The organism is Brevundimonas sp., assembly GCF_024711105.1.
In the GTDB taxonomy this organism is placed as follows: domain Bacteria; phylum Pseudomonadota; class Alphaproteobacteria; order Caulobacterales; family Caulobacteraceae; genus Brevundimonas.
This window is the reverse complement of record NZ_JANJTL010000044.1, coordinates 1-40,973: the sequence shown is the minus strand read 5'-3', so window position 1 is coordinate 40,973 and position 40,973 is coordinate 1. Positions and strand designations below refer to the sequence as shown.

Annotated in this window: 45 protein-coding genes, 3 tRNA genes and 1 pseudogene; 20 read left to right on the top strand and 29 right to left on the bottom strand. The window is 69.6% G+C overall.

Annotated elements, in window-relative coordinates; translation table 11 throughout:
• The 7 genes and pseudogenes from Q0M60_RS03375 to Q0M60_RS03345 all read right to left on the bottom strand — a co-directional run.
• A pseudogene (locus Q0M60_RS03375) lies at window positions 1-263 on the bottom strand (acyltransferase); the annotation flags it as partial.
• A 386-nt stretch (window positions 264-649) separates the two neighbouring features.
• The gene (locus Q0M60_RS03370; RefSeq protein WP_296815905.1) at window positions 650-2,065 is read right to left on the bottom strand and encodes an NAD(P)(+) transhydrogenase (Re/Si-specific) subunit beta; all 1,416 of its coding nucleotides are present in this window, start codon (window positions 2,063-2,065) and stop codon (window positions 650-652) included.
• Window positions 2,062-2,346 (bottom strand): hypothetical protein, encoded by a 285-nt coding sequence (locus tag Q0M60_RS03365; RefSeq protein ID WP_296815904.1) that lies wholly within the window; start codon window positions 2,344-2,346, stop codon window positions 2,062-2,064. Before Q0M60_RS03365 ends, Q0M60_RS03370 begins: the two co-directional genes overlap by 4 nt.
• Window positions 2,343-2,663, bottom strand: a complete 321-nt coding sequence (locus Q0M60_RS03360; protein WP_296815906.1) for a proton-translocating transhydrogenase family protein — start codon at window positions 2,661-2,663, stop codon at window positions 2,343-2,345. Before Q0M60_RS03360 ends, Q0M60_RS03365 begins: the two co-directional genes overlap by 4 nt.
• On the bottom strand, window positions 2,660-2,857 hold the full coding sequence (locus Q0M60_RS03355) for a hypothetical protein (protein WP_296815903.1): 198 nt from the start codon (window positions 2,855-2,857) through the stop codon (window positions 2,660-2,662). The genes Q0M60_RS03360 and Q0M60_RS03355 overlap by 4 nt, the downstream gene beginning before the upstream one ends.
• An 8-nt stretch (window positions 2,858-2,865) precedes the next feature.
• Window positions 2,866-3,033 carry a hypothetical protein gene (locus tag Q0M60_RS03350; RefSeq protein ID WP_296815902.1) on the bottom strand — a complete coding sequence of 56 codons (168 nt, stop codon included), beginning with the start codon at window positions 3,031-3,033 and terminating at the stop codon, window positions 2,866-2,868.
• Window positions 3,034-3,116: 83 nt separating this feature from the next.
• Window positions 3,117-4,250, bottom strand: a complete 1,134-nt coding sequence (locus Q0M60_RS03345; RefSeq protein WP_296815901.1) for a Re/Si-specific NAD(P)(+) transhydrogenase subunit alpha — start codon at window positions 4,248-4,250, stop codon at window positions 3,117-3,119.
• 189 nt (window positions 4,251-4,439) lie between these two features.
• On the opposite strand from Q0M60_RS03345, the gene Q0M60_RS03340 reads away from it, so the two are divergent.
• Both Q0M60_RS03340 and Q0M60_RS03335 read left to right on the top strand, forming a co-directional pair.
• The gene (locus Q0M60_RS03340; RefSeq protein WP_296815899.1) at window positions 4,440-5,042 is read left to right on the top strand and encodes a DUF4360 domain-containing protein; all 603 of its coding nucleotides are present in this window, start codon (window positions 4,440-4,442) and stop codon (window positions 5,040-5,042) included.
• A 52-nt stretch (window positions 5,043-5,094) separates the two neighbouring features.
• On the top strand, window positions 5,095-5,757 hold the full coding sequence (locus Q0M60_RS03335) for a DUF4360 domain-containing protein (protein ID WP_296815897.1): 663 nt from the start codon (window positions 5,095-5,097) through the stop codon (window positions 5,755-5,757).
• Window positions 5,758-5,760: 3 nt separating this feature from the next.
• On the opposite strand, the gene Q0M60_RS03330 is transcribed toward Q0M60_RS03335, so the two are convergent.
• Complete coding sequence (locus Q0M60_RS03330; protein WP_296815895.1) at window positions 5,761-6,006, bottom strand: aa3-type cytochrome c oxidase subunit IV; 246 nt, start codon at window positions 6,004-6,006, stop codon at window positions 5,761-5,763.
• 103 nt (window positions 6,007-6,109) lie between these two features.
• Complete coding sequence (locus Q0M60_RS03325) at window positions 6,110-7,075, bottom strand: SDR family NAD(P)-dependent oxidoreductase (protein ID WP_296815893.1); 966 nt, start codon at window positions 7,073-7,075, stop codon at window positions 6,110-6,112.
• Between the two features lie 78 nt (window positions 7,076-7,153).
• On the opposite strand from Q0M60_RS03325, the gene Q0M60_RS03320 reads away from it, so the two are divergent.
• Window positions 7,154-8,005, top strand: a complete 852-nt coding sequence (locus Q0M60_RS03320; RefSeq protein WP_296815891.1) for an SDR family oxidoreductase — start codon at window positions 7,154-7,156, stop codon at window positions 8,003-8,005.
• Here the strand turns inward: Q0M60_RS03320 and Q0M60_RS03315 are convergent.
• Both Q0M60_RS03315 and Q0M60_RS03310 read right to left on the bottom strand, forming a co-directional pair.
• Entirely contained in the window at window positions 8,002-8,355 is a 354-nt protein-coding gene (locus Q0M60_RS03315; RefSeq protein WP_296815889.1) for an Hpt domain-containing protein, read from the bottom strand. The two genes, Q0M60_RS03320 and Q0M60_RS03315, sit on opposite strands and share 4 nt — an antisense overlap.
• Window positions 8,356-8,359: 4 nt before the next feature.
• On the bottom strand, window positions 8,360-9,784 hold the full coding sequence (locus Q0M60_RS03310; RefSeq protein WP_296815887.1) for an amino acid permease: 1,425 nt from the start codon (window positions 9,782-9,784) through the stop codon (window positions 8,360-8,362).
• 134 nt (window positions 9,785-9,918) lie between these two features.
• Here Q0M60_RS03310 and Q0M60_RS03305 point away from each other — a divergent pair.
• The 3 genes from Q0M60_RS03305 to Q0M60_RS03295 all read left to right on the top strand — a co-directional run bounded on the left by Q0M60_RS03305 (window position 9,919) and on the right by Q0M60_RS03295 (window position 11,880).
• A tRNA-Lys gene (locus tag Q0M60_RS03305) sits at window positions 9,919-9,994 on the top strand.
• A gap of 67 nt (window positions 9,995-10,061) precedes the next feature.
• On the top strand, window positions 10,062-11,429 hold the full coding sequence (locus Q0M60_RS03300) for a DUF6880 family protein (RefSeq protein WP_296815885.1): 1,368 nt from the start codon (window positions 10,062-10,064) through the stop codon (window positions 11,427-11,429).
• 374 nt (window positions 11,430-11,803) lie between these two features.
• Window positions 11,804-11,880, top strand: a tRNA-Arg gene (locus tag Q0M60_RS03295).
• Between the two features lie 6 nt (window positions 11,881-11,886).
• On the opposite strand, the gene Q0M60_RS03290 is transcribed toward Q0M60_RS03295, so the two are convergent.
• From Q0M60_RS03290 to Q0M60_RS03250, 9 genes are all read right to left on the bottom strand, one after another.
• The gene (locus tag Q0M60_RS03290; RefSeq protein ID WP_296815883.1) at window positions 11,887-12,216 is read right to left on the bottom strand and encodes a hypothetical protein; all 330 of its coding nucleotides are present in this window, start codon (window positions 12,214-12,216) and stop codon (window positions 11,887-11,889) included.
• A 60-nt stretch (window positions 12,217-12,276) separates the two neighbouring features.
• The gene (locus Q0M60_RS03285; RefSeq protein WP_296815881.1) at window positions 12,277-12,447 is read right to left on the bottom strand and encodes a hypothetical protein; all 171 of its coding nucleotides are present in this window, start codon (window positions 12,445-12,447) and stop codon (window positions 12,277-12,279) included.
• A gap of 47 nt (window positions 12,448-12,494) precedes the next feature.
• On the bottom strand, window positions 12,495-14,351 hold the full coding sequence (gene recQ, locus Q0M60_RS03280) for a DNA helicase RecQ (protein WP_296815879.1): 1,857 nt from the start codon (window positions 14,349-14,351) through the stop codon (window positions 12,495-12,497).
• Window positions 14,352-14,427: 76 nt separating this feature from the next.
• Window positions 14,428-14,697, bottom strand: coding sequence for an ATP synthase F1 subunit epsilon (locus tag Q0M60_RS03275; protein WP_296815877.1), 270 nt, complete (start codon window positions 14,695-14,697; stop codon window positions 14,428-14,430).
• Between the two features lie 10 nt (window positions 14,698-14,707).
• The gene (locus Q0M60_RS03270; protein WP_296815875.1) at window positions 14,708-15,499 is read right to left on the bottom strand and encodes a metallophosphoesterase; all 792 of its coding nucleotides are present in this window, start codon (window positions 15,497-15,499) and stop codon (window positions 14,708-14,710) included.
• A gap of 196 nt (window positions 15,500-15,695) precedes the next feature.
• Window positions 15,696-17,222 (bottom strand): F0F1 ATP synthase subunit beta, encoded by a 1,527-nt coding sequence (atpD, locus tag Q0M60_RS03265; RefSeq protein WP_296815873.1) that lies wholly within the window; start codon window positions 17,220-17,222, stop codon window positions 15,696-15,698.
• Between the two features lie 34 nt (window positions 17,223-17,256).
• Window positions 17,257-18,135: a F0F1 ATP synthase subunit gamma gene (locus Q0M60_RS03260; RefSeq protein ID WP_296815870.1), complete on the bottom strand. Its 879-nt coding sequence runs from the start codon at window positions 18,133-18,135 to the stop codon at window positions 17,257-17,259.
• A 21-nt stretch (window positions 18,136-18,156) separates the two neighbouring features.
• Entirely contained in the window at window positions 18,157-19,692 is a 1,536-nt protein-coding gene (atpA, locus tag Q0M60_RS03255; RefSeq protein ID WP_296815868.1) for a F0F1 ATP synthase subunit alpha, read from the bottom strand.
• 4 nt (window positions 19,693-19,696) lie between these two features.
• Complete coding sequence (locus Q0M60_RS03250; protein WP_296815866.1) at window positions 19,697-20,251, bottom strand: F0F1 ATP synthase subunit delta; 555 nt, start codon at window positions 20,249-20,251, stop codon at window positions 19,697-19,699.
• A 267-nt stretch (window positions 20,252-20,518) separates the two neighbouring features.
• Between Q0M60_RS03250 and Q0M60_RS03245 the strand changes: the two genes are divergently transcribed.
• The 3 genes from Q0M60_RS03245 to Q0M60_RS03235 are packed head-to-tail and all read left to right on the top strand — an operon-like array spanning window position 20,519 to window position 22,754.
• Window positions 20,519-21,316 (top strand): TerC family protein, encoded by a 798-nt coding sequence (locus Q0M60_RS03245; protein ID WP_296815864.1) that lies wholly within the window; start codon window positions 20,519-20,521, stop codon window positions 21,314-21,316.
• Window positions 21,316-22,320: a biotin synthase BioB gene (bioB, locus tag Q0M60_RS03240; RefSeq protein ID WP_296815862.1), complete on the top strand. Its 1,005-nt coding sequence runs from the start codon at window positions 21,316-21,318 to the stop codon at window positions 22,318-22,320. Before Q0M60_RS03245 ends, bioB begins: the two co-directional genes overlap by 1 nt.
• Before the next feature lie 35 nt (window positions 22,321-22,355).
• Window positions 22,356-22,754: a Tat pathway signal protein gene (locus tag Q0M60_RS03235; protein WP_296815859.1), complete on the top strand. Its 399-nt coding sequence runs from the start codon at window positions 22,356-22,358 to the stop codon at window positions 22,752-22,754.
• 4 nt (window positions 22,755-22,758) lie between these two features.
• Here the strand turns inward: Q0M60_RS03235 and Q0M60_RS03230 are convergent, their stop codons facing one another.
• Both Q0M60_RS03230 and Q0M60_RS03225 read right to left on the bottom strand, forming a co-directional pair.
• Window positions 22,759-23,541: an SDR family oxidoreductase gene (locus Q0M60_RS03230; RefSeq protein WP_296815858.1), complete on the bottom strand. Its 783-nt coding sequence runs from the start codon at window positions 23,539-23,541 to the stop codon at window positions 22,759-22,761.
• Window positions 23,541-23,843 carry a 4a-hydroxytetrahydrobiopterin dehydratase gene (locus Q0M60_RS03225; protein ID WP_296815855.1) on the bottom strand — a complete coding sequence of 101 codons (303 nt, stop codon included), beginning with the start codon at window positions 23,841-23,843 and terminating at the stop codon, window positions 23,541-23,543. The genes Q0M60_RS03230 and Q0M60_RS03225 overlap by 1 nt, the downstream gene beginning before the upstream one ends.
• Window positions 23,844-23,983: 140 nt before the next feature.
• Between Q0M60_RS03225 and Q0M60_RS03220 the strand changes: the two genes are divergently transcribed.
• On the top strand, window positions 23,984-24,676 hold the full coding sequence (locus Q0M60_RS03220) for a Crp/Fnr family transcriptional regulator (protein WP_296815853.1): 693 nt from the start codon (window positions 23,984-23,986) through the stop codon (window positions 24,674-24,676).
• Here Q0M60_RS03220 and Q0M60_RS03215 read toward each other — a convergent pair.
• Window positions 24,673-26,391 (bottom strand): RyR domain-containing protein, encoded by a 1,719-nt coding sequence (locus tag Q0M60_RS03215; RefSeq protein ID WP_296815850.1) that lies wholly within the window; start codon window positions 26,389-26,391, stop codon window positions 24,673-24,675. The genes Q0M60_RS03220 and Q0M60_RS03215 overlap by 4 nt on opposite strands.
• A 111-nt stretch (window positions 26,392-26,502) precedes the next feature.
• Between Q0M60_RS03215 and Q0M60_RS03210 the strand changes: the two genes are divergently transcribed.
• The 3 genes from Q0M60_RS03210 to Q0M60_RS03200 are packed head-to-tail and all read left to right on the top strand — an operon-like array spanning window position 26,503 to window position 27,602.
• Window positions 26,503-26,748: a hypothetical protein gene (locus Q0M60_RS03210; protein ID WP_296815847.1), complete on the top strand. Its 246-nt coding sequence runs from the start codon at window positions 26,503-26,505 to the stop codon at window positions 26,746-26,748.
• 1 nt (window position 26,749) lies between these two features.
• Window positions 26,750-27,112: a hypothetical protein gene (locus tag Q0M60_RS03205; protein WP_296815844.1), complete on the top strand. Its 363-nt coding sequence runs from the start codon at window positions 26,750-26,752 to the stop codon at window positions 27,110-27,112.
• Window position 27,113: 1 nt separating this feature from the next.
• A complete protein-coding gene (locus Q0M60_RS03200; RefSeq protein ID WP_296815841.1) occupies window positions 27,114-27,602 on the top strand; it encodes a hypothetical protein in 489 nt (162 codons plus the stop codon).
• Here the strand turns inward: Q0M60_RS03200 and Q0M60_RS03195 are convergent.
• Window positions 27,580-28,542: an iron-containing redox enzyme family protein gene (locus Q0M60_RS03195; RefSeq protein WP_296815838.1), complete on the bottom strand. Its 963-nt coding sequence runs from the start codon at window positions 28,540-28,542 to the stop codon at window positions 27,580-27,582. The genes Q0M60_RS03200 and Q0M60_RS03195 overlap by 23 nt on opposite strands.
• A gap of 152 nt (window positions 28,543-28,694) precedes the next feature.
• Here Q0M60_RS03195 and Q0M60_RS03190 point away from each other — a divergent pair, with 152 nt between their 5' ends.
• A complete protein-coding gene (locus Q0M60_RS03190) occupies window positions 28,695-28,871 on the top strand; it encodes a hypothetical protein (RefSeq protein ID WP_296815836.1) in 177 nt (58 codons plus the stop codon).
• 17 nt (window positions 28,872-28,888) lie between these two features.
• Here the strand turns inward: Q0M60_RS03190 and Q0M60_RS03185 are convergent, their stop codons facing one another.
• From Q0M60_RS03185 to Q0M60_RS03175, 3 genes are all read right to left on the bottom strand, one after another.
• Window positions 28,889-29,083 (bottom strand): hypothetical protein, encoded by a 195-nt coding sequence (locus Q0M60_RS03185; RefSeq protein ID WP_296815834.1) that lies wholly within the window; start codon window positions 29,081-29,083, stop codon window positions 28,889-28,891.
• A 110-nt stretch (window positions 29,084-29,193) separates the two neighbouring features.
• Window positions 29,194-29,400, bottom strand: coding sequence for a DUF2892 domain-containing protein (locus Q0M60_RS03180; RefSeq protein WP_296815831.1), 207 nt, complete (start codon window positions 29,398-29,400; stop codon window positions 29,194-29,196).
• Window positions 29,401-29,417: 17 nt separating this feature from the next.
• Window positions 29,418-30,704, bottom strand: coding sequence for an FAD/NAD(P)-binding oxidoreductase (locus tag Q0M60_RS03175; protein WP_296815829.1), 1,287 nt, complete (start codon window positions 30,702-30,704; stop codon window positions 29,418-29,420).
• A 164-nt stretch (window positions 30,705-30,868) separates the two neighbouring features.
• Here Q0M60_RS03175 and Q0M60_RS03170 point away from each other — a divergent pair, with 164 nt between their 5' ends.
• Genes Q0M60_RS03170 through Q0M60_RS03155 form a run of 4 tightly spaced genes read left to right on the top strand, consistent with a single transcriptional unit; the run spans window position 30,869 to window position 35,827 of the window.
• Complete coding sequence (locus Q0M60_RS03170; protein ID WP_296815826.1) at window positions 30,869-31,888, top strand: efflux RND transporter periplasmic adaptor subunit; 1,020 nt, start codon at window positions 30,869-30,871, stop codon at window positions 31,886-31,888.
• A complete protein-coding gene (locus Q0M60_RS03165) occupies window positions 31,888-35,103 on the top strand; it encodes an efflux RND transporter permease subunit (protein ID WP_296815824.1) in 3,216 nt (1,071 codons plus the stop codon). The genes Q0M60_RS03170 and Q0M60_RS03165 overlap by 1 nt, the downstream gene beginning before the upstream one ends.
• Window positions 35,100-35,447 (top strand): metalloregulator ArsR/SmtB family transcription factor, encoded by a 348-nt coding sequence (locus Q0M60_RS03160; protein ID WP_296815821.1) that lies wholly within the window; start codon window positions 35,100-35,102, stop codon window positions 35,445-35,447. Before Q0M60_RS03165 ends, Q0M60_RS03160 begins: the two co-directional genes overlap by 4 nt.
• Entirely contained in the window at window positions 35,444-35,827 is a 384-nt protein-coding gene (locus Q0M60_RS03155; RefSeq protein ID WP_296815819.1) for a DUF302 domain-containing protein, read from the top strand. The genes Q0M60_RS03160 and Q0M60_RS03155 overlap by 4 nt, the downstream gene beginning before the upstream one ends.
• A gap of 93 nt (window positions 35,828-35,920) precedes the next feature.
• Here Q0M60_RS03155 and Q0M60_RS03150 read toward each other — a convergent pair.
• Window positions 35,921-36,010 (bottom strand) — tRNA-Ser (locus tag Q0M60_RS03150).
• 134 nt (window positions 36,011-36,144) lie between these two features.
• On the opposite strand from Q0M60_RS03150, the gene msrA reads away from it, so the two are divergent.
• Complete coding sequence (gene msrA / locus Q0M60_RS03145) at window positions 36,145-36,762, top strand: peptide-methionine (S)-S-oxide reductase MsrA (protein WP_296815816.1); 618 nt, start codon at window positions 36,145-36,147, stop codon at window positions 36,760-36,762.
• Here msrA and Q0M60_RS03140 read toward each other — a convergent pair.
• Window positions 36,737-38,281, bottom strand: a complete 1,545-nt coding sequence (locus Q0M60_RS03140) for a glycosyltransferase family 39 protein (protein ID WP_296815814.1) — start codon at window positions 38,279-38,281, stop codon at window positions 36,737-36,739. The two genes, msrA and Q0M60_RS03140, sit on opposite strands and share 26 nt — an antisense overlap.
• A gap of 225 nt (window positions 38,282-38,506) precedes the next feature.
• On the opposite strand from Q0M60_RS03140, the gene Q0M60_RS03135 reads away from it, so the two are divergent.
• A complete protein-coding gene (locus tag Q0M60_RS03135; RefSeq protein ID WP_296815811.1) occupies window positions 38,507-40,957 on the top strand; it encodes a TonB-dependent receptor in 2,451 nt (816 codons plus the stop codon).
• Window positions 40,958-40,973 lie beyond the last annotated feature (16 nt).

The window sequence follows — 40,973 nt, the reverse complement described above, 5'->3', positions numbered from 1 at the left end:
CAGACCCGCGCCACGCGCTTGATCAGGAAGTCGCGGCCCTGCCGCCCGTCTCCGATCCGCGTTCCATAGGAATGGGCGATCACGAAGCCGGACAGGACGAAGAAATAGTCCACGAACAGATAGCCGTGCATGACTAGCGGCAGGTCCCGCACATGGCTGTCCACCGGCAGGTGAAACAGCACCACGAACAGCGCCAATATGCCCCGCAGGCTGTCGAGCGCGAGGAAGCGGGGCTGGGCGGGAGAGGCTGCAGTAGCGGTCACCGCAGCGCTTTAGCGTTGAGGGTCGCCTTGCGATAGACAGACGGCAGAGCGGACTCCCGAGGAGGAACGTGGTTGCTGGCCCTGAGACCTATTGCCATCGCTACGCTGAGCTTGGTGTCTGCCGGATGCGATAAGCCGGGCGACTGGACACTTTTCGTCTATCCAAGCGGGCAAAGCGGGTTCGCCGTCATCACGCCCGGCTTTGATCGAGATATGTGTCTGCTCGCGGGACGAGAGGCCGTTCAATCCCACTTGTATGTGCCTGGAAGACGCGAAGCGATCGCCGGGGGCGACAGCGGCAATCCGACATTCGAATGCGGCCGCGACTGCCAGATCAGAGGCTCCTCGGGCGTGGCGACTTGCGACGAGACGATCGACGCAGACGACTAAAGCCCCTTCACGATCCCCTCGACCATCTTCTTGGCGTCGGCGAAGAGCATCATGGTGTTGTCGCGGAAGAAGAGCTCGTTCTCGACGCCGGCATAGCCACTGCCCATGCCGCGCTTGATGAAGAGCACCGTGCCGGCCTTCTCCACGTCGAGGATGGGCATGCCGTAGATGGGGCTCTGCGGGTCGGTCTTGGCCGCGGGGTTGGTGACGTCGTTGGCGCCGATGACGAAGGCCACGTCGCAGGAGCTGAACTCGGAGTTGATGTCCTCCAGCTCGAAGACCTCGTCATAGGGGACGTTGGCCTCGGCCAGCAGCACGTTCATGTGCCCGGGCATGCGGCCGGCGACGGGGTGAATGGCGTATTTCACCTCGACGCCTTCCTCCTTCAGCTTGTCGGCCATCTCCCTGAGCGCATGCTGGGCCTGGGCCACCGCCATGCCGTAGCCGGGGACGATGATGACCTTGGAGGCGTTTTTCATGATGAAGGCGGCGTCGTCGGCCGAGCCCTGCTTGACCGGACGCGTCTCGACCGCCCCGCCGGCCGCGCCGGACGTCTCGCCGCCGAAGCCGCCGAGGATCACCGAGATGAAGCTGCGGTTCATCCCCTTGCACATGATGTAGCTGAGGATGGCGCCCGAGCTGCCGACCAGGGCGCCGGTGATGATCAGGGCGATGTTCTCGAGCGTGAAGCCCAGCGCCGCCGCCGCCCAGCCCGAATAGCTGTTCAGCATCGACACCACGACCGGCATGTCGGCCCCGCCGATCGGGATGATCAGGGTCACGCCCAGCACCAGCGCCAGGATGAATACGCCCCAGAAGGCCCAGGTCGCCGTCCCGCCCGAGCCGATCATCACCCCGATCAGCAGCACCAGACCCAGCGCCAGGCCGATGTTGATCAGGTGCCGCATGGGCAGCAGGATCGGCGCGCCGCTCATATTGCCGTTCAGCTTGGCGAAGGCGATCACCGAGCCGGTGAAGGTGATGGCCCCGATGGCGACGCCTAGGCTCAGCTCGATGATAGACAGGGTCTTGATGCCGCCGTCCGGCGTGCCGATGCCGAAGGCGGCCGGCGCATAGACCGCGCCCACCGCCACCAGGCAGGCGGCCAGGCCGACCAGCGAGTGGAAGGCCGCGACCAGCTGCGGCATCTGGGTCATGGCCACCTTGCGCGCGATGACCCCGCCGACCAGGCCGCCGACCAGGATCCCCCCGCCGATCAGGCCCAGCGTCGTCAGGTCCAGAAGGCCCTCGCCCCACAGGACCAGCAGCGTCGTGCCGACCGCCAGGGCCATGCCGATCATGCCGTAGAGGTTGCCCTTTCGGCTCGTCTCCGGGCTCGACAGGCCGCGCAGGCTAAGGATGAACAGGACGCCTGCGACCAGATAGGCGAGGGCGGCGATCGAGGCGGTCATTCAACGTCCCCCGAGGGTTGCGTCCGGCTCAGCCGCCAGATGGCGGCCAGGATGAAGATCGGCGACACGGCGCCCAGCACCCAGTCGAGCGGGCCGCGGTCCGGATTGATGATCACGCGCGTCAGCACCGCCGCGAAGATCAGGGCCATGCCGCAGTCCGACAGCCGCTGCTTGCGGATCGGGTCGCCCTTGCCGAACCAGCTCATCAGGAACAGCGCCAGGCCCACGCCCGTCACGCACCAGGAAACCAGCCCGACCCATGGAAGGACGTCGCCGGTCAACCGGGCTTCGCCTTCTTCTTGTACATGGCCAGCATCCGCTGGGTGACCAGGAAGCCCCCGAAGATGTTCACCCCGGCCAGCGCCGCCGCCACCGCGCCCGCGCCCTTTGAGATCCAGGCGTTCTGGCCTTCGGCTGCGCTCAAGGACGCCGCCGCCGCGATCAGGGCGCCGACGATGATCACCGAGGAGATGGCGTTGGTCACCGCCATCAGCGGCGTGTGCAGGGCGGGCGTAACCGACCAGACCACGTAGTAGCCGACGAAGATCGCCAGCACGAAGATCGCCAGGCGGAAGATGGTGGGATCGACGTCCATCAGAGGCCCTTTCGGTTATGCGACGCGGCGGGGTCGTTCGGCGGCTCGAGGCCCAGGCGGCGGGCGAGGTCCACCGCCGACATGAAGGCGAGGCCGAGCGGGAAGATCAGGAGGTTGTCCGAGTAGCCAGTCCAGAAGCCGACCGCGAAGGCGGCAAGGCCGCCGACGATGGCTAGGAGATGCAGGGGATGGCGCAACGGTTGTTTCACCCACGCCGCTCCAGCCGCTCATGGATGTCCGCGATCAGCAGGCAGATGCCGCCGCCACCCATTCCAACCAGCGCAGGAATCAGGAGTTGCGGCCACCGAACGATGATCTCCCGCGCGACTTCCCATGCCGAGTAGCGCGGCCCAAACCTCAGCTCGTACGCCATGTCCTTCCCGACATCCCATACGCCCATAAGCGGCAGGCCAAGAAGGAGACCCCACCCCGCTATTTGGACAAGTCGCCGAAGGATCACCCCTTCACCCCCTCATGCACCACGGCCCCACCGTGGGTGACCAGGGCCGCCTTGAGGATCTCGTCCTCCAGGTCCGGCGCGACCGCGCCGTCCTTCAGCAGCAGGCCGGCAAAGGCGAACAGGTTGCGGGCGTAGAGCGCGGACGCATCCGCCGCGATCCGGCCCGGCAGGTTGGCCCAGCCGACGATCTGCACGCCGTTCTGGGTGGTCACCACCTCGCCCAGCTTGGCGCCCTCGACGTTGCCGCCGTTCTCGATGGCCAGGTCGACGATGACCGAGCCGGGCTTCATCGAGGCGATGTGGGCGGCGGTGACCAGGCGCGGCGCGGGCCTGCCGGGGATCAGGGCGGTGGTGATGACCACGTCCTGCTTCACGATGTGGCCGGCAGTCAGTTCGGCCTGCTTGGCCTGGTACTCGGCCGACATCGGCTTGGCGTAGCCGGCGGCGGTCTCGGCGGCCTTGAACTCGTCGTCCTCGACGGCGACGAACTTGGCCCCCAGGCTCTCGACCTGCTCCTTGGACGCCGGCCGCACGTCGGTGGCGGTGACGACCGCGCCCAGCCTGCGAGCCGTAGCGATGGCCTGCAGCCCCGCGACGCCCGCGCCCATGACGAAGACCTTGGCGGCGGCGACCGTGCCCGCCGCCGTCATCATCATCGGGAAGCCCTTGGAATAGGCGTAGGCCGCCTCGATCACGGCGCGATAGCCGGCCAGGTTCGCCTGGGACGACAGGGCGTCCATGACCTGGGCGCGGGTGATGCGCGGCACGAACTCCATGGCGAAGGCCGACAGGTTCGCCTTGGCCAGCGCCTGGACCGTGTCCGTCTCGCGATAGGCGTCCAGCAGGGCGACGACCGTCGCGCCGGGCTTCAGCGCGCTGATCTCCTGGGCCGTCGGTCCGCGCACCTTGAACAGGATATCGGCCCCATCCAGCGCGCGACGCAGGTCCGGCGCGATCTCCGCGCCCGCGGCCTGGTACTCGCTGTCGGGATAGGAGGAGCCTGAGCCCGCGCCCGCCTCGACGCGCACCGTGGCCCCCAGGCCGATCAGCTTCCTGGCCGTCTCGGGCGTGATCGCCACGCGCGGATCGTCCGCGCGCCGTTCTCGGGTGGTGGCGATCACGACGGCCAAGGGCGCCTCCGTCCGTTCAGACCAGAGGCGACGTTAGGCGCGTTCGGCAAGGGCCGTAAAGGTCCGCCTTGCGTACGGTTCAGCTTGGTGAACGGCGGCTGACCGACCCCCTCAAAACGCGTTCAGGGCGAAACGGCGAGGCTCCGATCGTCGCCGTCGGGGCGATGCTCGATCAACGGATCACCAACGATGAAAGCCCTCGTTCTCTCCACCGCCGCCGCCGCGATGGCGCTCGCCGCCGGCGCCGCCCACGCCCAGTCCGGCGTCAGCCTCGGCCAGCCCGCCTATGGCGGAACCGGCTGTCCCGCCGGATCGGTCTCGGCCGCCCTCAGCCCGGACAACACCTCGCTCAGCCTGCTGTTCGACCAGTACGTCGTCGAGGCCGGCCAGTCGGTCGGTCGCAGCTTCGACCGCAAGAGCTGCAACATCGCCATCCCCGTGCATGTGCCCCAGGGCTACAGCGTCTCGGTCCTGGAGATCGACTACCGCGGCTACAACATGCTTCCGCGCGGGGCCTCGTCCCAGTTCAACGTCGAATACTTCTTCGCCGGCCGGCGCGGTCCGATGTTCACCCGCACCTTCAACGGGTCGCTGGATTCGGACTTCCTGCTGAACAACACGCTCGTCGCCTCGGCCGTCACCTGGTCGGCCTGTGGTGAAGACGTGATCCTGCGCACCAACTCCTCGATGCGCGTCCAGACCCGCGGCGGCGCGGACGCCATCGCCACCGTCGACTCCCAGGACGTCAACGCGGCGCTCGTCTACCACCTGCAATGGCGCCGGTGCCGCTAGGCCAATGACCAAGGCGGCCGCGCGGCCGATCTCTCAAGAAGGAAACTCCACCATGATCAGATCGGCCGCGCTCGTCGCGCTCATGGCCTCCACCGCGCTCCCCGCCGGAGAGGTCCAGGCCCAGGCCCGGGGTCGCCCGACCCCGCCCGCCGTCGTCCAGAACGCCTGTCCGGAAGGGGCCTATACGGTGGTCCGTTCGCCGGACGGGACCAGCATCAGTGTCCTGTTCCACGACTTCTCCGCCGAGGCCGCGCAAGGCGGCCGGGCCCAGACCGTCCGCACCACCTGCCGGATCGCCATCCCGCTGGCGGCGCCGGAGGGCTATTCGCTGGGCCTGACCACGGTGGATTATCGAGGCTTCGCCAGCCTGGCCCAGCGCCAGTCGGCGGAACTCTCGGTCGACTATGAGGTGGGGCGCGGCAATCGCGCGCCGCGCTTCAACCGCCGGCTCCAGGGCCGCTACAACAGCGACTTCGCCTTCACCGACCGCCTGCCTCCGGGACAGCTGCGCCGGGCAGGCTGCGACAGCGGGGTTCCCCTGCTGGCCATCGACGCGAGCCTGACGCTTCAGACCGGCGGTTCACAGGCGCAGGCCATGGTGGCCCTGGACACGCTGGATCAGGGCGCGGCCGGCGCGCTTCGCTATCGGTTCGATCTGAGGCCGTGCACCCGCCCGGAGCGCCTGAGCCCGGTTGACGAGCTCACCTCGGAATGAGGCTCAGTGGGTCTTCTTGCTACGCAGCAGGAAGATGCCCGCGACCAGCAGGACGAAGGCCACGAAGGCCGCCCCGAAGAAGTCGCCGCGCGGATAGAGCCAGATGGTGAAAAAGGCGATGATCACCGCCGTGGCCAGCGCGCCCCACTTGGTCAGGCCCATGACGAAGGCATAGGTCGAGGTCTGCTCGGAGATGTCCATCTCGCCGCGATGGTAGTCCTGGTCGTTGTGCGAGGCGGGCCCGGCCATGCGGGAGTCTCCTGATAGGGGCGTCGAAAGCGCGCGGACTATAGCGGCGGATCAGCGGGGCTCAAGGGCCGCGTCTCCTCCCCACCGCGTGGGGAGGAGAAGGTCAGCCGTAGAAGCCGCGGTACCATTCGACAAAGCGGGGGATGCCGTCTTCCAGCTTCACCTTCGGATCATAGCCGGTCAGCGCGTTCAGTTTCGCCACGTCCGCATAGGTGGCCGTCACGTCGCCGGGCTGCATGGGGCGGAAGACCTTGATCGCCTCGCGGCCGAGCGCGGCCTCCAGCGTCGAGATCATGTCCATCAGCCCGACGGGCCGGCTGTCGCCGATGTTCAGCACCCGCGGCGCCTGCGGCTCGGCCGGGCAGTCCAGCACGCCGATAATGCCGTCCACGATGTCGTCGACATAGGTGAAGTCGCGCGCCATCCGGCCCTCGCCGAAGACCTCGATCGGCTCTCCGGCGAGGATCTTCTGGGTGAAGCTGAAATAAGCCATGTCCGGCCGGCCCCACGGCCCATAGACGGTGAAGAAGCGCAGGCCCGACTGCGGAATGCCGTAGAGGTTGGCGTAGCTGGCGCTCATCAGCTCGTTGGCCTTCTTTGTCGCGGCGTAGAGCGACACCGGGCTGTCGGTCGGGTCGTCCTCCGAGAAGCCTTGGCCCGCCAACGGGCGGTCACCGTAGACCGAGCTGGACGAGGCGTAGACGAGGTGCTCGGCTTCGGTGCGCCGGGCGGCCTCCAGCACGCTCAAGTGCCCAGCCAGGTTGGCCCGCTCATAGGCGAAGGGGTTCTCGATCGAGTAGCGGACCCCCGCCTGGGCGGCGAGGTGGACGATCCGCTTCGCGCCCGTCTCGCGCACCAGCGCCTCGAAGGCCTCGGCCTCGGCGATATCCATCCGGACCATGCGGAACGCCGGATGACGCTCCAGCCGCTCCGCCCGCGCCGGCTTCAGGGCCGGGTCGTAGTAGGTGTTGAAATTGTCCACGCCGACGACCGTCTCGCCCCGCTCCAGCAGGCGTTCGGCCACGTGCATCCCGATGAAGCCGGCCGCGCCGGTGACGATGACGGTCATGTCGGCTTCCTAGGCCCAGGCCGCGCGGCTGTCGACGCCCGGCTTGCCCGGTTGGGCGACGCTCGCTAGGCCAGGGTCATGCCGACGATGCTGGTGTTTGGGCTGGGGTATCTGGGCGAGGCCGTGGCGCGTCGCCTGCGGGCCGACGGCTGGTCCATCCGCGTCACCGCGCGTGATCCGGAGCGCCGGCAGATGCTCGCCAGCGAAGGCGCGCCGGCCATTGATCCCAACGACGGCGCGGCCATGGCCGCGGCGGTCGCGGAGAGCGACGCCATCCTGGTCACCGCCCCTCCGGGCGCCGAGGGCTGCCCGGGCTTGATCGCGCTCGCGCCGCACCTGAAGGGCTGGCGTGGCCGGTGGATCGGCTATGTCTCCTCCACGGCCGTCTACGGCGACCGGGGCGGAAGCTGGGTCGACGAGGGATCGGCCCTGAACGCCGCCACCATCCCCGGCGCCCGGCGCGTGGCCGCCGAGCGCGGCTGGCTCGACCTCGGTGCGCAGGAAGGTCTGGCTATCCACGTGTTCCGCCTGCCGGCCATCTATGGCCCGGGGCGCTCGGCGGTCGACCGGCTCAGGGAAGGCACGGCGCGACCGGTGCGCAAGCCCGGCCAGGTCTTCAACCGCATCCATGTCGAGGACGCGGCGTCGGGCATCCTCGCGTCGCTCGCCCGGCCGCGGGCCGGCGCGATCTACAACCTGACCGACGACGATCCGGCTTCGGCCGAGTCCGTGCTCGAGGCCGCCGCCGCCCGCATGGGCCTGCCCCTGCCGCCCGAGACGGACCTGTCCGACCCCTCCGTCAGCGAGGCCATGCGCGGCTTCTACCTCGACTCCAAGCGCGTCTCGAACGCCCGCGCCAAGGCCGAACTCGGCTGGCGTCCCGCCTTTCCGACCTGGCGCGAGGGCCTGGAGAGCCTGCTGGCGGACTAGCCCCTGAGGCTTCGCAGCGCCAGCTCGTGACGGAAGGCGGCGACATCAGCCAGCGTGCGGTCAAGCGCGTCGTGGACGGCGCCCAGGCGGGCGGGCAGCAGCTCCTTCTCCGCCGTCTCGGCCGACGCGCAGGCCTGAGCCAGGTCGTGGGCGCCGACGCCGGCGGCCGAACCCTTCAGGGAGTGAACGGCGTCCCGCCAGCCGGCCTCTCGGGCGTCCAGCATGGCCGACCACATCCCCGCCTGCTCCTGGAACAGGCCCAGCACTTCGTCCATCACTCCCACGTCGCCCTGGGTGAAGCGCTCCAGCACCTCGACGTCGAGCGCGCCGGACAGGTCGCGCCGGGCCATGGCTCTACGCCCGTCCTTCCCGGGCCAGCCGCGAGTTCCACGCCGCCCAGGCGAAGTAGATGAGCAGGCCCGCCGCATTCCAGACCAGGAACCACAGCTGGGTCGAGGTCCTGAGACTGAAGAAGAAGATCACGCAGCCGACCACGCAAATCAGGGCCACCAGCGGGGCGAGCGGCGCGCGGAACAGGCGAGCCCGGTTCGGCTCGGTGCGGCGCAGCACCATCAGGCAGACGCCCACCGCCGCGAAGGCCGCCAGCGTCCCGGCGTTGGCCAGCGACGCCAGTTCGTCCAGCCGCATGACGCCTGCCAGGATGCTGACCACGATGGCGGTGAAGACCGTCACCACCACCGGCACGCCGCGGTTGGAGATGCGCGCCAGGCCGGTGGGCAGCAGGCCGTCACGCGCCATGCCCAGGAAGATCCGGCTCTGGCCGAACAGGAAGGCGAGCAGCACCGTCGGAAGCGCGATCACCGCCGAGGCGCCCAGCCACTTGGCCGCCGTGTCCTGGCCGAGGTCGCGCAGGATTAACGCGAGCGGTTCGGTGCTCTCGGCGAAGCTGGCCACCGGCCGCGCTCCGATCGCGACGGCCGCCACCACCATGTAGAGCGCCGTGCAGACCAGCATGGCCCCCACGATGCCGATCGGCAGGTCCCGCTCCGGCCGCTTGGTCTCCTCCGCCGCCGTCGAGATGGCGTCGAAGCCGTAGAAGGCGAAGAAGATGATGGCGGCGGCGGCCATCACCCCCGTCTGCACGAAGGGCGCGCCGAAGCCGTTGGGCATGAAGGGCGTGAAGTTCGCCGCATCGAAGCTGGGCAGGGCCAGCGCGATGAAGCCGACCAGGGCCGCGACCTTGATGACCACCAGGATGGCGTTGATGGTGGCGCTCTCGCGCGTGCCCAGCAGCAGCAGGCCCGTGACCACCGCGATGATCAAGATGGCCGGCAGGTTGACCAGCCCGCCCTCGACGTGCGGCCCGGCCGCAAGCGCCGCGGGAATGCGAAGGGCCTCGAAGGCCGCGCCGTCCAGGCCGTTCCAGAAGCCGACGAAATAGCCGGACCAGCCGACCGCGACCGCCGAGACGACCAGCGAATATTCCAGGATCAGGCTCCAGCCGACGATCCAGGCGATCAGCTCGCCGAGCGCCGCATAGGAATAGGCGTAGGCGCTGCCTGCCGCCGGCATCATGGTCGCCAGTTCGGCATAGGCCAGGGCCGCGCAGGCGCAGACCAGGCCGGCCAGGCCGAAGCTGATCAGCACCGCCGGACCCGCCAGCCCCGCGCCGACCCCGATCAGGGTCAGGATGCCGGTGCCGACGATCGCGCCCACGCCGAGTGCGATGAGGTGCGGCCAGCTCAGCGTGGGCTTGAGCGCCGGGCCTTCCCGATGCGCAATCGTGTCGATCGGTCTGCGCCGGTTCCAGAACGCCATGAAACTCCCCCGTCCCCGGCGAGTCGCCGGCTTTCCTGACCGGCCACTATTGCGCGTCGCGCGCCCTTGCGGAAGCGTGCCTTCATCTGTATGTGGAGCGCCCCCGCCGGACGCCTCTCCGTCCGAAGGGCCGTGGGTGATTAGCTCAGTTGGTAGAGCAGCTGACTCTTAATCAGCGGGTCGTAGGTTCGAGCCCTACATCACCCACCATTTTCTCCTTCCATCGGTGTGCGTCTTCGGCCGGGCCGGCGCCTTCGCGCGCGCTGGGCGCGACCTGATGGCCAAGCGTCCCGCCGCCCCCAAGAAGTCCGTCTCCGCCGCCAACCTGGCCGCGCTCGGCGCCGAGCGCCTGGCCGAGCTGCTGATGGAGGCGGGCGCGGAGTCTCCCGCGTTCAAGCGCCGCCTGCGCATGGAGCTCGCCGCCGAGGTCGGGCCGGGCGACCTGGCGCTCGAGATCGACAAGCGCCTGACCACCATCGCCGCCAGCCGCGCGCGGGTGTCCTGGCGCAAGCGGCCCGCCCTGCTCAGCGAGCTTCAGGCGCTCAGGCGTGTCATCGCGGAGCGTCTGGCCGGGCTCGACGTCCGCCTGGCCTTCGACCGGATCGTCGCTTGGTTCGACCTTTATCCTTCGCTTAGCGTGCGTGTCAGCGACGCCAAGGGCGAGTTGCCGGTCCTGTTCGACGCGGCGACGGCGGACCTCGCTTCGCTCGCTTCGCGCGCCGGGCCGGACATCGCCGCGCCGGTGCTGGTCGAGGCTCTGTCGACGCGGCTGAACCAGTGGGCCTCCTGGGTCGGGCGCGGCGCGGGCGATCTCAGCCCCGAACTGGCCGCGCGGCTGCTCGCCGACCTCACCCGGGGCCGTCCCCGCCCGACCGGCAAGCTCGCCCTGGTCGTCCGCAAGCTCGCGGACCGCAGCGGCGACCTCGACGCCTGGATGCTGTCCATCCCCGACGAGGACCAGCGAAAGCCCGACACGGGCGCCGAGATGGCCCGCCGCCTCGCCGCCGCCGGCCGCGCGGCCGAAGCCCGGATCGCGCTGGAAGCCTCGCGCCCGGTCGCCCCGCCGCCGTCACGCTGGAACCGCCGGGAGCCCGATCCGGAACGGCCGCCCGACGCCTGGCTGGAGGCGGAGGTCGCCGTGCTCGAGGCCGAGGGCCGCGCCGAGGAGGCCGAGGCCGCGCGCTGGGCCATGTTCGAACGCACCCTGTCGGCCGAGGACCTGCGGGTCCTTCTGGCGCGGCTGCCCGACTTCGAGGACGTGGTGGCGCTCGACCGCGCCTTCGACCTGGCGGCGGCGCACCCCGACGCCATGAAGGGGCTCGCCTTCCTGATGGCCTGGCCGGCGCTGCTGCAGGCCGCGGAACTTGTCCAGGCTCGTACCGGAGAGATCCGCGGCGCCCACGACGACGTGCCGCTCTGGGCCTCACGTCTCGCCGGCCGCTATCCGGCCGCGGCCCTGATCCTCCTGCGCCGCCGGGCCCTGGCGCTCGCGGCCCTGGGTTCGGGGGTCACCGACGAGATCCAGGGCCTGATCGCCGAAGCCGAGACCCTCGCGGCCGCCGTGGAGGACCCGGCGCTGGCCGACCACGAAGCCTTCGTCGCGGAGCTGCAGGGGGTCCTGGCGGCCCGTCGCCGGCGCTGGTGAGACGGATTAACGGCGTCCGCCGACCCTGCGGAACGGCGCGGGAACAGAGCATGACCGAATCACTGACTCGCCGATCTTCCGGCTTTGTTCGCCGCAAGATGTTGTATCTGCGTGCCGATTAACCACAATTGCGTCCGCGAGGGATTGGCCTGACACTTCCCGAGAAACGCTGGTTTTCGTGGGCTTCGGGAGGAGCGCCATGGGTCAGGCAACACCGCCGGACGAGCAGGAGCGGTTCCGCGAGGAGCTCCGCCGTTCGCATGCGCTACGCGACGGCATGCTGGTCGGGGCCGCCACCCAGGGCGTCGGCAGCATCCTCAGCGGGATCGCCGCTTGGCTCGGCCGCGCGGGAGGGGCTAAACACCCGCCTTCGCGGCCCCGTAGCTCAGCAGGATAGAGCAGCGGTTTCCTAAACCGGAGGTCGGGTGTTCGAGTCACCCCGGGGTCGCCACTCGCCTCAGGCCTGGCCCTTGACGATCCGCTTGTTGGCGGCGCGCGTCTTGGAGCCCTGCTGCTGCAGCTTCTCGGTCCGATACGGGCGCATGGTGTGGTTGCCGCCCTGCTGGACGTCGGGTTCGCCGAGCGCGTCGCCCTCGTCCATGTAGTCCGGCATCTCGCCGGCGGCCGGCGCCGCGAGGGAGGCATCGCGATGGTCTTCGGCGACATAGCTCGAGGGCTCGGGGCGGACGGCTTCGTTCTGCTCGCGCCCCTTGTCGTTGGGCTGGCCCGAGGAAACGGCGCTGTTCTGGGCGGTCGCCTTTCCGGCGTGGACGTTCTGGTGCGGCATGGGCCTCTCCTTTCGGTCGGTCACAAGGGCAACCGGCTGAACGCGGGTCGGTTCCGGGCGCTAGCGGACGACGTCGGAGGCCTCGGTCGGATCGGGCCCATCGGGGCCGGCGTTGCGTGGTCCCTTGTCACCGGTCTTCTCGACCTCGGAGTTCGACGACACGCCCTTCTTCTCGCCCAGCGGCTCGGCGGCGTTTTCCTTGCGGCCTTCGGTCTGCAGCTTGTCGGTCATGGCGGCCTCCTGTCCGGAGACAACCGCCCCGCGGCGCGGCCGTTCCGTCAGTCTCCCGACAGCGCTTCCAGCACGCCCGGGCCGTAGCGTTGCAGCTTGGCCTGGCCGACGCCGGGAATGCGCGCCAGTTGGTCGAGCGTCGTGGGCCGCCGGCTCGCGATCTCCAGCAGGGTCCGGTCCTGGAAGATGACATAGGGCGGCGCCTTCTGCTCGGCGGCGCGGTCCCGGCGCCAGGCGCGCAGCCGCTCGAACCGTTCGCGCAGCTCGGGCGACAGGGCTTCGGCCGGCGCCGACCGGCCCCGCCGGCGCGGATTGCCTGAGCGGGTCGACGGATCGAGGCCCTCCGGCGCCCGCCGGGTGCGGACGGCCTGTTCGCCGCGATAGACGGCGCGAACCCCATCGGGGTCGCCGAGCTGCAGGATCGGCTTGCCGTCGTTCGGCGCCTCGACCAGCAGGCCCTGAAACAGCAGTTGGTCGATCACGTCGCGCCAGCCGCGCGGCGAGGTGTCAGAACCCACGCCCCAGGTCGACAGCGCCGTCTCCCAGGCCTGCGGCTCCTTGGTGCGGCCGGTCAGGTGGTCGATCACCCGTCCGCGTCCGAAGCGGCCGCCCAGGCGCTGCACGGCCGCGAGCGCCTTCTGGGCCTGGACACTGGCGTCCACGAGTTCCGGCGGATCGCCGCAGATGTCGCAGACACCGCAAGGGTCCGCGTCCGTCTCGCCGAAATAGCGCCGCACGGCCTGGGCCCGGCAGGTGACCCCGTCCAGCATGGCGTAGAGTTGGCGGGCCTTTCGGACCTGCACCGCCTTGACCTCGTCGGGCATGGGCCGGCCGTCGAGCCTCCGCAGCGTCCAGGCGATGTCCGAGGCGCCATACAGGGTGATCCCCTCGGCCGGGTCGCCGTCGCGGCCTGCGCGGCCGACCTCCTGCCAGTAGGCCTCGATCGAGCCCGGCGGATCGGCGTGGATGACGAAGCGGACGTCCGCCTTGTCGACGCCCATGCCGAACGCGATGGTCGCCACCATCACCGCCCCGTCCTCGGCCAGGAAGCTGCTGAGCCGCCGGTCGCGGTCCTCGGCGCCCATGCCGGCGTGATAGGCGATGGCGTTGACGCCGGCGGCCGTCAGCGCCTCGGTCAGCCGGTCGCAGGTCTCGCGCGCCCCGCAATAGACGACGCCGGACAGGCCCCGCCTGCGCGCCACCAGCTCCAGCACCTGCGCCTCGGTGCGGGCGCGGGTCGAGGCCTCCTTGCGCACCGCCGACAGCTGCAGGTTCGGCCGCGCGAAGGTGTCGACGAAGACCTGGGCGTGCTCGAGCCTGAGCGAGCGGGCGATGTCCTCGCGCGTCCGGGCGTCGGCGGTGGCGGTCACGGCGATCCGCGGCACGCCGGGGAACAGCTCGGCCAGCCGTCCGAGCGAGCGATAGTCCGGCCGGAAGTCGTGGCCCCACTGTGAGACGCAGTGCGCCTCGTCGATGGCGATCAGGCTGAGGCTCAGCCCCGCCAGCCGCTCGATCATGTGCGGCTGAGCCAGGCCTTCCGGCGAGACATAGAGCAGGTCCAGGTCTCCCGCTTTGGCCGCCCGCCAGATCTCGGCCCGGGCCTCGGGCGCCACGCCGGAATCCAGCCGGGCCGCGGCCACGCCCTGCTGGCGCAGCGCCTCTACCTGGTCGGCCATGAGCGCGATCAGCGGCGACACCACCAGTCCCAGCCCGGGCCGCAGGATCGCCGGGACCTGGTAGCAGACGCTCTTGCCCCCGCCTGTCGGCAGCACTGCCAGCACGTCCCGCCCGGCCAGCACCGCCTCCACGATCGGCGCCTGCAGCCCCCGGAAATCTTCATGCCCCCACACCTCGCGCAGCAGGGCGCGCGCGTCGGAGAGGGCTGAAGCTGTTCGGAGAGCCACGGCGGTCACCGCCGCCTTGTGCCTGATTTGTTCTCAGGAGTCAGCAGGCTTCCCGAGGTAGCCGGCCGGGAGCGGCTCAGGCCGCGCCGGCTTCCGAGGCTTCTTCGGCGAGGATGGTCAGGCCTTGCGGAGTCACGTCGGCGAAGCCGCCCTTGACCGAGAAGACGCGGCGGTTCGCGCCGATGTGGACGGTGATCGCGCCTTCGCGCAGCGCCGTCATGAAGGGCGCGTGGTTCGGCAGGACGCCGAAGTCGCCCTCGACGCCGGGGGCGTCGACCTGATCGACCTGGCCGGAGAAGACCTCGCGCTCGGGCGCGACCAGAGAGAAGTTGAGTTTGTCAGCCATGGCGCGCTTCCTAGTGGGGGGCGACGCCTGAGGCAAGCGTCGGGGATCGCAGGGTCAGGATGACGATCTCCGGCGGCGCCCTGAAGCGCACAGGGAGGATCGAGACGCCGACGCCGCCCGTGACGAATATCTGCCGCCCACCCTCCTGATACAGGCCGCACTGCCATCTCGCCGATCCCGCAGATGCATGGATCAGGCGGCCGAGGACCGGTAGATTCACCTGGCCGCAGTGGGTGTGTCCGGCCAGGGTGAGCGCGACGCGGGACGGAACCTCGTCGAAGGGGTCTGGCCAGTGGGTCAGCAGTAGCGCCGGGGCGTCTTGGGGAACGTCGGCGAGGGCGGCGTCGACCGAGGCAGTGTGCCGTCGGGAGTAGAGATCGGCCAGGCCGGCGATCCAAAAGGACCCGTCAGCACGCTCGATCACGGTCGCCCGGTTCTCCAGGACCACCACGTTTGCGCGCTCTAGGGCGTCGGCCGTCGAGAGTTCGTCAAACCAGGAATCGTGGTTGCCCTGCACGCCGAAGACACCGTACCGCGCGGACAGCTGACCGAAGGCTGTGAGGCCCGCGAGAATTTGATCGCGTTCCGCGGCCGAGCGGACGTGCGACGGCAAATGGCCGCCCACATAGTCGCCGAGCAGCACGACGACGTCGGGGCGTTCGGCGTTCATCTGTTCGACCACGCGCCGAACGCGGCGGGCGTCGACATGGGGCGACGTGACGTGGGTGTCCGAGATGAGGCCGATCCGCAGTGGCGGACCGCGCCACCGATCACTTTCGACGACGACATGGCGAACCGTCAAGGTGGCTGGTTCCGCCAGAAAGGCCCAAACCCCGAGGACCCACGCCGCGGCCGACAGGCCGACCAGCGTCCAGGCAAGGAAACGGCGCCTTCCGCGAAGAAGGCGCCGCACCAGAACCGTTGCGATCAGTGGGCCGGCTACGGCGCCGACCCAGGCAAGGCCGATGATGACATCTGGCCCGCTCATGTCTCCGAGATCAGGCCTCGGCCGCCATCTTCTCGGCCTTGGCCACAACTTCGTCGAAGCCGCCGACCATGTAGAAGGCCGCTTCCGGATACTGGTCGCCCTCGCCGTCGCAGATGCGGCGGAAGGAGGCGATGGTCTCTTCCAGCGAGACGAACTTGCCCGGCGAGTTGGTGAACTGCTCGGCCACGAAGAACGGCTGCGACAGGAAGCGCTGGATCTTGCGGGCACGGGCGACGACCAGCTTGTCGTCTTCCGACAGCTCGTCCATGCCCAGGATGGCGATGATGTCCTTGAGCGCGCGGTACTGCTGCAGGATTTCCTGCACGCGGCGGGCGACGGCGTAGTGCTCCTCGCCGATGACCAGCGGGTCCATGATCCGCGAGGTCGAGTCCAGCGGGTCCACGGCCGGGAAGATGGCCTGAGCGGCGATGTCGCGCGAGAGAACGGTCGTGGCGTCCAGGTGGGCGAAGGAGGTGGCCGGGGCCGGGTCGGTCAGGTCGTCGGCGGGCACGTAGATGGCCTGGACCGAGGTGATCGAGCCCTTCTTGGTCGAGGTGATGCGCTCCTGCAGATTGCCCATCTCGGTGGCCAGGGTGGGCTGATAGCCCACGGCCGAGGGGATGCGGCCCAGCAGAGCCGACACTTCCGAGCCGGCCTGGGTGAAGCGGAAGATGTTGTCGATGAAGAGCAGCACGTCCTTGCCCTCTTCGTCGCGGAAGTACTCGGCCTGGGCCAGGCCGGTCAGGGCGACGCGGGCGCGGGCGCCCGGGGGCTCGTTCATCTGGCCGTAGACGAGAGCGCAACGGCTGCCTTCGCCGCCGCCGGCCACGTTCACGCCGGACTCGATCATCTCGTGATAGAGGTCGTTGCCCTCGCGGGTGCGCTCACCGACGCCGGCCAGCACAGAGTAGCCGCCGTAGGCCTTGGCGATGTTGTTGATGAGCTCCTGCATCGTCACGGTCTTGCCGACGCCGGCGCCGCCGAACAGGCCGATCTTGCCGCCCTTGGTGTAGGGGCACAGCAGGTCGATGACCTTGATGCCGGTGACCAGGATCTCGGCCGAGGTCGACTGCTCCTCGAAGGACGGGGCCTCGCGGTGGATCGGGCGGCGCATGTCGGTCTTCAGCGGACCGCCTTCGTCGATCGGGTCGCCGACGACGTTCATGATGCGGCCGAGCGTGCCCGGGCCGACCGGGGCCAGGATGGCCTCGCCCGTGTCGGTCACGGGCTGGCCGCGCGTGAGGCCCTCGGTGGTGTCCATGGCGATGGTGCGCACGATGTTCTCGCCGAGGTGCTGGGCGACCTCGAGCACGAGGCGGAAGGGCTGGCCGGTCCGCTGGTCGACGTTCTGGGTTTCCAGGGCGTTCAGGATGGCCGGAAGCTGGCCGTCGAACTCGACGTCCACGACGGCGCCGATGACCTGCGAGATGCGGCCGGTCGCCGTTCCTTGCGTCGCGGCGGGAGCGGCCGCGGCCTTCTTCGGCGCCGCGGGCTTGCGGGCGGGCTTCTTGGGCGTGGCGGCGAGGGTGTCGGTCATGGGGTCTGTCCGTTCGAACAAATCGTGAGAGGCGTCAGAGGGCTTCGGCGCCGGAGATGATCTCGATCAGCTCCTTGGTGATCTGGGCCTGGCGCTGACGGTTGTACTGGAGGGTGAGGCCCGCGATCATGTCGCCGGCGTTGCGGGTGGCGGAGTCCATGGCGCCCATCTGGGCCCCGAAGAAGCCGGCCTGGTTCTCGTAGAGGGCCGCCAGCACCTGGACCGCGATGTTGCGCGGCAGGAGCGTCTCGAGGATGGCCTCTTCAGAGGGCTCGTACTCATAGGCGGCGCCGCCGAGGTCCGCGGCGGCTTCGCCCGCCTCAACCACGGCCGGGATCAGCTGCTTGGCGGTCGGCACCTGCGAGATGACCGAGCGGAAGCGGCTGTAGAACAGGGTGACGACGTCGGCGTTACCGGCCTCGAACTCGGCCAGGATGCGGTCGGCCACCGGCTGGGCGGCGGCGAGCGACAGCACCTTGTGGTCGGACAGCTCGAAGCTGTCGATCATGCGGTCGCCGTACTGGCGGCGCAGCTGGTCGCGGGCCTTACGGCCCACGGCGATGATCGAGACGTCCTTGCCGGCGGCCAGCAGGGCGGAGATCCGCTCCCGCGCGGCGCGCACGATCGAGGAGTTGAAGCCGCCGGCCAAGCCCTTGTCCGCCGTGGCGACGACGATCAGGTGCTTCTGGTCCGAACAGGTGCCGGCCAGCAGGCGCGGCGCGCCGTCGCCGGAGACGCCGCGCGCCAGGTTGGCGATGACGGCGGCCATCCGGGCGGCGTAGGGGCGGGCCGACTCGGCCTGCTCCTGCGCGCGCTTCAGCTTGGCGGCGGCGACCATCTGCATGGCCTTCGTGATCTTCTGCGTGGCTTTCACGCTTCCGATCCGATTCCGCATTTCCTTGAGGCTGGCCATGACGGCTTGGGTCTCTCTGGATTAGGCCGCGAAGGTCGAGGTGAAGCTCTGCAGGGCCGACTTCAGTTCGCCCTCGAGTTGATCATCCAGCGCCTTCTTGGTGCGGATGCCGTCCAGCAGGCCCTGGTGCTTGGCGTGCAGCAGGCTGAGGAATTCCTGCTCGAAGCGGCCGACCGCCGAGGTCGGGATGCCATCGAGATAGCCGCGGGTGCCGGCGTAGATCACGCAGACCTGCTCCTCGACCTTAAGCGGGGCGTACTGGGGCTGCTTGAGCAGCTCGGTCAGGCGCTCGCCGCGGGCCAGCAGCTTCTGCGTCGAGGCGTCGAGGTCCGAGCCGAACTTCGCGAAGGCGGCCATTTCCCGGTACTGGGCCAGCTCGCCCTTGATGGGGCCGGACACCTGCTTCATCGCTTTGATCTGGGCCGAGGAGCCCACGCGCGACACCGAGATGCCGACGTTCACCGCGGGGCGGATGCCCTGGTAGAACAGGTCGGATTCCAGGAAGATCTGGCCGTCGGTGATCGAGATCACGTTGGTCGGGATGTAAGCCGACACGTCGTTGGCCTGGGTCTCGATGAGCGGCAGGGCCGTCAGCGAGCCGGAGCCGTTGTCCTCGTTCAGCTTGGCGGCGCGCTCGAGCAGGCGCGAGTGCAGGTAGAAGACGTCGCCCGGATAGGCTTCACGGCCCGGCGGACGGCGCAGCAGCAGCGACATCTGACGATAGGCCACGGCCTGCTTGGACAGGTCGTCGTAGATGATCAGGGCGTGCATGCCGTTGTCGCGGAAGAACTCGCCCATGGCGCAGCCGGCGAACGGGGCCAGGAACTGCAGCGGGGCGGGCTCCGAGGCGGTGGCCGCGACGACGATGGTGTAGTCCAGCGCGCCGCGCTCCTCGAGCGTCTTTACGATCTGGGCGACGGTCGAGCGCTTCTGGCCGATGGCGACGTAGATGCAGTAAAGCTTCTCGGACTCGTTGTCCGAGGCGTTGACCGCCTTCTGGTTCAGGATGGTGTCGACGGCGACGGCGGTCTTGCCGACCTGACGGTCGCCGATGATCAGCTCGCGCTGGCCGCGGCCGATCGGGATCAGGGTGTCGATCGCCTTCAGGCCGGTCTGCATCGGCTCGTGCACCGACTTGCGGGGGATGATGCCCGGAGCCTTCACGTCCACGCGGCGGCGCTCGGTGAACTGGATCGGGCCCTTGCCGTCGATCGGCTCGCCCAGCGGGTTCACGACGCGGCCCAGCAGGCCCTTGCCGACCGGGACGTCCACGATTTCGCCGAGGCGGCGGACTTCGTCGCCTTCCGAGATCTCGGAGTCGGAGCCGAAGATCACGACGCCGACGTTGTCGCGCTCGAGGTTGAGCGCCATGCCCTTAACCCCGGCCTTGGGGAAGGAGACCATTTCACCGGCCTGGACCTGGTCCAGACCGTGGACGCGGGCGATGCCGTCGCCCACCGACAGGACGCTGCCGACGTCCGAGACGTCCGCTTCGTCGCCGAAGTTGGCGATCTGGCTCTTGAGGATGGCCGAGATTTCGGCGGCGCGGATGTCCATGGTCTTACGCTCTCTTGAGGGCGAATTTCAGGGTGTCGAGTTTGGTCTTCAGCGAGGCGTCGAACAGACGCGAGCCCACCTTGACCTTGAGTCCGCCGAGCAGGCCCGCGTCCACGCGGGTCTCGATCTCGGGATCCTTGCCGAGCGCCTGGCGCAGCGACGTCTTGACGGCGTCCAGCTGGGCCTTGGTCAGCGGCTTGGCGCTGGTGACCTGGGCGGCGACGACGCCGGTCTTCCTGGCCCACAGGCGCTCATAGGCGGCGATAACGCCAGGCAGGGCCGCGGCGCGGCCGTTCTGGGTCAGCAGGCCCAGGAACTTGGCCGTGGTCATCCGGAAGCCGGCCTGAGAGGCCAGCGCCACGAACGCCTTGCCCTTGTCCTCGGCGGAATAGAGCGGCGACGACGCCAGACGGCGCAGGTCGCCGCTGTCGGCCAGCATGGCCTTCAGCGACTTCAGGTCCGCGCGCACGGCGTCCAGCTCGCCCGCCTCTTCGGCGAGTTCGAAGAGGGCGCGCGCGTAGCGTTCGGAGACTTCGTCGGCCTTGAGATCGTCCGCCACTTTGGGTCCGCCTAAAGGAACAGCGTTCGGGTCAAAATCGGGGGTGATCGCTCACCTCCGCTAAGGGCTTGATATGCTTGGAAAAGCACACGACGGGACGGACCCTTTCGGACCGCCCCGTCGGAAGCCGGGCGCCTGATAGCACCGAAGTTTCGCAGGAGCAACCGATGCGGGTCCGGCAAAGCGCGTCGTTTCCGTTGCGCGGCCTGACGCCCGCCCCTAACAAGGCGCCGACCTGGCCGCAGACGCTCGTGGAGCCCCCGACCGATGGACTCGATCCTTCCCCTTCTTTCCGATCCCGCCGCCTGGGCGGCGCTCGTCACCCTGGTGGTGATGGAGGTGGTGCTGGGGATCGACAACCTGATCTTCATCTCGATTCTTTCGAACAAGCTGCCCGAGCATCAGCGCCAGCGGGTCCGCCGCATCGGCATCGGCCTGGCCCTGATCATGCGTCTGGCGCTGCTGTCGATCATCGCCTGGCTGGTCGGCCTGACCGCGACGGTGTTCGACCTGGGTCTGGTCGGCCCGATCGGCGAGCACGGCGAACCGGCCTTCGAGACGGCCTTCAGCTGGAAGGATCTGATCCTGCTGGCCGGCGGCCTGTTCCTGGTGTGGAAGGCGACCAAGGAAATCCACCACACGGTCGATCCGGTCCCCAGCGAGAACCACGACCTGCTCGACAAGAAGGACGTCATCATCAACAACGCCGGCGCGGCGATCTTCCAGATCATCCTGCTGGATCTGGTCTTCTCGATCGACTCGATCCTGACCGCGATCGGCATGACGGATCACCTGCCGATCATGGTGGTGGCGGTGATCGCCGCCGTGACGGTCATGCTGCTGGCCGCCGACCCGCTGGCTGACTTCATCAACAAGAACCCGACCGTGGTCATGCTGGCGCTGGGCTTCCTCCTGATGATCGGCATGGTGCTGATCGCCGACGCCTTCGGCGTGCACGTGCCCAAGGGCTACATCTACGCCGCCATGGCCTTCTCGGCCCTTGTCGAGGGCCTGAACATGATGGCCAGGAAGCGTCAGGCGGCCAAGGGGCCGACGGTTCACTGATGGCCGACGGAACGACAGCCCGCGTCCGAGACCCCGCCGAGCCGCGTCACGACTGGACGCTGGCGGAGGTCGAGGCCCTGTTCGCCCGGCCCTTCATGGACTTGGTCTTCGCAGCCGCCGAGGTCCACCGCCGCTGGTTCGATCCGAGCCAGGTCCAGCTGTCGCGCCTGCTTTCGGTCAAGACCGGAGGCTGCGCCGAGAACTGCGGCTACTGCAGCCAGTCGGCGCACTTCAAGACGGGCCTGAAGGCCTCCAGGCTGATGGAGACGGAAACCGTCCTGGCCGAGGCCCGCGCGGCCAAGGCCGGCGGCGCGGACCGCTTCTGCATGGGCGCGGCCTGGCGCGAGCTCAAGGACCGAGACCTGCCGCGGCTCCAGGCCATGATCTCGGAGGTCAAGGCGCTGGGCCTGGAGACCTGCGCGACGCTCGGCATGCTGACGCCGGATCAGGCGACGGCGCTCAAGGACGCCGGGCTCGATTTCTACAACCACAACCTCGACACCGGGCCGGAGTACTATGGCGAGGTGGTCACCACCCGGACCTATCAGGACCGGCTGGATACGCTTCAGGCCGTGCGCGACGTCGGCATGAAGACCTGCTGCGGCGGCATCGTCGGCATGGGCGAGGCGCGCCGTGATCGCGCCGGCCTGCTGCATGCGCTGGCGACCCTGCCGCTTCATCCCGACAGCCTGCCGGTCAATGCGCTCGTGCCCATCGCGGGGACGCCCCTCGGAGACAAGGTCCAGGTCGAGGGCTCGATCGACCCGATCGAGTTCGTGCGCACCGTGGCGGTGGCGCGGCTGGTCTGCCCGAAGTCGATGGTGCGCCTGTCGGCCGGCCGCGAGGCCATGAGCCGCGAGATGCAGGCCCTGTGCTTTCTGGCCGGGGCCAACTCCATCTTCGTCGGCGGTCGCCTGCTGACCACGCCCAATCCGGAAGAGGACGAGGACGCCGCCCTGTTCGCGGTGCTTGATCTTCAGCCGATGGCGGTGGCGACAGCGTAAACCGAACGTCAACGGCCGGGCGGCATGGTCCGCCCATGCGCCGCAGAGACGCCCTCGCCTTGACCCTGGCCATCGCCGCCGCGCCCACTGTGGCGCGAGCGGGAGGGCCCTCCTCGTCGAGTTCCAGCCAGCCCAGCTACACCCGGTTCCCGACCCTGACGGCGACGATCGTCCGGTCGGCCGGGCGCCGGGGGGTCCTGTCGGTGGAGGCGGGCATCGACGTCCACGACGAGGCGCTCCGCAGCCAGGCCGCCCAGGCCCAGCCGAGGCTGCGCGCCGCGCTCACCGAGAGCCTGCGGGAATTCGGCGCCGGCCTGCTGCCCGGCCACGCGCCGGACGCCGACCGCCTGGCGCGAGAGCTTCAGGCCGCGGTCGACCGCACCCTCGGCCGGTCGGGCGCCCGGGTGCTGCTGGGAACCATTCTGGTCAGCTGATCGCCTACTGGGCCGACAGGCCCCCATCGACCTTGAGCTCGGTGGCCGTGACGAACTTGGATTCGTCCGAAGCCAGGTACAGCACCGCATAGGCCACGTCGTCAGGCTCACCGATCCGCTTGAGCGGAATCCCACGCATCAGCTTCTGGTGCGCCAGCTCCTCATCGCCGCCGGCCATGGCCACGAAGGGATCCAGGATCGGCGTCTTGATGAAGACCGGGTGAACCGAGTTGCAGCGCACGTTCCAGCCGGCCCGCGCCGCCTCCAGCGCGACGGTCTTGGAATAGAGCCAGACCGCCGCCTTGGTGGCGTTGTAGGCGCCCATGTTCGGCGCGGCGACCAGTCCCGCGATCGAGGAGATGTTGACGATCGACGCCGGCGCCGAGGCCCGCAGATGCGGCATGGCGTGCTTGCAGCCCAGCATGACGCTTTCGACGTTCACGGCCTGGACCCGTCGCCAGTTCTCGAGCGTGTCGTTCTCAACGGTCACGAAATCACAGCCGATGCCGGCGTTGTTCACCAGGATCGACAGGCCGCCCATGTCGGCCACGGCGCGGTCCAGCACCTCGGCCCACTGGTCCTCAGACGTCACGTCGTGCGCATAGGCGAAGGCGGCGCCCGGCCGTTCGCGGTTGATGTCCTCGGCCACCGCCGCCGCCTTGTCGGCGTTGAGGTCGGTCAGGGCGACCTTCGCGCCCTCGCGGGCCAGCATGCGGGCGATGGCCTCGCCCAGCCCCTGGGCGGCGCCGGTGACCAGCGCCGCCTTGCCTTCGACCCGGCCGGCCATCAGCGACCACCCATCTGGTCGGCGGTCTCGTCCATGAAACGCGCCATCTTCACGTCCAGGGCGGTGACGCCACCGGCGTCATGGGTGGTCAGCAGCACCTCGACCCGGTCGTAGACGTTCGACCACTCCGGGTGGTGGTCCATCTTCTCGGCCAGAAGCGCCACGCGGCTCATGAAGCCGAAGGCCGCGTTGAAGTCCTTGAACCGAAACGTGCGCGCGATAGCCTCGCGCTGTCCCTCGGCCCGCGACCAGTCGGGAAACTCCCGCAGCGCCGCATCCGCATCCACTCTCGAACGGTCCATCGGACTCTCCCTCGCTCTGCGTCGCCTAGCGCGTTGCGCGGCCGCGCGGAAGCCGCCGGCGCTTGGCGACTGTCGAGACGCGGACGGAACGCGGTTCGAAGCGTGGCGTTCTGGAACGGTAACGCTTGTGGAGCGAGGAGATGCAGAACCATTGGCTGGCGTCGCTCGACGCGGAGGACCAGGCCCGGCTCAAGCCGCACCTTCAGCCGCACGCCTTCGAGCGCGGCCAGGTCGTGCACGAGGCCGGCGCGGCGTCCGAGGCGGTCTGGTTTCCGACCCGGGGCGCGATCTCGCTTCTGACCCTCGTCGAACGCCGTGCGGTCGAGACCGCGGTGATCGGCGCCGAGGGCCTGGTCGGCGCCACCTGCGGCCCCCTGAACGGAGGGGCAATGACGCGCGCCGTGGCCCAGACGGACGGCTTGGCCAGCTGCATCGAGGCGGGGGCCTTCTCCGAAGCGCTGGCCGAAAGTCCGCGGCTGCGCGAGGCGATCGCGCGGCATACGGAAATGCTCTTCGCCCAGGTTCAGCAGATCGCGGCCTGCAACGCCGAGCACCGGCTTGAGGAGCGCTTCGCCCGCTGGCTCTTGATGCTGCAGGACCGGGTGGAGAGCCCGACACTGCACCTCACGCAACAGAGCGTCGCCGACATGCTGGCCGTCCGCCGCGCCACCGTCAGCGAGGTCTCGGCCCTTCTCGAGGAACGCGGCCTGATCCGCCGCAAGCGCGGCGCCATCGAGATCGTGGACCGCCCCGAGCTCGAACGCGCCTCGTGTGACTGCTACCGCGCCATCAACCAGGTCATGGAGCAGCTGGAGACCGGAGGAAACGCCTAGGGGCGCGGCCGCGGCCGAGCCACGCGGAAGGCGTCGATCACCCCGTCGCGGTCCTTGTCGCGGCCGGGCTCGTCCAGCGCCGACCAGCCCTTGAGGTCGGGATGCAGCTTGCGGGCGTTGTCCCGCGCAGGGCCGGGCCGCCAACCGTTCAGCAGGCGCTCGGCGCACCAGCGCTCATGCTCCACCTCGGCCATGCGGTCGAGCAGCGCCCGGTCCTCGCGCGGATCGGCGCCCGCGGCGTCTGCGTCGGCGACCTTGACCGCCACATGGCCGGCCGCCGCGCGATTCGCCGCCCACATCGACTCGGGCAGGATCGACCATTTGACGCCGCTGTCGCCCGAGCCGACCAGGATGTAGCCCTCCTGGCCCCGCGCTTCGTAGGCCTTGTGCAACTGCTGGGCGAGCCGGTCGGTGAACGGCAGGATGGCGGCCTCCAGCCCCGCGGCGAAGCCCCGCACCGCCGTCTCCACGCCCGTCAGCATCAGCTCCAGTTCACGTTCGCCGGAGACGACCACCACGGGACCGCGCTCCAGCCGCGACGCCATCAGCGCGGCCGCGCAGGCCTGGCCGACGTCCTCCTCGACGACCCAGGCGGTTGCGTCCTCCGTCTCCGTCAGGAAGGCTCCGACCGACGGCGCCGTCGAGAAATCGACGCGGAACGGCGGGCTGTCATAGACGGCGGAGAGATCTACGAGCACGCCCGGGGCCATGCGGCTCCAGCGGTCGCGCAGGGCGCCGTCCGGGTCCCACAGGGTCACCCGCGGCGGGACGCGGCCGACCCGCCATCCCAGCGAAAGCGCCAGCCTCGCCATGCCCTCCGAGAACGGGCCGGCGCCGAGAACCGCGACGTGCAGCCCATCGCCGGGCCGATCCCAGAGCCGCAGTTCCTCGTGCGCCCGCCGGGCGGCCGCCTCCGCCAGGGAGAAGGGTCTCGGCGCGGGTCCGTCGCCCGCGTGCCGCGCGGCGGACTGGCGCATCATCTCAAGGATGTCTGGTTCCTCGACCTGGACGTGCAGATCGGCCGAAGGCGCCATCACCTCGGCGGCCCGACGGGCCAGGGACAGAGCCACCGTCGGGCGCGTGCTGACCACCACCGCCCGGCGCGCGCGGCCCAGCGCCGCCTTGCGGGCCGAGGCGCGCAGGTCGTCGCGGACGACCAGCACGCCCTGCTGGTTCAGGTCCTCGATCTCGGCCTCGCCGATGTCGGCGTCGATCAGGACCACGGCCGCCCCCTCAGCGCGCCCGGCCTCGGCGGCCTCCACGGCGCCCCGGCCTTCGCCCACGATGACCAGATGCCCCGCGCCCCACAGCTGGATCAGGCTGAGCGCCAGGGTGTCGCCGATCTGGCGCGCGGCCAGGAACAGCACGCCGAGCAGCGGAATGGCCGCCCCGAACCACCGCGCCAGATCGAGCGTCAGCGGCAGGGTCTCGCCCGCCACGTCCCCCTGCGCCGTCAGCATCCACAGGGACAGATAGATGAAGTCGCCCGGCGTGTCGGCGCCCAGCGGGGTCTCGCGCCACTGGCTCCAGCCGATCACCCCCAGCACAAGCCAGGCCAGGCTGACGGCGATGAAGGCCGCGGTGCGCGGCGCCGGCGAGCGCGGATGCCCCCACCGCAGCATACCCGCGGCCAGCCGGGTCGCGAGATTGCCGCCGCCCAGGCCCCGGACCTCTTCGGGCGGGGAGGCCCGGCTGGTTTCGCTGCGTTCGATCACGTGTCACCGCCTCCGTCGCACGTTCGGAGCCCGGCCCGGGGCCGGTGTCAAGCCGACGGGGCGGAACGAAGCGTGGCCCGCCCTCGTTCGCCTGACCAGAAGGAGGATTCCATGCCCGACAAGAACGCCGAAACCGACCGCTGGGGCGGCCCCGGCTCCAGCCACCAGGACCGCAATGAGCCCCGGGCCGATCCGGTCGTGAAGGACGCCGACGCGCCGGATCATCTCAGCCCGCGCTCGCAGATTTCCGGCGGCGGCGGGGAGCCCGACATCCACTCCCGCCACACGCCCGAAGGCAAGCGCGACCGCCAGGCCAGCTCCGAGGAGAAGCGCCACGAGCGCGACAACCGCCAATAGGGTGCGCGTCCTCGGCTGGAAGCTCGATCGCCGCGAGCGGGACGCGCTTCTCGCCCTGATCCCGCCTGCCTATGACAGGGTCGTGGCCGATCATGTGACGCTCCGCGCCGGCGCCGGCCCCGACGAGGCCCTCCCACGCGCCGTGAACGCCGAGATCGTCGGCGCGACCGATGACCATGGCGGCGTCCAGGCCCTCGTCGTCGCCATCGACGGCGAGACCGACCGGCCCGACGGCTCGACCTATCACATCACCTGGTCGCTCGGCTCCGGACGCTCGGCCAGGGAGAGCAACGACGTGCTGCGGGAGCGGGGCTGGCGCGAGCTCGATCCCATGCCGGTGACTCTGGTTCCGGCGGCGTTCTGACATGCCCAGACCCGCCCGCGACCAGCCCCGCATCTATCTCGACTGCGACGGCGTGCTGGCCGACTTCGACGCGGGGGCCGAAGCCGTGCTGGGCATGACACCGGACCGGTTCGAGCGCCGCTTTGGCCTCGGCCGTTTCTGGGCCAGACTGGCCTCGGCCCCGGACTTCTTCGACACCCTGCCGCTGCTGCCGGACGCCATGGAGCTTTACGAAGCGGTGCGGCGTACCGACCCCGTCATCCTCACGGGCCTGCCGCGCGGGAAATGGGCCGAGCCGCAGAAGCGCAGATGGGCCGCTCGCCACTTCCCCGGCGTGGAGGTCATCACCACCTCGGCCGCCCTGAAGCGTGAGCACTGCCACCCCGGCGACGCCCTGGTCGACGACCGCGACAAGTACCGCCACCTCTGGGAGTCCGAAGGCGGCGTCTTCATTCACCACCGCGACGCACGAACTTCTATCGCCGAGCTCAAGCGGCTGGGGTTTCTCTAGAAGGCTCGATCAGGATCAGGCCCGGGGCTCGCACGTTGGGGACCCTCGACCACAGCACAGCGCGATAGGCTTCGAAGCACCGGGCCCCGGACAGCAGCCGCATGACGGCGCCTTCCGCCAGCGATCGACCGAGGCTCGGATCTTGCTCCATCAGAGGCCGCAGGACTTCGGCGTTCCAGGCCTTCGAATGCTCGACGTCCAGCGTGGCGTGCAGGGCGAAGTACTTCCGCTCCGGGCCGACGCCCAGCCGCTTCAGGCCCGCCGCGACATGGGCGGCCCGCCAGGGGGCGGTAAGCTCGACGGCGCCCAGCGCGCCCAGGGCGTGATAGGCGTAACGTCGGGTCGTCGCGAAGGCGACCAGGCAATTTCCTAGCGCCAGCGAAGGCCAGACGGTGCCGTCCAGGGTCGGATGCAGGTCCAGCGCACGCGCCAGCCTATCGAGCATCGGCCCGTGCATGCCGCCTTCGTTACCGCGGCCCATCTCGTCCCAGTAGTTGCGGGCCAGCTCGAGCTTGGGCCGCGTCGGCATTTTCACCTGGGCCATAGCGACCAGGTCCTCGAAGCCCGCCTCGCCGGCCACTTCCTGGAGCAGGAACCAGCGCATTTCCTCAAGCGACGCTTCCTCGGCCAGCCAGGGAAAGAGCGGGTCATTCTGGCCGGGACCGGTGTCTATCAGGGCCTCGAACCAGGCAATAAAGCCTTCGACGTCGGACGGCGCCTCGGCGACCAGCGGCGCGATCTCCTGGCGGAAGGCTTCGACCCAAGCGCCCTCGACCAGGGTCATCTCCGCATCGGCGCGCGCGTCCGCCGCCCAGCCGTCGTGGGGCGTAGTCGGGTCCAGGCGCCGGTGGTTCCATCGGGCCAGGCGTCGGTGGAAGGCTTCGGGATCGAGACGGTGTCCAGCGCCCTGCGAGGCCTGGGGAAAGCTGACGAGGGTCATCGCGCGCCTGTGACTTGGGAAGGCCCCTAGAACGGTCGCGCCCGCGTCGCGGTTCCGCGACCCGCGTGATCCAACCCATTGAACCTGCGCCGTTTCCGGAACGATTGGGTCGCGTCTGACGTTCAGCGACTCCAACTCACAGGCGCGCCGTCATGCAGTCCCAAGGATTTCTCTGGACCATCGCCCAGGTCGGCTCGACGTGGCGCTGGGAGGCCGCCCGCCGTGACGGCGTGCCCCATCCGATCTCGGGAGAAGCACCCACGCGCGCGGCGGCGGCCGCCTGCCTGATTCGGGTGATCGCGCGCGAAACAGCGGCCGCCCGTTCCTGAACGGCGACGCTGGAGCTTCAGCCCAGAGGTTTCTTGTACGGGTCCCGCGGCGCCTTGGGCTGGATCCCCAAGACCCGGCCGATGGCCTTCACCGCCGCCTCTTCGGTCATGGGATCGTTCGGATCAGCCTCGCGGCGCAGCACCTCCGCCACCGTCTCAAGCGGGCTTTCAACGTGCGTCGTCTTACTGGGCGAAGTTTGGCGTGGGTGCATGGGAGTCTCCTCCGCACGCTAACGCCCAGGCCGCTCCAAAGTGCCCCCGGACGCCGCCGGCGGCGAAACCGTTCGGCGCTGACCGGTCACTCCGGACGAGACTGATCTCTTTACGAGGGGAAAGCCGTTCCCGGCTTGCAGCCCAGTCGCCTGAACACCATCGCCGCCGGACAGAAGCCGGTGAAGGCGGCCTGGATCATGTTGAGGCCGGCGAAGACAGCCAGCAGGATCCAGGCGGGATTGACCCAGCGGGCGAGCGCCACGCTGGTCAGGACGATCAGCCCGGCGAAGACGAACACGGCCTTGTCGACGTTCATGGCGGCGGCTCCGGTTGTCAGTGGACGGTCTGGCGCAGCTTCGGCGCGCCGATCAGGTCGAGGGCCAGCTTCTCGTAGATCGGCTCGCTCTGGCCCGACCGGACCTTGTGGAGGAAGTACTTCTCGAACGCGATCTTGGCGGCGTGGACCCAGCCGCCGCTGGCCGACCAGTTGATGTTGCGCGGCGGGATCTGAGGCTGGGCCATGAAGGCCACGCCGCCGTCGCCGAAGTCGGCCAGGCAGATGGCGTTCCAGGTCGCCTCATGAGTCGCCGCCTTGCCGGCGATCAGCTGCTCCAGGTTGGCGGCCGTGGCCGAGACCATGCTCTCGATCATGAAGCCCGTCTTGGGCACCCCGACCGGCACCGGCGTCGGGCCCGTCGGCGGAATGGCGATGCAGACCCCGACGCCGAAGACGTTCGGATAGGTCGGGTTGCGCTGGTGCTTGTCCACCAGGATGAAGCCGCGCGGATTGGTCAGACCCTCGACGCCGCGCACCGCCTCGACGCCCCGGAAGGCCGGCAGCATCATCGAGAACTTGAAGGGCAGGTCGTGCGTAGCCTTGACCTGGCCGTCGCCGCCGACCTCCTCGACGTGCATCAGCCCGGGGTCGACCGAGGTGACACGCGCATTGGTGATCCACTTGATGTGCCGCTGGCGCATCTCGCTTTCGAGCAGGCCCTTGGTGTCGCCGACGCCGTCCAGGCCCAGGTGGCCGACATAGGGCTCGGAGGTAACGAAGGTCATGGGGACCCGATCGCGCACCCGACGGCGGCGCAGCTCGGTGTCCAGGATCATCGCGAACTCATAGGCCGGCCCGAAGCAGGACGCGCCCTGGACCGCCCCGACGACGATCGGACCGGGGTTGGCCACCAACTCGGCGAAGGCGTCGCTGGCCTCGACGGCGTGGCCGACGTGGCAGACCGACTGGGTGTTGCCGTCCGGACCGAGTCCCGGGATTTCGTCGAAGGCCAGCTCGGGCCCGGTCGAGATTACCAGGTAGTCGTAGGCCAGGACCTGGCCGTCATCGAGCTCCAGCCGGCTATGGGCGGGATCGACCTTGCGGGCGCCCTGGCCGATGAACCGGATTCCCTTGCGGGCCATGACCGGCGGCAGGGACACCTCGATCGCGTCGCGCTTTCGCCAGTTGACGGCGACCCAGGGGTTGGAGGGGGTGAAGTGGAAGGTGTCGCCCTTCGACACCACGACCAGCTCTGCGCGATCCCCCAGGACCTGGCGGATTTCATAGGCGGCTATGACGCCGCCGAGACCGGCTCCGAGCACAACGACGACGGGCTTGGTCACGCCAACCTCCATCCATGTCCACACCCCTCAGCCTCGGGCCAGCCGGCGCCGGCGGCCTTGACCTGGATCAAGGTGGGGAGACCGCGACGGACCAACCCTCAGGCGGGGCTTGCAGGAGATTTAGCATCTCCTAATATTAGCGCAAGCTAATGATGGAGCCGCTCGTGCGCACATTCTCCGCCAGCGTGGTCGCTGTGGGACTGGTCTTCGGGACCGTGGCCTTGGCTGGCTGCGGGCGTCATGAGGACGCGGGGCCGGCGCCGGCCGTGGCCGAAGGCGAGCGGCTGACGGTCACGCGCGCGGCCATTCCCGACACGAAGGCGGTCCCCGCCGTCATAGCGTCGCGCGACCTGGGCGAAGCGCGCGCCCGGATCGGCGGCGTGCTGGTCCGCCTGAACGTCCGCGAGGGCGATCTCGTGCGCGAGGGCCAGTTGATCGGGGTGGTCGTCGATGACCGCATCGGCCTGCAGACCGCGGCCCAGGAGGCGCTCGTCGCGGCGGCCGAGGCCGAGGCCGGACGGGCGCGCGCGGACCTGTCGCGAATTCAGGCCCTGTTCGACCAGGGAATCTACGCCCAGGCCCGACTGGACCAGTCGCGCGCCGCCTATGAGGCGGCCGAGGGCCAGGCGCGCGCGGCGCGCGCCCAGCGGGCGGCCACCGCGGAGCTGGGAACCCAGGGGCGCATACTGGCGCCGACGGCGGGCCAGGTCCTCACCGCCGACGTGCCGGAGGGCTCGGTCGTGACCCCCGGCCAGTCCGTGGCCACCATCACCGCCGGACCGCTCGTGGTGCGTCTGGAGGTCCCGGAGGCCCAGGGCCGCGCCCTGGGGCTGGGTCAGACGGTCGAGATCGCTGGCCTGAACGAGGGCGGCGTCATCACCCAGATCTATCCGGCGGCGACGGCCGGCCGCGTCGTGGCCGACGTGGCGGTCACCGGGCTGGACCAGCGCGGCGTCGGCCAGCGCCTGGAGGTGAGGCTGTCTCTCGGGGAGCGGCAGGCCATCGCCATTCCCCGGCGATTCGTCGCGACCCGGTTTGGCATCGACTACGTCCGCACCGTCGGCCCCGGCGGCGTGGCGGTCGAAGCGCCGGTCCAGCTGGGCCCCGACCTACCGGACGGACGGGTCGAGGTTCTCTCCGGCCTCGCCGAAGGCGACGTGGTCCTGCCGGCGGAGGCGCGCTGATGCGGTTGGGCCTGTCCGGTCGCCTGACGCAGGCGACCCTCAACTCTCCCCTGACGCCCCTGATGCTGCTGGCGGCCATCGCCGTGGGCCTGATGGCGCTGCTCAGCATCCCCCGCGAGGAAGAGCCCCAGATCAGCGTGCCCATGGTGGACGTGATGGTCGCCGCCCCCGGCCTCAACGCGTCGGACGCTGTCGAACTGGTCGCCGAGCCGCTTGAGGCCATCGTCAACAGCATCGACGGGGTGGAGCACGTCTACACCCAGGCCGAGGACGACCGGGTGATGGTGACGGCCCGCTTCGAGGTGGGGTCGGACCCGGACGACGCCGCCGTACGTGTGCACGAACGCATCCGCGCCAACTACGGCGACATTCCCGTGGGCGTCAGCGAGCCGATCATCACCACCCGGGGGATCGACGACGTGCCGGCCCTGGTCCTGACCCTCACGCCGTCCCCCGAAGCGGCGGGCCGCTGGAGCGATCAGGCCCTCTACGAGGTCGCCGTGCGCCTCCGCGCCGAGATCGCCAAGGTCGACAATGTCGGCCAGACCTTCATCGTCGGCGGCCGACCGTCTGAAATCCGCGTCGAGCCGGACCCCGCCCGCATGAGCCTGCGTGGCGTCCCCCTGTCGTCCCTGCTCGAGACTGTCAGCCAGGCGAACCGCAGCTTCCCCGCCGGCGTGGTGCGCGAGGAGGGTTCCGCCACGGCCCTCAGGATCGGCGAGCGGCTAAGCACGCCCGAGGACGCCTCGCTGCTCACCGTCTCTTCGGTCACGGGCCAGCCCGTCTATCTGCGCGACGTGGCCGATGTCGTCCTGGCGCCGCGCGAGGACCAGGCGCGGGTCGCTCACTATGCGCGCGGCGAAGCGGGGTGGAGCCGCACGCCCGCCGTCAGCGTCGCCGTCGCCAAGCGGCCCGGCGCCAACGCCGTGGTTCTGTCGCGCGACCTGCATGCGCGGCTCGACCAGCTCAGCGGTTCGCTGATCCCCGAAGGCCTCGAGGTCGTGATCGCGCGCGACTACGGCGAGACGGCCAATGAGAAGGCCAACGAGCTGCTCTTCCACCTGGGCCTGGCCACCGTCTCGATCGTCGTCCTGATCGGCTTCGCCATCGGCTGGCGGGAGGCGGCGGTGACCGCCGTGGTCATCCCGACCACCATCCTGCTGACGCTCTTCGCCTCGCACCTGATGGGCTACACCATCAACCGGGTCAGTCTGTTCGCCCTGATCTTCTCGATCGGCATCCTCGTGGACGACGCCATCGTCATCATCGAGAACATCGCCCGGCACTGGGCCATGAACGACGGACGCAGCCGGGCCGAGGCCGCCGTGGAGGCCGTGGCCGAGGTGGGCAATCCGACCATCGTGGCGACCCTGACGGTGGTGGCGGCGCTGCTGCCGATGCTGTTCGTCTCCGGCCTGATGGGCCCGTACATGGCGCCGATTCCAGTGAACGCCTCGGCGGCCATGGTCTTCTCCTTCTTCGTGGCCGTCGTGCTGGCGCCCTGGCTGATGATCCGGCTGGCGCGCCGCGCCCTGGCCGCCGGCCATGACCACGGGGAGAGCGAAGGCTGGATCGGACGGCTCTATCGGCGTTGGGCCAGCAGGGTCATCCGCACGCGCCGCAGCGCCTGGATGTTCCTCGGCGCTGTTGGGGTCGCGACGCTGCTCGCCATGTCGATGTTCGGCATGCGCGCCGTGCCGGTGAAGCTGCTGCCGTTTGACAACAAATCCGAACTCCAGGTCGTGCTCGACATGCCCGAGGGCACGAGCCTGGAAGTCACCGAACGCACCCTGGCGGCGGCCGCGGCCCTGACGCAGTCGGTTCCCGAGGTCGTGGCCATCCAGAGCTATGCCGGGACCGCAGCCCCCTTCAACTTCAACGGCCTCGTCAGGCACTACTTCCTGCGCGAGCGGCCCGAGCAGGGCGACCTGGCGGTGATGCTTAGCCACAAGGGCGAGCGCGACCGCGCCAGCCACGCCATCGCCATCGACCTGCGCGAGCGGCTGGCCGAGCTGGCCTTGCCGGACGGCGCCTCGCTCAAGGTCGTCGAGGCCCCGCCCGGACCGCCCGTGCTGGCCACCCTGCTGGCCGAGGTCTATGGGCCCGACGCCGAGACGCGCCGCGCTGTCGCCCGTCGCCTCGAGGCGATCTTCCGCGCCGAGCCGTCGATCGTCGACGTCGACAACAGCTTCGGCGAGCGCCGGCCGACCTTGCGGCTGTCGCCCTTGCGCGAGCGGATCGAGCGGTTCGGACTGCAGGAGCGTCAGGTGCACGACACGGTCGCGGCCCTGATGGGCGGCTCGACCCTGGGCTACGCCGCGCGCGACGAGGGACGCACGCCGGTGGAGATCGCCGTGCGCCTGCCCCAGTCCGAACGCACCTGGAGCGAGCACCTGGCCACCCTGCCCGTGGCGGTGACCACCCTCGACGGCGCCCCCCGGCTGGTCGAGCTGGGCGAGGTGGTCGAGGCCCGCAGCGAACTGGCCAGCTATCCGGTCTATCGTCGGGATGGTCGCGACGCCGAGATGGTCATGGCCGAGCTTGCCGGCCGCTACGAGGCGCCGATCTACGGCATTCTGGCGGTGGACGGCGCGATCCGGGCCGAGGACTGGAGCGACCTGCCCGAGCCCGAGGTCCGCCTCAACGGCCAGCCCGACGACGAAAGCCGGCCGACCGTCCTGTGGGACGGCGAATGGGAGATCACCTGGGTGACCTTCCGCGACATGGGCGCGGCCTTCGGCGTGGCGCTGGTCGGCATCTACATCCTGGTGGTCGCCCAGTTCCGGGACTTCCGCCTCCCGCTGGTGATCCTGACGCCCATCCCACTCACCCTGATCGGCATCGTGATCGGCCACATGCTGTTCGGCGCGCCCTTCACCGCCACCTCCATGATCGGCTTCATCGCGCTCGCTGGCATCATCGTGCGGAACTCGATCCTCCTGGTCGACTTCATCGAGCACGCCCGCAAGACCGGGCGGCCTTTGAAGGACGTGCTGCTTGAGGCCGGCGCGATCCGCTTCAAGCCGATCCTGCTGACCGCGCTGGCGGCCATGATCGGGGCGGCGGTGATCCTGTTCGATCCCATCTTCCAGGGACTGGCGATTTCGCTGCTGTTCGGGCTGATGTCCTCGACGCTGCTGACGGTGCTGGTGATCCCGGCGATCTATGTGGCGTTGAAGGGGGGCGACACCGCCGCCGAGGAGACCGCCGCATGACCCAGGCCCGACTGCCCGCCGCCGCCACGCCGGAGGCGCTCGCCCGGCTGGAGGCCCAGGCCGCCCCGGCCGCGCGGCTGATGCGGCTGTTCGCCAACGAGCAGCGGCTGATGCTCATGTGCCGGCTCAGCGACGGAGAGTCCGCGGTCAGCGAGCTGGCCGCCTTCGCCGGCCTGTCGCAGTCGGCCTGCTCCCAGCATCTGGCGCGCCTGCGCGAGGAGGGCGTCATCACGCCCCGGCGTGAGGCCCAGACCGTCTACTACAGCATCGCCGACCCGGCCGCGGCCCGGGTGATCGGGCTGCTGTGCGAGATCTTCGGCAAGCCTTCAGGAGACAAGCCATGACCTATTTCCATGCGCGCCGCGTGCCCGGCGCCTTTGAGGAGGTGATCGAGCGCACCCGCGAGGCCCTGGCCCGCCACGGCTTCGGCGTCCTGACCGAGATCGACGTCACCGGCACGCTCAAGGCCAAGATCGGCCAGGACTTCCGCCCCTATCGCATCCTGGGCGCCTGCAACCCGACCATGGCCCACCAGGCGCTGGAGATGGAGCCCCACATCGGCGTCGTGCTGCCCTGCAACGTCATCGTCCAGCAGACAGACCAGAGCGTCGAGGTCGCGGTGGTGAATCCTGCCGCGTCCATGGCGGCGGTGGATAACCCGGCATTGCTGGAGCACGCCCGCGCGGTCGGCCAACAGCTCGAAGCGGCGCTCGCCGAGCTCTGAGGTCGCATCGCCGATTCCGCAACGGCCGCACCGCGTCCCGCCTCCCCTGCCGCCCAGAGGCGGTCCAGTGCGTCTGGGACTCATGTCAGGGGATGGCGGAGAGGGTGGGATTCGAACCCACGGTGCCCTTGCGAGCACGCCGCATTTCGAGTGCGGTACATTCAACCACTCTGCCACCTCTCCGGCGTACCGGGCGGGCCCGGTCAGAGCGAGCGCGCTTCCTAATGCGGGCGTTCCCGCATGGCAAGCGGGTGTAGGATGCGACGCGTCCGCGCGTGTCCGCCGGACGTAGCTTCGGGGTCCCCCGCGAGGTTCCCATGAGACTTCCCGCCGCCGTCGTCGCCGTCCTCGTGGCGCTGGCCGCCTGCTCGGACACCCGCGCCCAGAGCGAGCGGCCGCGCCAGCCCCTTCGCGGCGAAGAGCGCACCGCCGTGTTCGCCGGCGGCTGCTTCTGGAGCATCGAGCGCAACTTCGAGCAGATCGACGGAGTCATCGAGGCCGAGTCCGGCTTCACCGGCGGCCATGTCAGCGACCCGTCCTACGCCCAGGTGGTGCGCGGCGGCACCGGTCACGTCGAGGCGGTGCGGGTCACCTACGACAGCGGGCGGGTGACCTACCGCCAGCTGGTGGACCGCTTCTGGCGGATGATCGACGTGACCGACGCGGACGGACAGTTCTGCGATCAGGGCCCGTCCTATGTCTCAGCCGTCTACGCCACCGAGAGCCAGAGGCCGATCGCGGAGGCCTCGCGGCGGGCGGCGGTGCGCGTCATCGGCGCGGATCGCTTCGTCACTCCGGTGCGCGCGGCCCGGCGTTTCTGGCCGGCCGAGGCCTATCATCAGGACTTCGCGCGGCGGAATCCCGCCCGCTACCAGGCCTACAGCGTGGGCTGCCGGCGGGCGGAGCGGCTCAGGGCGGTGTGGGCAGGCCGGTGACGGGATCCCGCGGGCGGGGGGCGAACCCCCGGCCCAGGCCGACGGCCACGTCGCGGGTGCGGCTGGGATCGAGGCGGACCGACACGTCTCGCCAGCCCGAGAAACTCGCAAAGTCGGCGACGAACTCATGCCGGAACCGGACCTCCGTGGACGCCAGCAGCACCCGGTCGCCGAGCTCGGGCGTGAGCGGAGAGGTCGCTTCGGCCTGGTTGTTCGCCGAGGCCTCGCGGACCCACATCCTCAGGATCGGCGCATCGTCGCCGGCGAGGCGGTCGCGGCCGTAGTAGGCCAGGCTGTTGAACAGGAAGCGGTCGTCCGCGGCGACCACGGTGCGCGGGCCCTGAGCCTCGGCCGCGTCGAGGATGCGGTGGGCGCTCGTCTCCCAGCCGCGCACGCGCTTAAAGGCGCCGCCCAGCCCGATACGGTCGGCCAGCGGCGGCCAGATCGCCAGCACCAGCACCATGACGGCGACCAGCGCCTGGAAGGCGATCGCGCCCCAGAGGAGACGCGGCCTGTGGTCGCGCAACAGCCAGGCCGCGACCAGAACAACGGCCGGCGCATAGGCGATGACCGCCCAGTTCGCGTTGGCCCGCGACAGCAGCGCCTGCACCGTGACCAGCAGGACCGGAGGAACCGCCAGGCTCAGCAGCAGGCGATCCGCCTCCGGCGTGCTTGCCCGCGCGCGCAGGGCAGCGAACGCGCCCAGGATCAGCAGGACGAAGGGTACGGGCCCCAGCACCATCAGCTGCGAGGCCAGGAACTCGATCATCTCGACCGGATGGAACAGGTCGTCCCAGCGCCAATTGGCGTTGTCCGCGGTGTGACTGACCGTGGAGAAGTCGTTCAGCGCGTTCCACACCAGATTGGGCGCCGCCACGAGCGCCAGACCCGCTACGGCGCCGAGGGCCCGGCCCCAGGTCCAGCACGTCCGGGCCTGGGGCGACCAGATCAGGTGAAGCCCGACCCCCAGCAGGATGTAGAGGGCGGCGTACTTGCTGAGGAAGGCGGCGCCCACGGCAAGGCCGCAGGCGGCGGCCAGGCGCATCGAGGGGCCGGCGAGAAACGCCACATAGGCCAGCAGGCCGAGCGCGGCGAAGAACAGCAGAGGCGCGTCGGTCGAGGCCACGCCCGCCGAGAGCTGCACGCCGGGCATCAGCGCATAGAAGACGGCGGACCACAGGCCGACCCGGGGCCCGTGCAACCTTCGCCCGACCTCGAACAGGATCAGGCCCGTGCCGGCGTGCAGGAGGGGGGAGGACAGCCGCACCCAGGCCTCGCCGTCGCCGCCGATGGCGGTCGTGAGCCCGATCAGCCAGGCCAGCATCGGCGGCTTGGAATAATAGCCGAACGCCAGATCCCGCGACCAAAGCCAGTATTGCGCCTCGTCCGGGTAGAGCTCCAGCGGGGTCAGGAACAGGGCGACGAGCCGGGCCAGGGTGAGCGCCAGCGTCAGGACGAGCGCCACGCGCCAGGCGTCCCCACGCTTATCCACTGAAATATCGACGCTCGCTGGCCTCACGCGGCGCGCCTCCTCGCTGCGGAAGGGCCGCTATAGGCCAGCGCGGCAAGAAAATCACGGGGTGCGCGGCTCGGTGTGGTTCCGCCGCCACGGCGGGCGACTGTCACACGCCTGTCACATACTTGTCGCCAACATTTCGATCGGGGGGCGCTAAACGCCCTGTGCATCGGCGGCCGTCTTCGGTCCGCCTCGTGGCCGCTTATGGCCGAACTCGGGGATCTATCCATGAACAACCTCAAGCGCGCCTTCTGGGCCACGACCGCCCTGGTGGGCGGCGTCCTGGCGGCCACCGCCGCGTCGGCCCAGTCGACCGGCTCGGAAACCTTCGAAGAAAACACCACCACGGTCGGCGAAGTGGTCGTCACCGGCGCCCGCGGCCCGGCCAACGTCGACGGCCTGGCGGTCGCCGAGACCGTCACCCGCGCGCGCTCGACCCTGACCCAGGAATACCTCGAGACCCAGCAGCCGGGTCAGACCGTCCTGCAGTCGCTGAACATCCTGCCGGGCGTGACCTTCAACAACCAGGACGCCTACGGCGGATCGGGCGGTGACATCACCATCCGCGGCTTCGACGCCCAGCGCATCTCGCTGAACCTCGACGGCATCCAGCTGAACGACACCGGCAACTATCAGATCTATTCGAACCAGCAGGTCGATCCCGAACTGTTCGACCGCGTGTCGGTCAACCAGGGCACCACCGACGTCGACAGCCCGACCGCTTCGGCCACCGGCGGCACGATCAACATGGTCACCCGCCGTCCGGGCGTCGACCCGATGATCGCCATCCAGCCGTCGATCGGTTCGTTCAACTACCGCCGCATCTTCCTGCTCGGCGAAACCGGCGAGTTGGGCCCGTGGGGCACCCGCATGTGGGCGGCCTATTCGCACACCGAATACGACCAGTTCCGCGGTCCGGGCGAGCTGATCAAGGATCAGTACAACGCCCGCATCTGGCAGCCGCTGGGTGACAACGGCGACTTCCTGTCGGTGGCGTTCCACTACAACGAGAACCGCAACCACTTCTACACGAACGCCAGCGTCGACGCCTTCAACGGCGACAGCGCCCCGTTCGTCCCGGGCACGATCAGCCCGACGCCGAACACCGACACCTGCACCCTGCTGGCGCCGGTCGGCGGCACCCGTCAGGACCAGGGCAACAACGCCGCCAACCCGGGCTGCCAGTTCTATTACAACTACGCGATCAACCCTTCTAACACTGGTAACATCCGGGGTCAGTCGCGCTTCACCCTGTCGGACAGCCTGACGCTGACGATCGACCCGACGTTCCAGTACGTCCTGGCCAACGGCGGCGGCATCACCAACGTCGAGGAAACCGACCAGCGCCTGCAGGGCACCTTCTTCAACCCGCTGATGCCGACGGCGACCGGCGTGGACCTGAACGGCGACGGCGACATCCTCGACCGGATCAAGCTGTACTCGCCGTCCAACACCAACACCCGCCGCTACAGCGTCAACAGCTCGCTGATCTGGGACATCACCGACGATCACCGGGTCCGCTTCGCCTATACCTGGGACCGTGGTAACCACCGCCAGACCTCGGAGTTCGGCTACCTCGACACCAACGGCGATCCGGAGAACGTGTTCGGCGGAAAGGACGGCTATGGCCGCGTCGTGCTGACCCGCGACGGCGACTACTTCCAGGAGCGCAACCGCCAGTCGATCGCCCTGCTCAACCAGTTCGCCGTCGAGTACAGCGGCAGCTTCATGGACGACACCGTTCGCCTGAACATCGGCGTGCGCGCGCCCTTCTTCGAGCGCGAGCTGAACAACTACTGCTGGCAGACGGACACCTTCAACGCCTGGTGCTCCCGTCAGCGTCCAGTTCCGCCGCTGGTCAGCGCCGGCGCCTCGGCCACCGCCGGCGCTCCGGTCAGCTTCACCCGCGAGTATGACGCGATCCTGCCGAACATCGGCGCGTCCTGGGAGTTCGCTCCCGGCCACACGACCTTCTTCAGCTACGCCGAGAACCTGTCGGCCCCGCGGACGGACGACCTCTATGACCGCGTCCCGGCCAATCCGGATCCGGAGCGCAGCCGCAACTACGACCTCGGCTACCGCTACGCCGGCGGTGACCTGATCGTGGCGACCTCGATCTTCCGGACCGACTTCGAGAACTTCATCGTTCGCGGCTTCGAGACCCTGCCCGACCTGTCGACCATCGCCTACAGCATCAACGCGGGCGAGATCTCGCGCTGGGGCTGGGATGGCCAGATCGGCTACCAGGTGACGGACGCCTTCTCGGTCTTCGCCTCGGCCTCGTGGATCCAGACGGAAATCGAGTCGAACATCCCGAACACCTCGGGCGGCACCTTCGCCACGGCCGGCAACGAGCTGCCGGAAGTCCCGCAACTCCAGTGGGCGCTCCGCGGTGAATACGACTTCGGCGATCTGACCCTGGGCGCCCAGGCCAAGTACGTCGACGAGCGCTGGACCAACCTGGTGAACGACGAGGCCACCCCGTCCTACACGGTGGTCGATCTCGACGCTCGCTGGAGCATGGACGCGATCCGCGAGGGCATGTTCCTCCAGGTCAACGTCCAGAACCTGTTCGACGAAGACTACCTGGCGAACATCTCGACGGCGGAATCGGGCAACCGCACCGCCTCGATCGGCGCGCCGCGGTCCGTCTCGGCGACCCTGCGCTTCGAGTTCTGATCCTCGACGTGAACTG

Bases quoted from the DNA above. Each gene is read 5' to 3' on its own strand.
- msrA (WP_296815816.1), top strand. From the start codon at position 36,145: ATGAGACTTCCCGCCGCCGTCGTCGCCGTCCTCGTGGCGCTGGCCGCC.
- Q0M60_RS03300 (WP_296815885.1), top strand. From the start codon at position 10,062: ATGGCCAAGCGTCCCGCCGCCCCCAAGAAGTCCGTCTCCGCCGCCAAC.
- Q0M60_RS03200 (WP_296815841.1), top strand. From the start codon at position 27,114: ATGCCCAGACCCGCCCGCGACCAGCCCCGCATCTATCTCGACTGCGAC.
- Q0M60_RS03155 (WP_296815819.1), top strand. From the start codon at position 35,444: ATGACCTATTTCCATGCGCGCCGCGTGCCCGGCGCCTTTGAGGAGGTG.
- Q0M60_RS03220 (WP_296815853.1), top strand. From the start codon at position 23,984: ATGCAGAACCATTGGCTGGCGTCGCTCGACGCGGAGGACCAGGCCCGG.
- bioB (WP_296815862.1), top strand. From the start codon at position 21,316: ATGGCCGACGGAACGACAGCCCGCGTCCGAGACCCCGCCGAGCCGCGT.
- Q0M60_RS03320 (WP_296815891.1), top strand. From the start codon at position 7,154: ATGCCGACGATGCTGGTGTTTGGGCTGGGGTATCTGGGCGAGGCCGTG.
- atpD (WP_296815873.1), bottom strand. From the start codon at position 17,222: ATGACCGACACCCTCGCCGCCACGCCCAAGAAGCCCGCCCGCAAGCCC.
- Q0M60_RS03340 (WP_296815899.1), top strand. From the start codon at position 4,440: ATGAAAGCCCTCGTTCTCTCCACCGCCGCCGCCGCGATGGCGCTCGCC.
- atpA (WP_296815868.1), bottom strand. From the start codon at position 19,692: ATGGACATCCGCGCCGCCGAAATCTCGGCCATCCTCAAGAGCCAGATC.
- Q0M60_RS03290 (WP_296815883.1), bottom strand. From the start codon at position 12,216: ATGCCGCACCAGAACGTCCACGCCGGAAAGGCGACCGCCCAGAACAGC.
- Q0M60_RS03260 (WP_296815870.1), bottom strand. From the start codon at position 18,135: ATGGCCAGCCTCAAGGAAATGCGGAATCGGATCGGAAGCGTGAAAGCC.
- Q0M60_RS03275 (WP_296815877.1), bottom strand. From the start codon at position 14,697: ATGGCTGACAAACTCAACTTCTCTCTGGTCGCGCCCGAGCGCGAGGTC.
- Q0M60_RS03335 (WP_296815897.1), top strand. From the start codon at position 5,095: ATGATCAGATCGGCCGCGCTCGTCGCGCTCATGGCCTCCACCGCGCTC.
- Q0M60_RS03160 (WP_296815821.1), top strand. From the start codon at position 35,100: ATGACCCAGGCCCGACTGCCCGCCGCCGCCACGCCGGAGGCGCTCGCC.
- Q0M60_RS03370 (WP_296815905.1), bottom strand. From the start codon at position 2,065: ATGACCGCCTCGATCGCCGCCCTCGCCTATCTGGTCGCAGGCGTCCTG.
- Q0M60_RS03285 (WP_296815881.1), bottom strand. From the start codon at position 12,447: ATGACCGACAAGCTGCAGACCGAAGGCCGCAAGGAAAACGCCGCCGAG.
- Q0M60_RS03190 (WP_296815836.1), top strand. From the start codon at position 28,695: ATGCAGTCCCAAGGATTTCTCTGGACCATCGCCCAGGTCGGCTCGACG.
- Q0M60_RS03330 (WP_296815895.1), bottom strand. From the start codon at position 6,006: ATGGCCGGGCCCGCCTCGCACAACGACCAGGACTACCATCGCGGCGAG.
- Q0M60_RS03210 (WP_296815847.1), top strand. From the start codon at position 26,503: ATGCCCGACAAGAACGCCGAAACCGACCGCTGGGGCGGCCCCGGCTCC.
- Q0M60_RS03135 (WP_296815811.1), top strand. From the start codon at position 38,507: ATGAACAACCTCAAGCGCGCCTTCTGGGCCACGACCGCCCTGGTGGGC.
- Q0M60_RS03165 (WP_296815824.1), top strand. From the start codon at position 31,888: ATGCGGTTGGGCCTGTCCGGTCGCCTGACGCAGGCGACCCTCAACTCT.
- Q0M60_RS03350 (WP_296815902.1), bottom strand. From the start codon at position 3,033: ATGGCGTACGAGCTGAGGTTTGGGCCGCGCTACTCGGCATGGGAAGTC.
- Q0M60_RS03185 (WP_296815834.1), bottom strand. From the start codon at position 29,083: ATGCACCCACGCCAAACTTCGCCCAGTAAGACGACGCACGTTGAAAGC.
- Q0M60_RS03235 (WP_296815859.1), top strand. From the start codon at position 22,356: ATGCGCCGCAGAGACGCCCTCGCCTTGACCCTGGCCATCGCCGCCGCG.
- Q0M60_RS03310 (WP_296815887.1), bottom strand. From the start codon at position 9,784: ATGGCGTTCTGGAACCGGCGCAGACCGATCGACACGATTGCGCATCGG.
- Q0M60_RS03180 (WP_296815831.1), bottom strand. From the start codon at position 29,400: ATGAACGTCGACAAGGCCGTGTTCGTCTTCGCCGGGCTGATCGTCCTG.
- Q0M60_RS03225 (WP_296815855.1), bottom strand. From the start codon at position 23,843: ATGGACCGTTCGAGAGTGGATGCGGATGCGGCGCTGCGGGAGTTTCCC.
- Q0M60_RS03245 (WP_296815864.1), top strand. From the start codon at position 20,519: ATGGACTCGATCCTTCCCCTTCTTTCCGATCCCGCCGCCTGGGCGGCG.
- Q0M60_RS03195 (WP_296815838.1), bottom strand. From the start codon at position 28,542: ATGACCCTCGTCAGCTTTCCCCAGGCCTCGCAGGGCGCTGGACACCGT.
- Q0M60_RS03315 (WP_296815889.1), bottom strand. From the start codon at position 8,355: ATGGCCCGGCGCGACCTGTCCGGCGCGCTCGACGTCGAGGTGCTGGAG.
- Q0M60_RS03230 (WP_296815858.1), bottom strand. From the start codon at position 23,541: ATGGCCGGCCGGGTCGAAGGCAAGGCGGCGCTGGTCACCGGCGCCGCC.
- Q0M60_RS03325 (WP_296815893.1), bottom strand. From the start codon at position 7,075: ATGACCGTCATCGTCACCGGCGCGGCCGGCTTCATCGGGATGCACGTG.